Raw genomic sequence first — 57671 nt, forward strand, 5'->3', positions numbered from 1 at the left:
TGGCGGTATCCGGCTATCCGGTCTGGATGGCCTGGGGAGCCCCGATCCTTCTCGGCATGGCAGCGAACTTCGTCGTCGGCTGGCTTGTGGCCTATGCCCGCATTCCGTCCATCGTCGTCACGCTCGGCATGATGTCGATCCTGCGCGGCGGCCTGATTTCCGTCACCGGCGGCACCTGGATTTCGGGCCTTCCGAAGGCGTTCATGATCGCACAGTGGAAGCCGTTCGGCCTGCCCTTCCCGATCATTGCCATGGTGGTCCTGACGCTGATTGCCGCCTGGTGGATGCGCAACTTCCCCTTCGGCCGGTCGCTCTACGCCGTCGGCGGCAATCCGGAAGCGGCCAAGGCCACAGGCCTTTCCAGCGAGCGGCGCGTGCTGGCAGTCTTCGTCATTCACGGGGCCTTCGCCGGAATCGCCACCATCCTGTTTGCCACCCAGTTACAGGTCATCCAGTCCACCGTGCCGCCGAACCTGGAGCTCACCGTCATCACCGCGGCCGTCATCGGCGGCGTCTCGATCCTTGGCGGGTCCGGCACCGTCATCGGCTCGACGCTGGCTGCTATCCTGTTTGCCGCCATCGGATCGGCGCTGATCTTTGTGAATGTCTCGGCCTACTGGCTTCGTGCCGTGATCGGCGGGCTGATCCTCATCACCGTGCTTGCGGACATGATCCGCCGCCGTCCGAAGACGTAAGGAGGCTCCCATGTCCATGCGTATGCTGCTCCGGCACGAAACCATTCTCGCTCTCGTGGCCGTGGTGCTGCTTGTGGCGCTCGCCTTCCAGTCCAGCCAGTTCTTCACTGGCGCGAACCTGCTCAACCAGGGTCGACTGATGACGGAAGTGGGGCTCGTCGCCATCATCATGACCTTCGTCATCATCACCGGCGGCATTGATCTTTCCGTCGGTTCGATCCTCGGGTTCACCGCCATCCTGACCGGCGTGTTCTGGCAAAATCTCGGCCTGCCCCTTGCGGCCGCCGCCGGTCTTGCCATTGCCGTGGGCACATTCTGCGGCTTCGTCAACGGCTTCGTCATCACCCGCTTCGGGGTGCCGCCGCTGATTGCCACCCTGGCAACGCTGGCGCTTTATCGCGGGCTTGCCGAAGGCATCAGCCAGGCGCGCTCGGTGCGCGGCTACCCGGACTGGTTCTATGTGCTGGGCCAGGGCAATCTTTTCGGCGTGCCGACACAGCTCTGGATCCTGATCGTCTTTGCCATTCTTGCCAGCGTGCTTCTCGCCACAACACGCATTGGCCGCAGCATCTATGCGATCGGCGCCAATGAAGTCGCCGCCTTCTTCTCGGGCCTGCCCGTCAACCGCACCAAGATTGCCGTCTACACCGCATCCGGATTTGCGGCGGCGCTTGCCGGGGTGATCTTCGTCTCCCGCGTATCCACAACCCGTTCCGACATGGGCACCGGTCTGGAACTCGACGCCATCACCGCCGTCGTGCTGGGCGGAACCTCGATCTATGGCGGTCGGGGGAGTGTCATCGGCACGCTGATCGGCCTCGTCGTCATCCAGAGTCTGAAGAACGGGCTGTCGCTGGCGGGCATCAAGGCGGAAGGCACCGCCGTGCTGATCGGCCTCATGCTGATCGGCGCCATTCTCATGACCACGGCGCTCAACAGGCGCCGGGCCTGACATCAATCACGTATCTCGCAATAATGGAGGAGGAACCCATGCGCAGATCAATGATGACCACCCTGCTCACTCTCGCACTGTCGGCGGGCACATCACACGCCGCCCCGGTCTGGACCGGGGCGGACGACCAGCCCACCAGTCCGCTGGCCTGCGATGGCGCACCGGCGGCAGCGACGCCCGTTGCCTATAATGGCGGCACGCCGACCAAGGCCCCGGACCGCAAGGGCAAGACGATCAAGGTGGTAGACGTGCCGAAACTCGTCGGCATCGGCTACTTCAACTCGACATCACAGGGCGTGAAGGACGCCGCCAAGGAACTGGGCACTGTCGATGCCAAGACAGACGGTTCCACCAAGGCCAATATTGATGACCAGATCACCCTGATCGACAACTACATCACCTCGGGCGTCGACGGCATCCTGTTTTCCGCCAACGACCCGGTGGCCATCGCGCCCGTGCTGAAGAAGGCGCTCGCCGCAGGCATCAATGTGGTCGGCTATGATGCCGACGCGCAGCCCGATGCACGGCAGTGGTTCGTCAATCCGGCAACGCCGAACGGCGTCGCCAAGTCTCTCATTGATACGCTGGCCAAGGAAATCGGTCAGGAGGGATCCTTCGCCATCGTCACCTCCACCTTCACCACGCCCAACCAGGCGCGCTGGATTGCCGAGATGTCCGCCTATCAGGCCAAATGCTATCCGAAAATGAAATGGCTGGAGACGGTTGAAGCGCAGGAGGACAATATCCTCTCGTTCAATCAGGCCAATACGCTGCTCAACAAGTACGGCTCCGATCTGAAGGGCATCATCGGCATGACCAGCGTTGCCACGCCCGCCGCTGCCGACGCCGTCACGCAGGCTGGCCAGTGCGGCAAGGTTTCGGTCGTCGGTCTTGCGACGCCGAATCCGATGAAGCCCTATATCAAGGCCGGCTGCGTGAAATCCGCCGTGCTGTGGAGCACGGTCGATCTCGGCTATGCCGCGATGCAGGCGCTGCGCGCCTCCGCCGACGGTACGCTGAAGCCGGGCGACAAGACCTTCAAGGCCGGTCGTCTCGGTGAACTGCAGATCATCAATGGCAGCCAGATCCTGCTCGGCAGCCCGGCCGTCTTCACCAAGGACAATGTCGACAAGTTCGACTTCTGATCCTTTCGCATCCCCTTCCGGGTCCCATGGATCCGGAAGGGGTGCCTGGCGCTCAGGCCATCGTCTCGATCACCGCGGCTTCTGGCCGCCTTCCTGTGGTTTGCATGCCACGTCAGCGCCCCGTCGCACGCCTTAGCATGACAACAATAGCCGCAAGAGAAGTAGAGCCGCCGCAATCGGCATCCGGAAGACGGCAACCATAATCCCCCGCCGGCTTCGGATTTATCGGGCAAGCCCTCGCCAGAAGGAACGCCATCGATCGACCGTCTGCGAGGGACGGGCAGCCATTGCATAAACACTTCACCCTTGATGCGAGGACCAGCTATAATCGTCGTAGTGAGATGAAGAGGATTCATAAATGGCCCGCGAAAACGTCAACGATCTGCTGGCCTTCATCGCGGTGGCGCGCGAACGCAGCTTTACCAAGGCGGCGGCCAAGATGGGTGTTTCACAATCAGCCCTCAGTCATACGCTTCGCCAGTTGGAAGCGCGGCTTGGCGTCCGGTTGCTGACGCGCACCACCCGCGCCGTATCCGCAACCGAGGCAGGACAGCGCCTGCTCGACGGCATCAGCACCCATTTCGATGAGATCGAAGCGGAACTCGATGCGCTGAGCGCCTGGCGGGAACGGCCCGCCGGCAGCATCCGCATCACGGCCTCCGACCACGCGATTACCTGGATCCTGTGGCCCAAGCTTCGAACCTTCCTCAAGGATTACCCGGACATCAAGGTCGAACTGATCCGCGATAACGGCCTGACGGATATCGTCACCGAACGCTTCGATGCCGGCGTTCGCATGGGCGAGCAACTGGCAAAGGACATGATCTCGGCCCGGATCAGCCCCGATTTCCCGTTTGCGGTGGTGGGTGCCCCTTCCTATTTTGCGCAGAACCCGCCTCCGCTCCACCCGCAAGATCTGGTGCGCCATACCTGCATCAACGAGCGGCTGCCGACGTTCGGCGGCTTCTGGATCTGGGAGTTCGAGAAGGACGGTCAGGAAACACGCATACGGGTGGAGGGGCAGCTTGCCTCCAACACCTGCTACCAATCCATCCTGGCGGCTGCGGAAGGCTTCGGACTTGCCTTCGTCCCCGAGGATGTGGCCGAGCCTTATTTGGCGGATGGTCGCCTGCTCCGCGTCTTGGAAGACTGGACGCCGCCCTGGGACGGCTATCACCTCTATTATCCGAGCCGCCGCCAGTCATCGCCCGCCTTCACGGCCTTGGTCAATGCGCTGCGCCACCGCGACTGAGCACGCCGCGGCGGCTGAAGACCGCGCGGCTTCACGCCTCGTATTCGGCGTCCGTCACCTTTTCCAGCCAGTCTACGACCTTCCCATCCAGCGATTCCTGAATGGCGATATGGGTCATGGCGGTCGCAGGACCGGCGCCATGCCAATGCTTTTCACCCGGATCGAACCAGACGACATCGCCCGGTCGGATTTCTTCCACCGGGCCGCCTTCGCGCTGGACGCGACCGAAGCCTGCGGTGACGATCAGCACCTGCCCGAGCGGATGGGTATGCCAGGCGGTCCGGGCCCCGGGCTCGAACGTCACCGCATTACCGGCCGCTCTGGCCGGGGGCGTCACCGGAAACAGCGGATCGATTCGCACCGTACCGGTGAACCAATCGGCGGGCCCCCTGCCGGAAGGCTGGCTGCCTGCGCGTCGAATCTGCATGGTCATTCTCCTTCATTGCAGTCTCAGAAAGGTTCCGGCAGCGCGCCGTCCGTTCTTCGCCAGCCTTGTCCCACATCCTCGCGCGGCACCTCCAGATCGAAGACGCGGCCCGGATTGATAGATGCGGTTCAGGATACGATCCATCAAGGATGGCAGATAGGCTACCGGGCCGGGCCGCATTTTGCGCCTGCATCCTCGGCGCCTGCGTGCCGACGCATCCCGGCACGCAATCAGACCAACCCGCATGTCATTTCAAGCGGACCAACCAACGCATCGAGGCAATCTTGCCCTGTCCGACGACGATTACAAATGGGATTGTCTCATCCGCCTCAGCCGCTTCGACGGCGGCATCGAGCGTATCTGAGGAAAGCCGGAAACGGCTGCAGGACGACTGCATTTTCCGGCGGCTCCGGCCAATCCCCCCCCCCGGCTCTAACCTGGCGGAGGCTGGGCGCCTTTCGGTCGCGCCGCCACCAGACCAGCGACAAGACTATGATCGATGACCAGTGTGTTGGCGATGCCGGCCTTCAGCAGTGCCAGCAGCGGCTTCGTCTTGGCCATGCCGGCGGCCACGACGACATTGTCTGCCCTGCGCAGATCCTCGAATTCGATGCCGGTATGGCGATCATTCAGGCCGGTCTCGGCGCGTGAACCATCCGCCTTCAGAAAATGTCCAGCCACTTCGCAGACCGCGCCGGCCTCACGCGCATCGTCCAGGTCGGCCGCGGACATGCCCGAAGCCAGAAAGAAGCTGCCGGTTTCCTCACAGGCGCCGCAGGAAATCACGTTGAAGTCCGTCGCGGCCATCTCCGAGAGGATGGGGCGGATTGAGGGGTCTGCCTTCAGCGCGGCACAGGTTTCCGCAAGCCCGAGAACGAAGGGTACAGGCAGCGTTCGGGCGCTACCGCCCACGATCTGCGCCATCTCCAGGCTCAGCGAATAGGCGCTTGTTCCATCATCATTGTGCGAGGCGCCCATCAGCGCCACGATGCGGGAATCAGGCTTCGAGAGCATGCGCATGGCCTCGATCGTACGCCGAACCGTCGTCCCACCACCGACACCCACCGAGACGTTGCGCGTGTTGAGGATGCGCCGGCTGACATAATTGGCGGCTGCGATGCCGACCGCATCCTTGCGCTGCGGATCGAGCAGCGGATCGTCCGGATTGGCGGCATCGGCGGGCGGCGTGAGAATGCAGCGGGCAAGGCCGTAACTGGCGGCAATCCAGTCGGCCAAGGCAAGCGTCTCGGCCATCTGGTGCTCGAGGCTGATCTTGACGAGACCGCTCTCGCGCGCGCCAGACAGCATGCGGACCACCTTCGTCCGCGACACCTCGAGGCGACGGGCCACCTCCTCCTGGCCGAGGCCGTGCACGTAGTAGAGCCAGGCCGCCATCACCTGCAGGTCATGATCGTCAGAGCGTATGCGCGACATCGCTTTCGTTCCTCATCGATTCACCGGGTTGCAGTATGCCGCAACTTTGCGGAGACACCAGTGTTTTGCACATTTGCGCGCAAACCGCACACTTGACACGACCGATCGACGCGAACAATATGATCGCCGACGAACAAAAGTGCATTCAGGGGAGTGAATGCATGGTTTGCCGTTCATTCACGTAAGGGAGGATAACGTGGACGCACTTTTAAGCGGCCTGAAGGCCGTCATCGACGATCTGGGAGCCACCGTGCTCCTGCCCATCATGATTTTCATCATCGGCGTGGTTCTGGGTGCAAAGCCCGGCAAGGCGTTTCGCGCCGGTGTCACCATCGGCGTTGCCTTCATCGGCATCAATCTGGTCATCGGGCTGATGTGGACGAACCTCAGCGACGTGGCGCAGGCGATTGCAACCAATACCGGCGTCAAGCGCGATGTCGTGGATGTCGGCTGGCCGTCGTCGGCGGCCATCGCCTTCGGCTCGCAGGTCGGCCTCTGGGTCATCCCGATCGGCATTGCCGTCAATGTCGTCCTGCTTCTGGCAGGCTGGACGCGCACGCTGAACGTCGATGTCTGGAATTTCTGGCACTTCGCCTTCGTCGGCTCGCTCGTCACCGCCGCAACCGGTTCCCTGCCCTACGGGCTGGCCGCCGCCGCCCTCATGGCCGCACTCTCGCTGTTCTTTGCCGACTGGAGCGCAAAGCCGGTGCAGGCCTTCTACGGGCTGCCGGGCGTTTCGGTACCGCATCTGCTGTCGGCACAGATCCTGCCCATCGCGATCCTGACCAATTGGTTGATCGAGCGCATTCCTGGCCTTCGCGACATCGATCTGTCCACAGATCACATCCAGAAGCGGCTGGGTGTTGCCGGGGAACCGGTCATTCTGGGCCTCATCATCGGCCTTGTTCTCGGTCTCGTCGGCTTCTGGAACCCGGCAGACATTCCCGGCATGACGGCCAAGGTGCTGAAGGCGGGCATCAATCTGGCAGCGGTGATGCTGCTTCTGCCCCGCATGGTCAAAATCCTGATGGAAGGCCTGATCCCCGTCTCCGAGGCAGCGCGCGAGTTCGTGCAGAAGCGGGCCGGCGACCGGCAGATCAATATCGGGCTTGATTCGGCAATCCTGATCGGCCATCCGGCGGCCATCTCGTCAGCCCTGCTGCTCGTTCCGATCGCGATCATTCTCTCGATCATCCTGCCCGGCAACCGCGTCATCCTGTTTGCCGATCTGGCGGTCATTCCGTTCGTGGTGGCCCTGGCTGCGCCCATCGTGCGGGGCAATGTGCTGCGCATGGTGATCATCGGCACGATCACGCTGACCATCGGCTTCTACATCGCCGGTGCGCTCGCGCCGCTCTTCACCTCGGCCGCCGGCAGTGCCGGTTTCAAGATGCCGGCCAATGCCAGCCAGATCACTGCCATCGGCGATGGCTTCGTCTGGATCGGCTTCGTCGTGGTGAAGCTGTTCAGCGGCCTCGGCTGGCTGGGCGCCCTCATCGTCGCCGCACTGATCGCAATCTGCATGTGGCTGCTGAAGGTACGCGCCGCAGCGATGGAGGCGCTCGCCTCGGCCAGCCCGGAGAAAGCCACTCAATCCAACGGCCGCAGGGTATCGGCATGACAGACAGCATGAACACGACGAGTTTCCTCTCCAGGGAGGACATCTTTACCGGGCTCACGGCCCGCAATGCAAACGAGGTGATCGGCCAGCTGGCCGATCATCTTCTCAGCCGCGGCAAGGTGCGCTCGAGCTATCGCGGCGCAGTCGAGGAACGCGAACGGACCATGCCGACGGGCCTGCCGCTGGAAGACGGGCTGGCCGTCGCCGTGCCCCATACCGATCCGGAGCATGTGATCGCCTCCGGGGCTGCCGTGGCCACGCTGAAAGAGCCCGTGACCTTCCGCAGCATGGACGATCCGGATAAGAAACTGCCGGTTCGCCTTGTCTTCATGCTCGCGCTTCACAGCAAGGAAGAACAGCTCGAAATGCTGTCTGCCATCGGCGGGCTCATTCAGGACAATAAAACGCTTCAATCTCTGTGCGAAGCGCAAGACAGTGGTCAGATCTACGCTGACATCGATCGATATCTCAAACTGGGAGGTTGAGACCAAAATGACCAAGAAGACAGTCCTCGTCGCCTGCGGCACCGCCGTTGCCACATCCACCGTCGTTGCAACCGCCATCGTCGAGGCCATGGGGGATCGCGGCATCGACGTCGAGACCCGCCAGTGCAAGGCGACCGAGGTGCCGAGCATGCTCGATGGCGTGGACCTCATCGTCTCGACAACGCCGCTGCCGCCGAATCTTCCGAAGCCGGCCATCGTCACGCTCGCTTTCCTGACCGGCATCGGTCGCGATGCCGAAATCAACAGGATCGCCGAGATCCTGCGTGCCTGAGACAGAGGTGTATCGATGGAAATCCAGCGCGCCGTCCGCGTTGCGGTTCCGGGCGGCATCCATGCCAGACCCGCGGCCGAGATCGTCAGGCTTTCAAAGGGATATAACAGCGAGCTTTTTCTGGAACACCAGGGCAAGTCGGCCACGACGCGCTCTTCGTTCAAGCTCATCCTGCTCAGCCTCAAGGAAGGAGCGGACGTGACCATCCGCGCGATCGGCGAGGATGCCGATCGCGCCGTGGAAGACATTGCCGGCTATCTGGAGGCGCGGCAGGGCGACCATGCGCAAGGCGCGGCGGCATCCCCCGAGGCTAAACCCGACCCCACAGGGTCTGGCGATGGCACGGCCCCGGCCGGGGCGCTCAGTGGCAATGCACTGAAGGGCGTCGCCGGCGGCTCAGGCGCGGCCATCGGCCCCGCCTTTGCCTTCCGCCAGCCGGTTCTGGAACCGTTTGCCGCTCTCGCTGCAGACGTGGATGCGGACATCCGCGCGGCACGGGAGGCCATGCAGCATGTGGGTCTTGCGCTGCGCCGCCAGGCCGCCGCGGCCAGCCGCGGCACCGCGGACGTTCTGAACGCCATTGCCGAACTGTCGGACGATGCCGAATGGAGCGCCCGCGTCGAGGCATTGATCCGGGGCGGGCGAAGCGCCGGCGCTGCGGTTCTTGCCGTCGGAGCGGAGCTTGCGGACGAACTCTCCGCGCTCGAAGACAGTTATGCCCGCGCCCGTTCGGAAGACATTGCCAGCCTCACGCGGCTGACGGCCCTGCACCTGCAGGGCAAGCATGCCTTGAGCCTTGCCGACGTGCCCGCAGGCAGCGTGCTGGTCGCCGATGAAATCAGCGCCGCAGAAGCGGGCGGTGCTGATCTGTCGCGGCTTTCCGGCATCGTGACCCGCCAGGGCTCTGCCTCCAGCCATGCCGCCATCCTCGCGAGGGCCGCGGGCGTTCCTGCCGTCTTCGGCGTGCAGGATCCGGACAGACGCCTGGATCGCGCCCGCGAGATCGCGCTCGATGGCGATGGTGGACTAGTCTTTCCCGATCCGGATGCACGCGCACGCGACGATATTGTTCGCAGATGCGAAATGGCGAAGGCCGAAGCGCAGGCTCTGCAGACATGGATTGATGTGGCGCCAACGACGACCGATGGCGTTGCCATCACCATTGCCGCCAATCTCGGTTCGGTGGACGAAATTACCCAGGCGCAGGCGGCGGGAGCCATGGGCGTCGGCCTGTTCCGCACCGAGTTCCTGTTCATGAACAGGAATGATCTGCCAACGGAAGACGAACAACTGGACGTCTACAAAAGCCTTCTGCTCGCCTTTCCCGACCATCCTGTCATCATCCGCACGCTGGATATCGGCGCCGACAAGCCGGTGCGCAGCCTTGCCCTGTCCCGCGAGGACAATCCCTTCCTCGGGGTGCGCGGCATTCGCCTGTGTCTTGCGCGCCCGGACCTCTTCAAGCCGCAACTGCGCGCCCTGCTGAGAGCTGCCCCCTTCGGCAGGCTGCATGTGATGCTGCCGATGGTGGCGGATATCGGCGAGATCGACGCAACCCGGGCTCTGATCGACCAGTGCCGCAGCGAGCTGATCCAGGAAGGCAAGACGGCGGCGGAGTTCGTGCTCGGGATCATGGTGGAGACGCCGGCCGCAGTCTTTGCGGCGGAAACGCTTGCCCGCAAGGTGCGGTTCTTCTCGATCGGAACGAATGACCTGACGCAGTATGTCATGGCGGCAGACCGGCTGAACCCCGGCGTTGCCGAGCTGTGCCGCGTCGATCAGCCGGCCGTCCTGTCCGCCATCCGCATGGTGTGCACGGCAGCGGAGAAGGCCGGGATCTGGGTCGGGGTCTGCGGGGAAGCCGCAGGCGATGCGGCGGTTGCCCAACACTTCATCGCCGCCGGCGTGACCGAACTCAGCATGGCGCCGGCTTCGATCCTCAAGATGAAAAGCGCCGTCTCCGGCTATATCAGGGGATGAACGATACAGGTGACAAGCCAGCCAGCCGTCGCATCCGCGCGGCTGGCTGGCTTTTCTTTCGCATCCATGCCGTTACTGCCCAAACGCTGCTGATGGAAGGGTACCTCAGGCGATCAGCGATCGTGCGGTCTGTTCGTCGGTGATGAAGGTGGTCGGGCAGACGATACGGATGGCGCCGCGCAGCGCAAGAATCTTTTCCTTGCCACCCGAGATGAGGACCCGTTCCGGGGTCCGCCGCAGACGGGAAAGATTTGCCGAGACGACGCGCGAATTCACATCGTGATCAACGATTTCGCCCTTTTCGTTGATGAAATTGTAGAGCACGTCCCCGACAGCACCGGCCTCCATCAGGGAGCGCCGGTCGGATTCGGAAATATAGCCCGCCCGATAGCTTGTCGTCAGCGTCGAGATGCCACCAACCGACAACAGGGCGACATCCAGCTTGTCCGCCATCTCGAAAATCGCAGCGAGGCCGCAGCGTTCGAGAAGGGCATGCTTCGTCTCGGGACTGTCCACCACCGCCGGCGCCGGAATCAGAAAGCCTTCGCCCTGGAACAACTCGGCGAACTGCCAGGCGAATTCGGCAGGGTTGAAGCGGCGGGCGGCGGCAATCCCGCCCAGCAGAGAGACGACGCGGAAATCATCGAGCGCGCTGCCAAGGATGAAGGGCAGCGTGTTGTAAAGTGTCTGGCCCCAGCCGACGCCGACGGACATGCCCGATTTCATCAGGCTGGAAATGAAGCCGCCGGCGGCAGCGGCAATCACCTTGACCGGATCGGCCTGCGGATCGTCAAAGGGCGCCACGATCACGCGGTTGATCTCAAAGGCGCATTCGAGCTTGCGCTCGAGTTCCGTCAGTTCGGCCAGCGGCGAAGAGATGGTGACACGCACCTCATTTCGCCGCCGCGCCTCGGCGAGTGCCCGCACCACCATGATGCGGTTGATGCCGAGAATGGCGGCAACCTCGTTCTGGGTCTTGCCCTCCACATGGTAGAGCCAGACGGCCTTGGCCCGCAGGCGGTCGGCTTCGCTTTGCACCCCAGCCGGCCTCGTCGCCTCCTGCATCCGCAACACTCCTGGTGATCTGTCTCAACCCGGAGCTTCGACAGCTGCAAATTGTCTTTCGACGATCCTTGCCACGCGTTCCGGGCATTCGAAGTGAGGGATATGCCCGATGCCGTGCAGGAAATGAAGCGCAAAATCAGCCTCGATGCTCAAGGCATGACGGAAAGGCGTCACCTGGTCGCGACGACCCCAGACGATGCTGGCCGGCATGGAAAGCCGTGCAAAGGCAGGCCTGAGATCAAACGCCTGCACGCCATCCGGGAAAAGCACCTCGGCCATCTCCATCTGGCAGCTTCGCAGGCCCGGATCGGCACGGCCCCGCATGGCGGCCTTTGCATAGTCATCGCCGATCAGCTCGGCATTGCCGGCAAGCTGGCGCAGCCAGGGAGAAAGGCTTTCGACGCGGGTGGCGCGCGCAATTCCCGCGAGCATTTCCCCGTTGATATCGGGTCCGAGCCCGGCAGGTGCCATGGCAGTGAGGCTCAGGACACGCGATGAACGGATGTCGGCAATCGCCGCAGCAACGGCGCCGCCAAGCGAGTGCCCCACAAGATGCACCCCGTCGAGACCGCGCGTTGCCTCATCAAAGGCCTCAAGCACCATGCGCGCCAGATGCGCGAAGTCCCGGATCTTCCGCTTGGGCGACCGGCCATGTCCGGGAAGATCGATGCGGATCAGGGCCCGGCCGGGCAGAAGCGCCTTTTCCAGTGGCAGCCAGCCGGTGCTGTCGGCCGCAAAACCATGGATCAGGACCAGCGGCGCATCGCGGCCCGGGCGTCGGGTCACCGCCAGCGGACCGCTATCCGCCACCCAGCCGGAAACCGGCCGCGGTGGGGCCACGTCGCGCTCGCGAACCAGAAGATCGTCCACATCCTGCTTCTGGATACGGCCGCGCGGACCGCTGCCGGCCACATCCGAAAGATCAAGGCCAGCCGTCCGCGCCGCGTGGCGGGCAGCAGGCGTTGCCCGCAGGAGAGACCCTCCGGGCATGGGGCTGGCGTGACCCGCCATGCCTTGCGGAGGCACAGCATAGGGGGCCTGTTCGGTTCCTCCGAGTGCCGGGGCATCGGGAACGGCAGCCTCTGCCGGCACGTCGCCCGGTGCAGGAACAGGCGGGAGCGTATCGACGGTCTCACCTTCCGCATAAAGCCAGGCAATGACGGAGCCGACCGGCACCTTCGTGCCTGGCTCAGCCAGCACATGCTGAAGGCGTCCGGTCGCCGGGGCCTCGACTTCCATCGCGGCCTTGTCGGTCTCGATGTCGAAAAGGGCTGCTCCCTTCTGGACCATATCGCCCGGCTTCACATGCCAGGTGGCCAGCGTGCCATGGGTCATGTCCATGTCGACCTTGGGCAGGATCACTTCCACCGGCATGTCAGACCTCCCGGCACGCCAGGCGCCGCGCGGCAGCAAGGATCGTATCGACCTGCGGCACCGCAGCCCGCTCCAGATCGGGATTGTAGGGAATGGGTGCCTCGGCGCCGCCGAGACGCAGGATCGGGGCATCCAGGAAATCGAAGGCATCGCTTTCGGCTACCATGGCGCTGATTTCCGCACCGATGCCGTAGCTTTTCACGCCTTCATAGACGATCAGCAGACGCCCGGTCTTGCGCACGGAGGCGATGATCGTCTCGTGATCGATCGGACGGATCGAGCGCAGGTCGATCACCTCGGCGCTCACGCCCTCGCCTGCCAACTGCTCGGCGGCTTCGAGAGCACGATGCACCATGATCGAGGCGGCCACAATCGTCAGGTCGCTGCCGGCACGGCGAACGGCCGCCTTTCCGATCGGGGTGGTGTAGTATCCCGCAGGCACCTCGCCCTTCATCTTGTAGAGAAGCTTGTGCTCGAACACGAGCACGGGATCGGGATCGGCAAGCGCTGCCAGCAGCATGCCCTTGGCATCCTCGGGCGTCGAAGGCTGGATGACCTTCAGGCCCGGCACGTGGCCGAACCAGGCTTCGAGGCTCTGGCTGTGCTGGGCAGCAGCGCCCGTCCCGGAGCCGGCCGGCATGCGGAACACCACCGGCACCGACGCCTCGCCGCCCAGCATGTAGCGCAGCTTGGCTGCCTGGTTGACGATCTGCTCCATCGCCAGCGTCGCGAAATCGGAAAACTGGAACTCGAAGATGGGCTTCAATCCCGTCAGCGCCGCACCGACAGCAACACCTGCGCCGCCGAGTTCGGAGATCGGCGTATCCATCACCCGGTCCGGGCCGAAGCGATCGACCAGATCCAGTGTCACCTGGAAGGCGCCGCCATAGACGCCGATATCCTCACCCATCAGGATGACGGTGGGGTCCGCTTCCATGGCAAGCGCCATGGCCTCGCGGATCGCTTCGGAATAGGACAAGGTCCGGGTGGAGGTTTCCTGTGCCGTCACGTCCATGTCAGGCCTCTGCATATACATAGCGGGTCACTTCGCCGATTGCCGGGGCAGCACTGCCCCTTGCAAATTCAATGCCCTGCTCGACGTCGCTGACGGCGGCCTCGGCAATGGCAATCGCTTCGGCCTCATCAAGCACGCCGTGGGCGATCAGTTCCGCCTGGAAACGGGCGATCGGGTCGCGCGCCATCCAGGCCTCGATCTCTTCCTTGGTGCGATAACGGTTGCGATCCGATTTCGAATGGCCGCGCCAGCGATAGGTGAGGTTCTCGACAAGGCTTGGGCCTTCGCCGGCCCGCGCGCGGGCGATGGCATGATGCACGGCCTCCGCCACGGCGGAAAAATCATTGCCGTCCACTGTGACGCCCGGCATTGAATAGGCGGCGGCGCGCTCGGAAATGCGGCGCACCGCTGTTGATCTCTCGACGGAGGTCGACATGCCATATTTGTTGTTTTCGCAAATGAAAACGACCGGCAGCGTCCAGATCGCCGCCATGTTGAGGGCCTCATGGAAGGCGCCTTCATTATTGGCGCCATCTCCGAAGAAGCACAGCGTCACATCCTTGCGGCCCAGCCGCTTGGCGGAAAGAGCCGCCCCCACGGCGATGGGGAGCCCGCCGCCGACGATGCCGTTCGCTCCGAGATTGCCGGTTTGAACATCGGCAATGTGCATGGAGCCGCCGCGGCCGTGGCAATAGCCGGTTTCCTTGCCGAAGAACTCCGCGAACATGCGTGCCACATCCGCACCCTTGGCGATGCAGTGGCCGTGACCGCGATGGTTGGAGGTGATCTTGTCGGCATCGGTCAGTTCGATGCAGCTTGCAACGGCGCTCGCCTCCTGCCCGATCGAAAGATGCATCGTGCCGTGGATGAGGCCGCGCATGTAGCTTTGCTCGGCCCCTTCCTCGAAACGCCGGATGAGATACATGCGCTTCAGCGCCTGCTTCAGCTGCACCGGTGAATAGGTGCGAATGGCGAAGGGGCGATTGTCTGTGGTGCTCATTGCAGGCTCTCCAGCATCGCATCCTGCCGTGCGCGCAGGATCGCAATCGGACTGTCGGCGGGAACGGCCGTATTGAGAGAGGTCAGCAGTTCGCCCTTGCGCACCGGCGCCGTCGTGCGCGCACCGGCCAGCAGACCGCAGGGCACGGCATTGGCCAGGCGGGCATCTGTCGCGGTCATGATCCAGGCGCGGTAGCAATACTCGCCGATCTGGTCGAGCGTTTCACCCGGCAGGAGATCGCGCTTTGCGACCGCGCAGACTTCCGCGACCGGGCGCGAGAGCGGCACCATATCAGCCTTGCCGTAGAGCACGGCACGCGCGCAGGTGAGCGGCACTTCGAGCGATGTGAGATGATAGGGCCGGAAGAAGGTGAAGTAGGGGCCTTGCCCCATCTTGAGGTCTTCCATGCGCTCGCGAATACGGGGATGTTCCATTTCCGCAACGACGAAAACACCGGGCGCGACACCCTTGCCGATCGAGAAATCGACGCAGCCTTCGCTGGAGGAGAGGACACCGCCGGCCGACTGCGGCACCAGAACCTTGTTCAGTTCTTCACGCGAGCATGCGGGACCATGCATGCCGGGCTTGTCCGGCAGAAGACCGGTGGCATTGGCAATCGCCGCCATTTCCACCATCGTCTTCGATCCGTCGACGAACTCCACCAGCATGCGCGGGTTCATGTTGCGACGGCGCGCCTCGTCGGCATAGAGGTCTGGCGTGGCATCAACGTTCAGTGGATTGTTCTTGCCCTTGCCGGCAGAAATGATGCGGTGGCCCATGGCACTGACGAATTCGATCAGCTCCATGCAGCTCGACGGCTCGTCGCCTGCGCCGAGCGAATAGACGACACCGAGCTTTTCGGCTTCCGCGCGCAGATAGGCGCCGATCGTCACGTCGGCCTCGACATTCATCATCACCAGATGCTTGCCCGCCTGCATGGCGGCAAGACCCACCTTGGCGCCGACGGCGGGGATGCCGGTGGCATCGACAACCACATCGATCAAGCCGGCATTCAGCAGCACATTCACGTCTTCGGTCACCGCGACCAGCCCCGCCTCCATGGCGGCATTGGCAGCGTCAACGCTCGTGACCTTCCGCGAACGATCATCCGTTCCATAGGCGATCTGGACCGACCGTTCCGCAGCACCCGGGCGCACCTCGCTGATCGCGCCGACCGCAATGCCCTGCATATGCGCGACGCGGCTGACAATATCCGTTCCCATTTCCCCGGCCCCGACAAGGCCGATCCGGACGGGTTTTCCAGTATGGGCCCGCGCCGACAGGTCGCGGGCAAGCCCGGTTAGGGCAACATTCGTTGGCATGGCATATCCTCCTCGGTGCGCCATTGATTGCGTACATTTGTTATTTATGTCAACACAAAGTTCTCAATCTTTGATGCTGCAGCGCAGCACTTTTTCTCGATTGACACGCAAACATAATGAACACATGTTCTGAAAGTGAAATTTATGTTCATATCAATCGCTGACCAGAGGAGTGGCGCAGCGATGTTCCTGCACAGGAAATCACACCGGGAGGACGACATGGGTAAGGAATTCGCAGCGGTCTCGCGCCGCGGCTTTTTGCGTGCAACGGCGGCGGCAGGCGTCACCGCCGGCTTTGGGGGGCTCGCCATGCCAGCGCTGGCAAAGACAGCGCTGCCGGACGTCAAGTCCATTCTGGACGGCATCTCCGTCGAAGGCTATGTGCGGGCCGATTACCGCAAGCTCTACAACATGACCAATGATCCGCTGTGGGATCCGGCCAAGGACTGGATCCGCGCCGTGGACTGGGAGAAGGTTCGGTCCGAACAGGCGGGCAAGACGGTCCGCTTTGCCATCGGCGCGGCCGACCAGGAATCCGCGGCCGAAGGGCTGAAGCCGTTCGAGCAGCTCTCCGGCATCAAGGTGGAACTCGTTCCGATCCCGGATGACAGCTTCTACGACAAGGCGGTGGCCGAATTCATTTCCGGCAATGCCTCCTTCGATGCGCTGCAGTTCTTCTCGCCCTGGCTTGGCGATTTCGCCGGCCCGGGCTTCCTGGCGGAACTCGATGACTACGCCGCCAAGTGGAAGCTGCCGCTGGATGATTTCTACGACACCTATCGCCTGAACTACGGTTATTTCGGCGGCAAGCTGGTCGGCATCCCCTTCGACTGTGACGTGCAGATGGTGCATCTGCGCAAATCATCGATGGAGAAGATCCTGGGCGGCAAGATCGACCTCGCCAACTCCGTGCCGACCTACGACGAACTGATCCGCATCACGGGCGAAGCCAACAAGCTCGGCGGCGGCGTTTCGGGCGTCGGCCTCATGCTGGCACGTGGTTTCTGGGCCACCTATACCTGGGAGCATATCGCCGCGCAGGCGGGCCTGAAACTGTTCGATGAGCAGTGGAACCCCACGCTGAACAGCGATGCAGGCATGAAGGCCATGGACATCATCATGGCGCTCCAGAAGAATGCCATCGAAGGCGTGGCCGGTGCCGGCTGGGGCGAAAACCGCGCCGCCTGGCTCGGCGGACAGGTGGCCGCCAACATCAGCTGGCAGGACAGCGGCACGCAGGCCATGCGTCCGGATCAGTCCAAGATCGTCGATGACTTCGTCACCATCTACGAGCCGCGCATCAAGGGCGGCGTGTTTGCTCCGCCGAACATTGCCGGTTCCACCTCCTGCGTGGCGGCGACCTCGCAGAATCCGGAGGGCGCCTTCCTGATGCTGGCCTTCCTGACGACGGCCTCGATCATGGCCATGAACGAAGCCAATGCCAACGGCGTCGCCCCGGGCTACCGCTCCGTTCTCGCCAATCCGCGCCTGCGCGCCGTCAGCCAGCCGGCCAAGGTGTGGGCCGACAGCCTCGAACACGCCTGGTGCGCACCGCGCCTGCCCGGCATGTTCGAGATGGAGCAGGCACTCGGCAACGAGATCAACCGTGCCGCCACGGGTCAGATCTCCGCCAAGCAGGCGCTGGAAAACGGCGAGGCTGCCTGGAAGCGCATCATGGAGAAGAACGGCTTCAAGGGCGGCAAGGGACCGGTCGCCTATGCGGATGTCGCTCCGGGCATGTATGTGGGCGCCGGCAAGGCTCTGCCGTTCTAAGCCGATGGCAAGCTCCGCACACAGCATCAAGGCGGTGGCACCAGCCACCGCCCGTCCATCCACCGGGACGCTGCGCCGCCGCTCGCCGCGGATGCGCAGCGCCTTCCCCTACCTCCTGGTCGCGCCAGCCGTTCTCTACCTGCTGGCCATCACCCTCTATCCCGGTATCTTTGCAATCTACCAGAGCCTGTTCGTGGTCCGCTTCGTGAAATGGACCTGGGCCGGCCTCGACAATTACGAGCGCATCCTGCAGGACGCCGAGTTCTGGGCGGCGCTGTGGAATACGATCATTGTCGGCGGCCTGTCGCTCGGCCTGCAGACGGTGATTGCGCTGGCGCTCGCCTATTTTGCCTATCGCGATCCCCTCATCCGTGGCTGGCGGATCATCTATCTGATGCCGATGCTGTTCATGCCCTCGGCGGTTGCCTTCATGTGGAAGCTTGCCTTCAACGACGGGCGCGTGATCTCCGACCTCCTGATGACGATCGGGCTCACCCACGGCAATGTCGACTGGCTGGCCTCGGTCTGGCTGGCGCGGCTGACGCTGATCGTCGCCGATGTCTGGCAGTGGACGCCGTTCCTGTTCATCATCTTCGTCGCGGCCCTGCAGGGCCAGGACCAGGAAATCGAAGAGGCTGCGCGGCTGGATGGTGCCTCCTGGCCGGCAATCTTCTGGAACATCTCGCTGCCGATGATGCGGCCGGTCATCGTGGTGGCCGTCACGCTGCGCGGCATCGATATCACCACCATGTTCACCAATGTCTACATCATGACGCAGGGCTCGCCCGGCGGCGCGACGGAGACCATGAGCTTCTTCATCTATCGCCAGGGCTTCCGCATGTTCAATTTCGGCTATGCCTCCGCCGCCTCCGTGCTGATGCTGGCGATGACGATCCTGATTGCCCAGACACTCGTGAAGCGGGCCTTCCGCTCGGGGAGGAGCTGAGATGGCCTCCGTTCGTCGTGACCGAAGCGAACGCCTGTGGCTTCGCTATCTGATCCTCGGCTCCTGGGCGATCGTGTGTCTGGCGCCCATGCTGTGGTTTCTCACCATCGGCTTTCGTCCGCGCACGGAAATCATCGTGCCGCACCCGATCTACTGGCCAAGCTGGAGTCTGGACGCCTGGCGTCTGCTGGTGAGCGACTGGCCGATTGCCAGCTACCTGCGCAATTCCGTCGTGGCCGTCGCCGGCTCGGTCGTCATCGATCTCGTGCTCGCGATCCCCGCCGCCTATGCGCTGTCGCGCTACGAGTTCAGGGGCCGCGAGGATATCGGGTTCTACATCCTCTCGACCCGCATGATGGCACCCGCCATCGTCGCCGTGCCGATCTTCTTCCTGTTCAAGAACATTGGTCTTCTCGACACGGTCTGGGCGCTGATGCTGGTCTATGCCGCCATCAATCTCAGCCTGGTGACCTGGATCATCCGCAGTTACATGCTGGATATTCCGAAGGAGCTGGAAGACGCAGCCCGCACCGACGGCGCCGGCGACCTGACGATCCTTCGGGAAATCATCATCCCCGCCTGCCTTCCCGGCATCATCACCGCAGCCGTCATCGCGGCCATCTTCGCGATCAACGAGTTCCTGTTCACGCTGCTGATCGCCTCCACCTCGAAGGCCTACACCATGTCCGTTGCGCTGGCGAACTTCACCGGCGGTTCGGACGGCATCATCTACAACGCAATTGCGCTCGTCTCCTTCCTCGCCTTCGTGCCGATCCTGATCGTCGTGATCCTGATCCAGAAGCACCTGTCGCGCGGGTTGACGATGGGTGCGGTGAAAGGTTGAACCATGGCTTCCATTCAGCTCAACAATATCGTCAAGCGCTTCGGCTCCTTTGTCGGCGTGGAGAACATGTCGCTCGACATCGCCGACGAGGAGTTCCTCGTGCTGCTCGGCCCCTCCGGCTGCGGCAAGACCACGACGATGCGCATGATCGCCGGTCTGGAACATCCGACCGGTGGCCAGATCGTCATCGGTGGCGAAGTGGTCAATGAGATCGACGCCCGCGACCGTGACGTGGCCATGGTCTTCCAAGGCTACGCGCTCTATCCGAACATGTCGATCTACGACAACATCCGCTTCCCCTTGCGCATGCGCAAGGTGCCGGCGGACCAGCACGACCGGCTGATCCGCCGGGCGGCCGAGATGGTGGAGCTTGGCGCCTTTCTGGATCGCAAACCAGGCGCGCTTTCGGGCGGCCAGCGGCAGCGTGCAGCGCTGGCGCGCGCGGTGGTGCGCGAGCCGCAGGTCTTCCTGATGGACGAGCCACTGTCCAACCTCGATGCGAAGCTGCGCGCCAGCATGCGGGTGCAGATCAAGCACATGCAGCGGCAGCTGAAGGTCACCACCGTCTACGTCACCCACGATCAGATCGAGGCCATGACGCTGGCGGACCGGATCGTCATCATGAACCGCGGCATCATCCAGCAGGTCGGCACACCGGACGAGATCTATTCCGATCCGGCCAATACCTTCGTCGCCGGCTTCATCGGATCACCTCCCATGAACCTGCTGGCGGGCGAGGCGCGCGACGGCATCTTCCGGAGCGAAGGCATCGAGGTTCCCTGCCCCCGCACCGTCACCGGCAGCGTCACGCTCGGCATCCGGCCAGAGGACTGCACGGTCGGCGGCGGACATCTGCAAGGCATGGTCTATGGCGTCGAGCCGACCGGAGACATCACCTATCTGACCGTCCAGACCGGCAAGCGCGCCGTGGAGATCAAGGCGGCCCGCGATTTCCGAGCGCCGATCGACACGCCCATTTCGATTGGCTTCGATCTGTCGCGTCTCTATTTCTTCTCCGAGAACGGCGAGCGCATCCGGAGGCCTGCATGACCACCCGCTTCGATTATTCCTGCATGGGCTTTTACACCTTCGATGCGCTCTGCCGGCCCGTCACACAGATCGCACCGGGCGGCGGCACCTATTTCGTCGAGGATTTCACGATGGCGGTCTCGGGTGCCGCCGGCTCCGCCTCGATCGTCGCGGCCAAGCACGGGCTGCGCGTTCAGGCGGCCGGTGGCGTCGGGGAAGACGACATGGGCGACTGGGTGCTGATGAAGCTGAAATCCTTCGGCATCGATACCGGGCTGATGGCGCGCTGCCCCACGTTTTCCACGTCTTCCTCCATCGTCACCACACGACCGGACGGAGCACGCCCAGCGCTCCACAAGCGCGGCGCGACTGACGGCTTCTTCATCGATGACGATCAGCTCGAACGCCTGCTCGATACCCGCATCCTGCATGTCGGTGGCGTCGGCCTGATGAACCGGATGGACGATACGGGCCGCACGCGCGAGGTGATGGCGGAGGCAAAGCGGCGGGGCGTCATCACCACGCTCGACGTCTTTGCCTCGACGGCCGACGATTTGCCCAAGGTCGCACAGCTGCTGCCCTATACAGATTACTTCCTGCCCTCGGAGGAGGAAGCTCAGGCTCTTTCGGGCCTCAGCGACAACCGGGATCTCGCCCGGTTCCTGCTGGATCAGGGGGCAGGCTGCATCATCCTGACGCTCGGGGCAAACGGCGCCTATTACTGCAGCCGCGACGGACAGGAATTTCATACGCCGGCCTTCCAGGTGGATGTAAAATGCACCTGTGGCTGTGGCGACTGCTTCAATGGCGGCTTTGCGACCGGATTGATCAAGGGCCTGCCGGCGGAACAGTGCGTGGAACTGGCGCAGGCCTCGTCGGCACAGAACGCCACCGGGCTCGGCAGTCAGGCAGGGGTCAGGGATTACGCACACACCCTGGAGTTCATCCGTTCGACACGACGGCATCAGGGTCTGGAGGCTTTCGTGCCGGCTCTCACCACGGTATAAGAAGCCTCTCGGGAAGGGAGTGAATGCTGTGAATCTGATGCCCATCCGTCCGGATCCGACCACGCTGCGGGAGGTGCTGCGCGGCGTGCGCCACGTGTTGCGCAGCGGCCGCAAGTCCCTGCAGGATGTGGGCGCGATGGAAAACCTGCCGGAACCGGCGGCACGGCTTGCCAGAACGCTGATCGGCGATGTCGATGATCTCGCCCGCGGGCTGGACGGCATGGCCTCCAGAATTGCCGGCAAGGTGATTCCGTCCAACGGTTCGCCCGTCACGCCCTTTGCCGAATTCAACGCCCATCCGCAGGGCGATGCGCCTTTTGCCGTCGTGGCCTATGAGGCCCTGAAGAAGGCCGTGCGCCATCTTCACGCCCGCAATGCCTTCATCAGCGAGGCCGCCGCACGCGCGGCCTTCCAGCGCATGCGCCAGTCGGCAGCGCCGGGACAGACGGCGGAGGCCTCCGCAGCCGTTCTGCTTCTGGCCATGCTCGATCTGCGCGTGGTGCGCGCCGAGACGCTGACCGCAGAAACCCGTCTCAAGGCAGCGGACGTGGATGTTCTCGCGAGTTTTTCGGTGCTTCTGTGGCTGCTGGCAGATCGCTCGGACGCAGATCACGACATGGCGCTGCTCTCGGCCTGCGAACTTTCCCAGGCACTGGCCGATGGCATTCTTCAGGCCTCCGCAAGTCGCGACGTCGATGCACTGCGCCGGCTGTTCGAACGGTATGCCGTCAATGTCTGACCTGCCCCTTCTCCGGGTCGCGCTGCCGCCGACCAACCAGCCGCTACGCCTGGCCGTGCGCCGTTTCCGCTGGTTCAAGCTTGCCTTCCACGCCCATACGGAGGCAGCCGGCCGGCATCTCGGCTGCATCTTCGCGGTGGACGACGAAACGCTGGCGGATGTCTTTGTCCGCTGGCTGGAGGCGATCGACCGGCAGAACCCGCGCGACAAGGCGAGGCGCCGTGCCTTCTTCGAATTTGCCGCCTGCCTGATGCTGCGCGAACTGATTTCCGATCTGCCGGTTGCCAGAACCTCGGAGCCGAGCCGTAAAACGGGATCAGCCGGCGCCTTCTGGCCCGAAGGCTATGCCTGCACGATGTTCTGCCTGTCGATCCATGCTGCCGCCATGAAGCAGGAATTCAACCTCGACGTCGATATCAGCCCGAGCGTGGACGATCTTCGAAGCTGGTGGTCTTTCAAGGAAAATTCGGCGGAGAACCGCAGCTTCCCGGCCGGCTTCCTGCAAAAGCTTCTCGGCCACGAACCGAACTGGTCGATGCCCGACGTTTTTCGTGCGCAATTGTAGCCCTGCCGGTCCTCCGGGCGGAAATTGCGTCCGCCGCCAAGGCGGCACCGTTCCCATTTTCCCGAACGAAATTCCATCACGCGGACGGATATGATGCCTGCATCGGAAAGATGAAGCGCGGCAGTTACCGCGCCACCTGCTCCATGGCCGTTCTGACGGAGGCAGCATCACCGAGACCGGCCACCACGCCGTGCATGTCGTCGCCGTCGATCCCGGCCCAGCGCAGGCAGTCGGTGAACTTGGCCCGCTTTTCCTCATCCGTCAGCGGGCAGGCGATCGATCCCTTCGCGTGAAGCCTCTCGGCGTGCAGGATACGGGCGTCCTGCAGCGTGATGGAAACCTTGTGTGGCAGACGCTCGACACCGCGCTCTTCCTCGGCACTGTAGGAGTCCATGGCAATCTTTGCCATATGCGTGCGCACTGCAGATTTCGACACCGCTTCCGGTGTGAAGTCGGACAATGACAATCGGCCCTGCAAGAGGGCAACCGCGAGGCAGTACTGCATCGAAAAGCGCGCCTGCATCTCGTCGGCCGGGTCAGGATAGGCGAGATTATCGCGGGCGGACCGGCCCACTTTCGTCTCGATGCGGATGACCTCGTCAAGCGAGAAGCCGTGCTCTTTCTGCAGGTCGAGGGCGGCATCGATCGCGCGATGCGTGGAGGCGCAGCAGGGATGCAGCTTGGCCACCAGCCCCCGGGTTTCGATGACATGCGCTCCATCCAGGGGCAGACCCGCCCAGCCGGCCGCCTGATCGCCACCGAACAGGTCGAGAAAGCCCTGGGGGCGCTCCAGAATATCCAGCCGGCCGGTCAGCCCGGCGCGGCTGAGCATTGCCGCCTCGATCGCGTTGCGGGCGGCCATGCCGGCATGAAAGGGTTTTGCGGCCGTTCCGAACTGCCCTTTGGGGCCGGCGGCCATGCTGGCTGCCAGACTCATGGCCTGCGCGACGCGATCCGCACCGAGCCCCATCAGGCAGGCAACCCCGGCCGCAGCCCCGATGCAGCCCACCGTCGAGGTGCCGTGCCAGCCCCTGTTGTAGTGGGAGGGATTGACCCCGAAGCCAACCGAGGCCTGCGCCTCGAGGCCGGCAAGATAGGCCGCAACGACCTGATAACCTGAGATCGACGCATCGGCCGTCGCGACCGCCAGCAGCGCCGGCACGAGCACGGCGGAGGCATGGGCGCGGGCCGGATGGAAGTTGTCATCGAAATCGAGGCAATGCGCCGCCGTGGCATTGACCAGCGCGGCAAGCGGGGGCGATGCGCGGCCGCCGGTCGCGAGCGGCGATGCTCCCTCTGCGCCGATGTCTCCGGCAAAGGCGCTTGCCACCGCCTGCGGCGCGGCGTCCACGGCGCCGGCCAGCATGCAGCCCACCGTATCCGTGATCGCATCGCGTGCCCGCGCCAGCGCGACGGGGGAAAACGTGTTGCGCAACACCACCTGCGCTGCGATCAAATCGAGAACCGTTGCCATTCCATCCAACCCCTGCAAGTCTTTGTTCCGGGCCGCATTGATGGGGAGCGATGCCCGACAGCGCAATCTTATGCAGATTGCGGGTGGTGCTATTCAGTTTGAGGAAGCAGGCATGCGGCAGCACAACGACATCACGATCAGCGTCAAGCACATCCAGACCTATGATGCGATTGCCGCAACCGGCTCCACCATTGCGGCGGCGGCAGACCTCGGCATTTCGCAATCCAATGCCAGCCGTCTTCTGCACCAGCTGGAAGTCTATCTCGGCGTGCGCCTCTTCGAGCGCGATAAGAACCGGCTGTCGATGACCCGCGAGGGCCTGCAGCTCGGCCCGGAAATCCGCGCGATCTCGGACCGGCTGACGGCGCTGAAGGTGACGGCCCGCGAACTGGAACAGGGGCGTTCGCTGGAAATTCCGCTCCGGCTCGCCTTTCCCGCCAGCCTTTCGGTGACGCTGGTGCCGCGCCTGATCAAGCGGTTCCTCACGGACAACGGCCCGGTGCGAATCGAGATCGCCTCCGGCAACTATCTGGCGATCGAGCGTATGGTGGCGGATGGCCAGGCGGATCTGGGCTTCACCCGGCTGCCCTCCCCCACCGCCGGCCTGCACGAGGAGCACGTCATGCCGTCGCGCAACATCTGCGTGATGCACCGGGACCATCCGCTTGCCGGACAGCAGGCCCTGACGGTGCCGGAACTGAAATCGCATGATCTCATCCTGCTGAACCGCGAGCGGCCCGTGCGCCACGAACTGGAAGCGCTGTTCTACCGGCAGGGGCTGCGCCAGCGGCCGGCCATCGAGGCCCATTCGGTCGGCTGCGCCTGCGCGCTTGCGGCGGAGGGACTGGGCATCGCCATCGTCAGCGCGCTGCTGGCGCGGGAATATGCCACGCTGCCGCTTGCCTTCGTGCCGCTGGAGCCGGCGCTTGGCGTCGACTATGCCATCGTCAGCTCGGACCGGCAGCCGCTGCCGAAATCGGCGGCCCCCCTGTTGCAGTATCTGCGCGAATGGGCATGAGAGGCAGAGGCCGCTTGACGGCATGGCATGAAGGTCCGCGCGCTCCATGATCAATTTCCGACAGCTCGAAGTGCTGAAAACCCTGCTGGCCACCGGCTCGACGATTGCCACCGCCAGGAGCATGGGGCTGAGCCAGTCCGGCGTCAGCCGTCTTCTGCAGCAGCTGGAAACGGATCTGTCGCTCCGGCTGTTCGAACGCGACAAGGGCCGGCTGATCCCGACGCCGGAAGCGCATATTCTGGCCCGCGATGCCGAGACCATTCTTCTCGGGCTGAACCGGTTTTCCGGATTGGCGGAGGATCTGCGCAGCGGCGCCAAGGGGCCGGAAGTCGTGCGCCTTGGCCTGCCGAGCAGCATGTGGGAAAATTTCGCGCCCGCCATGCTGGTCGATTATGCCCGCGACTATCCCACGGTTCGCATCGAAACCTTCTTCGAGACGACCTCGAACATTGCCCGGCTGGTGGAACAGAAGGTCATCGATTTCGGCTTCCTCCGCCATGAGGATCAGGTTCCGCCCGGCATCGACATGGAGATCGTGGCAACGGGCACCGGCGTCTGCGTGATACCGGAGGATCATCCGCTCGCCGCCCTCCGGGAGATCACGCCAAAGGATCTGCGCGGCGTGCCGCTGATCCTGATCGGACGCCAGAGGCCGACCCGCATGCTGCTCGATCAGACCTTCCAGCGCGCCGGCGTGAAGCAGAACGTCAAGATCGAGACGCATACCAACAGTTCGGCCTGCGCCTATGTGGCGCACGGGCTTGGGGTGGCGATCCTCAGCAGTTTCTTCGCCAACCTCTATCGCCATCTTCCCATCGTGCAACGGCCCTTCGTGCCGGTGACGACCCAGGATTTCGCACTGGCGACGCCTTCCGGCACCTCCTCCTCTCTGGCTGCCAAGGCGCTGATGGAAGCGCTGAAGCGTCAGATCGCCATTTCGCAGCAACAGACTTCCGCGACCTGAAGCACCGCCCGCGCGGATTGCCGCAAGGGGCGGTCAGACTGCCCGGAATCCGCATCAACATATGACAAAAGCGCATAATATTGCGCCATTTTTCGTAAACCTTCATAGTCTCGGCATAAACAGCCGGTGACTTTGTCAGATCCGGCCCCGCCAATCGCGTTCAGGGGAACCGATGATACGTTTCATACTTCACCGCCTGCTGATGGCGGTCCCTACGCTTGTGATCGTCGCCGTCACGGTCTTTGCGCTGATCCGCTTTATTCCGGGCGATCCGGCCGCCCTGATGCTGGGCGACATGGCAACACCGGACCAGATCGCCGCGATGCGCAGCGATCTCGGGCTCGACAAGTCCATGCCGCAGCAGTTCCTCGTCTGGAGCGGCAATGTGCTGAGCGGCGATTTCGGCCATTCGATCGTCAGCAAGGAAGCGGTCCTGCCGCTCGTCCTGTCACGTTTCATGGTGTCTGCCGAAATCGTGGTGGTCGCCGTCATCCTGGCAAGCCTGGTCGCGGTTCCCGCCGGCGTGATTGCCGCATGGCGGCAGAACAGCCTCACCGACCTTGCCCTTGTCGGCACGGCAACGGTGCTGTTGTCCATCCCCACCTTCTGGCTCGGCCTGCTGCTGCTCTTGTTCTTCGGCCTGAAACTGGGCTGGCTGCCGGTGCTCGGCTATGTCTCGATCGGCGACAACATCGTGGGCGGACTGCTCTATCTGGTTCTGCCGATCATGACGCTGGTCATCCACGAATCCGGCGTGCTGATCCGCATGGCGCGCGCCTCCACGCTGGAGGTGCTGCGCCTGGACTACATTACCCATGCCCGCGCCAAGGGCCTCTCGGAACAGGCGGTGCTGTGGAAGCATGCCTTCAAGAATGCCTTCGGCCCGACCTGGACGATGATCGGCCTGATCCTCGGCAACCTGCTCGGCGGCATCGCCGTCATCGAGACGGTCTTCACGATACCCGGCCTTGGCCGGCTGATGGTCGACAGCATCTTCCAGCGGGACTACCCGGTCATCCAGGGCTGCCTGCTGCTGGTCGCCCTGTCCTACGTGGTCGTCAACCTGATCGTCGACCTGCTTTATCCCCTCTTCGATCCGCGTGTGGTGGCCGAATGAAGTTCTTGTCTCTCAACGGCCTGATCGGCGGCATCCTGATTGCCGCTCTCCTGATCGTCGCAACCACCAGCCTGTTCTGGACACCCTTCGATCCGATGAAGCTCAGCTTCACCGCGCGTCTGGCAGCCCCCGGCGCCCAGCATCTTCTCGGCACCGACGAGTTCGGGCGTGATGTCCTGAGCCGCCTGATGATCGGCGCCCAGGCCAGTGTCTGGATCGGCGGATTGACGGTCGGCCTCGCGGTCATCGCCGGCACCCTGATCGGCCTGATCAGCGGCTATGCCCGTGGCGTCATCGATGGCGTCATCATGGCCATCAACAATGCGCTTCTCGCCTTTCCCGGCATCCTGCTGGCGCTTGGTCTGCTCGCCGTGTTCGGCGCCAACCAGTACGGCATCATCTTCGCGCTCGGCATTGCCTACACGCCCTCCATGGCGCGTGTGGTGCGTGGCGCCGTGCTGTCGCTGCGCGAGCGGGAGTTCATCGAAGCCTCACGGGTGATGGGCAACGGCGAGATCTACACCATGCTGCGGCATATCCTGCCCAACTGCCTGGCACCGATCACCGTCCTCGCCACCTCCATGTTCGGCTGGGCCATCCTGTCGGAAAGCGCACTCAGCTTCCTCGGCCTCGGCGTGCCCCCGCCGGCACCGACCTGGGGCAACATGCTGGCGGCCGGCCGGCCCTTCCTCGAACAGGCGGTCTGGCTCGGGCTGTTTCCCGGCCTCTGCATCGCGCTCACCCTGCTCGGCATCAATCTGCTCGGCGATGCGCTGCGCGACAGGCTAGACCCCCGCATGAGAGGTTTGAAATGACACAGGAAAAGCTTCTCAGCGTCAAAAATCTCTCGCTCGAGATCGCCCGCCGCAGCGCCACCGTCGTCAACGATGTCAGCTTCGACGTGGCGCCCGGCGAGATCTTCGGCATCGTCGGCGAAAGCGGCTCGGGCAAATCGCTGGCGACACGGGCACTCGTCTCGCTGCTACCGCCGGTGATCCGCAAGACAGCCGGGGAGATCATCTTCAAGGGCCGTGACGTGACCGCCATGAGCGACAAGGATCTGCGCAGCATGCGCGGCGCCGAAATCGGTCTCGTCTTCCAGGAACCAATGACCTCGCTCAATCCGTCCATGACCATCGGGCGGCAGCTGGAGGAAGGTCTTGCCCTGCATAGCCGGGCGACGCCTAACGAGCGACGCACCAAGATCCTCGCCATGCTGCACCGCGTCGGCATCCGCGATCCGGAAGGGGCGCTGACCGCCTATCCGCACGAGTTTTCCGGCGGCATGCGCCAGCGCATCATGCTCGCTTCCGTCATGCTCCTGAAGCCGGCCCTGCTGATCGCCGACGAACCGACCACGGCGCTCGATGCCGTCGTGCAGCGCGACGTCATGGAACTGATGGTGGAACTGACGCAGGCGGAAGGAACCGCGGTGGTTCTGATCAGCCATGACCTGCCGATGGTGGCCCGCTACACAAGCCGCATCGTCGTCATGGAAAAGGGCCGGATCGTCGAGGCCGGCAACACCGAGGACATCCTCGAACGGCCGCAGCACCCCTATACCCGCAGGCTGCTCTCCTCTCTGCCGATCCGCGGTGCGGCGCGAACGATCGAGACCGCCTCGGCGCCGGTTGTCTCGGCGCGCAACATCGTGGTGGACTATCCCGGCCGCAAGTCGCTTCTCAAGAAGGGGGCGCCCAAGCGGGCCCTGCATGGGGTCTCCATCGACATTCATGCCGGCGAAGTGGTGGCGCTGGTCGGCGGCTCGGGCTCCGGCAAGACCACGCTCGGACGCACCATCGCCGGCCTCGTGCGGGAAAGCGGCGGCGAGATCCTGTTCGAAGGGCGGCGGCGGGATGCCGACTGGCAGGACTACCGCCGCAATTGCCAGATGGTGTTTCAGGATCCCTATTCGTCGCTCGACCCGCGCATGACGATCCTTTCGCTGGTGGAGGAGGCCCTGCGTCTGGTGCCCGGCATCGACAGGGCCGCCAAGAGGAAGCGGGCCTATGAGACGCTGGAGGAGGTCGGGCTCGGCGCCGACTATGCGCTGCGCTATCCGCATGAACTGTCCGGTGGCCAGCGGCAGCGCGTGGCGATTGCCCGCGCGATCGCCCGTCGGCCCCGCTTCCTCATCGCCGACGAGCCGGTCTCGGCGCTGGACGTCACCGTTCGCGCCCAGGTGCTGACGCTCTTTTCCGACCTGCAGAAGCGCTACGGCTTTTCCTGCCTGTTCATCAGTCATGATCTCGGCGTGGTCGAACAGGTGGCGGACCGTGTGGTGGTGATGCAGGACGGGCGCATCATCGAGGAAGGCGACCGCGACACGATCTTCGACACGCCGAAGCAGGCTTACACCCGCCGCCTGCTCTCGGCCATTCCCGCACTCGATCTCAACGAGACCGGCGGCGTCCGCCTGAAGTGGCGCCTGGAGACCTGACCATGACCGATACCACAACCATCGAGAACACCGCCGTGGCCGAACGGCTGAATGCGGTCTGCGACGCGCAACCCTTCGTCACGCGCTTTGCCATCCGCAATCTTGTCACCGGCGAAACCTTCGAGCGTGGCGCGGATGAGGAAACCCCGTCCGCCAGCACCCGCAAGACATCGATCATGATGGCGGCGCTGAAAGCCGTCCGCGAGGGCAGGCTCGATCTCGATGAGCGCATTACCTATGAGGCGCGCTTCGCCGAAGAGGTGGCAAGCGGCATGTTCCGCTACCTGACGCCCGGCATCGTGATTTCGCTGCGCGATGCCATCACCGGCATGATGGTGCTCTCCGACAATGTCTGCACCAAGATGGTTTTCGAACGCCTGACGCTGGAGGAAGTGAACGCCTACTGCCAGGCGATCGGAATGAGGGGCACGCATCACCGTTTTCTCATCCCGCCGCTCGCCCTGTCGCCCGATCACGCCTTGAAATCGGTAACCACCACCACCGCGCGCGACCAGATGCTGCTGCTTGAGTGGATCCTCGACGCGCAGACCTCGGCTGCCGCAGCCGAACGGCTCGGCGTGACGCCAGAGCTTGCGGCCTATGCCCTGCAGACGCTCAAAAACCAGATCCTGCGCTATGCCATTCCGTCCCGCCTCCCCTTCGGCACCGTGGTCGCGCACAAGGGCGGCACCGGCAAGCGCGGACGCATGAATGCCGGCATCGTCTACCGCGACGGAAAGCCCTTCTACATCATCGCCGCCTTCACCGACGCGGTGCCCCAGGAAATGGCGGATGGAACACCGGGCTACACGCTGTCGCTCGAAACCATCGGCCGCCTGTCCCGCATCTGCTGGGATGGCTTTCACGCCTGACATTTCCGGAACAACGAACAACAGAGAGGGTAGAACACATGAAAAGCTTACTTCTGGCCGGCACCATCCTGATGGCGCTGACCTCGGCCTCCGTCGCCCGCGACATTGTCATTGCCCAGAGTTCGGATCTGCGCAGCAACAATCCCGGCGTCAACCGTGACGGCAATACCGACGGCGTGATCCTTCACATCGTCGAGGGGCTGGTGGGCTATGCCAACAATGGCGAAGTGAAGCCGCTGCTGGCGCAAAGCATTGCCATGTCCGCCGATGGCCTGACCTACACCTTCAAGCTGCGCCCGGACGTGAAATTCCACAATGGCAAGGCCCTCACCGCCGACGAGGTTGTCTGGAACTGGAACCGCTACATGGATCCGGCCACCAAATGGACCTGCATCAAGGACTTCGATGGCAGCGGCACGGTGAAGGTGACCGGTATCCAGGCAACCGATGCCGCGACGGTGGTGATGACGCTGGAAAAGCCTTCTGCCGTCTTCCTCGGCCTGATGGCCCGCCCGGAATGCGGCTATACCGGCATCATTGCGCGGGAATCGCTGGCGGCTGACGGTTCGTTCGACAAGCCGATCGGCACCGGTCCCTTCCAGTGGGACGCATGGAAGAAGGGGGAATACATCCACCTCAGCAAGTTTGCCGGTTATGTCTCGCCGGCCAATGACGGCAAGCCGGATGGCATGGTGGGCTCCAAGCGGCCGCTGGTGGATGGCATCAAGTTCATGGTCATTCCGGATGCCTCCACGGTGAAGGCCGGCCTGCAATCGGGCGTGCTCGACACGGCGGAAATTTCCCCCGATCTCATCCCGGAATTCGAAAAGAGCGAAAAGACCAAGGTCATCATCTCCCAGAACAACGGCAAGAACCTGTTCTACATCCAGACCCGCGATCCGGTGCTCGGCAAGCCGGGCGTTCGCCGCGCCATGGCCATGGCGCTCGATCTCGACGAGCTGGTGGCCGCCGCATCGAACGGAACCGGCAAGCCGAACGGCTCGATGGTCTCGTCGGACTCGGTTTATTTCAGCGACATCCAGAAGAAGCGCCTGCCGCATGATCTGGCCGCCGCGAAGAAGGAACTGGCGGCCTCCGGCTACAAGGGCGAACCGATCAGCATCATCGCCAACAAGCGCGGCAATGTCCCGAGCTTCCCCGCTGCCGTCATCGCCCAGGCGATGCTGCAGCAGATTGGCCTCAACGTGCAGATCGAGGTGCTGGACTATGCCACGCAGGTGGACCGCCGCCGCTCCGGCAACTACCAGATCATCTCGCAATCGGTGGCCCCGCGTCTCGATCCCGCGCTGATGTACAGCTTCTACACCGGCGACAAGGACAAGAACGCCTCCCTGATGTGGGACAATCCGAAGGCGATCGCGCTGATGAAGGCCGCCTACACGGAAATCGACGGCAAGAAGCGGCAGGCGATCTTCGACGAGTTCCATGAACTCATGCTGCAGGATATGCCGGGCATCTTCCTCTACGACATGGTCGATGTCTGGGGTGCGGCGAAATCGCTGAAGGGACAGCCCGTCTGGCAGTCCAATGCGCGGCTCTGGGAAGTCTCCTTCGACAAGTAAGCCTCTCGAAAAATGCGGGTGCCGCAACCGTCAGGCGGCACTCATCCGCCTGTCCGGATGGGCCAACAGCCTGCTTTCCCCGCTCCCCGCCATCCCGTCTCCCCAAGGATGCATCATGCCCGACATGCCCGCCCTCCACGCGCTGACCCAATCCATCGACAGCCTTGCACCCGACATCGTGACGCTCAGCGACCGGATCTGGGATTTTGCCGAACTGAAGTTCCAGGAATTCCGCTCCGTCGACCTGTTGATCGGGGCGCTCAGACAGAACGGCTTTTCGGTGCGCCAGGACATTGCCGGCATGAAGACCGCCTTCATCGGCGAATTCGGCGAGGGCAAGCCGGTCATCGCCTTTCTCGGTGAATATGATGCACTGGCGGGCATGAGCCAGGAGCCGGATGTAGACTATCCGGCGGAGCAGACACCCGGCGCCAGCGGCCATGGCTGCGGCCACAATCTTCTCGGCTGCGGATCGCTTCTCGCCGCCATCGCGCTGGCGCGGCATCTCGCCGAACACAAGCTGCCGGGAACCGTGCGCTACTACGGCTGCCCCGGCGAGGAAGGGGGCTCGGGCAAGACCTTCATGGTGCGCGCGGGCGCATTTGCCGATGTCGATGCCGCGCTCACCTGGCATCCGGCACCCTTCAACGGGGTGCGCTCGACCAACAATCTCGCCGTTCTCGAATATTACTACCGGTTCAAGGGCATGGCCGCCCATGCCGCCAATGCAGCCCATCTCGGTCGTTCTGCGCTTGATGCCGTCGAACTGATGAATGTCGGCGTCAACTTCCTGCGCGAGCACATGCCGCAGGATTGCCGGGTGCACTATGCCATCACCGATGCCGGCGGACGGGCGGCCAATGTCGTGCAGGCCAGGGCCGAGGTCCTCTATCTGGTGCGTGCTCCCGAAATGTCGCAGGCGCTGGCGCTTGCCGAGCGGGTCAACCAGGTGGCGCAGGGTGCCGCCATGATGACCGGAACAGAAGTCGAGATCGTGTTTGACACGGCCGCCACCAACCTGCTGCCGAATCTGGCGCTGGAAGCGGCGATCCACGCCAATCTGGTATCGCTTGGTCCCGTTCCCTTCGATGAGGCCGATCTCGATTTTGCCCGCAGGATCCAGGCAACCTTCACGCGTGAAGCCATCAGAAGCAGTCTCCGGCTCTACCAGATCGACCGCGACGTCTTCTCCAACGAGAAGATCGACGGATCAACTCCGCTGCATCTCGGCCTGCGCGACTTCGAGGGTCGCTCGCATTTCCGCGCCGGCTCCACCGATGTCGGCGACGTCAGCCGGGTGACACCGACCGCACAGTGCTGGGCTCCGACCTGGGCCATCGGCACCAATCCGCATACCTGGCAGGTCGTGGCGCAGGGACGCAGCCCCAGCGCCCACAAGGCCATGATCCACGCCGCCAAGGCACTGGCGACCACCGGCCTCGATCTGCTGACCTCGCCGGCTCTGCTGGCAAAGGTCCAGGCGGAATGGTCCGAAAAGATCAGCCAGGAACCCTATGTCTGCCCGATCCCGGACCATATCCAGCCGGATGTCGCCTGAAAAACAAGCCCGGACGTCGCGGGCGTCCGGGCCTTGCATCGCAGCACACGGCCCTTCGGGCACCGGCCTCAGACCGTTGCCGCCGTCCGCTCGTGCAGGGCCAGAAGGTCACCATAGCAGGAGGTGTTGCTGGCGAGCACCGGCTTGCCGGTAAACAATTCCTCGCCCTCGGCCGGATAGGGCATGAACGCGCCACCGGCTTCCTTCACCAGGCAGAAACCCGCCATGCAATCCCAGGCGCGCATGTGCGGTTCGTAGTAGCCGACGAGACGCCCGGCCGCGACATAGGCAAGCATCAGTGCACCGGAACCGTTGCGGATGAAGCTGCCGCCCTGTTCCATCAGATCCGCCACGATGCGGCCCACCCGCTCGGCCGTGACATAGTTGTTGCAGCCGATCCCCGTCAGCGCATTCTGGAGATTGCGCGCGGGATCGAGCCGCAGCACCTGACCATTGAGCGTCGTCCCCTTACCTTCGGCCGCAGCATAGAGTTCGTCCATGCAGGGCACCTGGATCACGCCGATGACCGGCAGGCCATCACGGAGAACCGCGATGGAGACACACCAGCTCGGCATGCCGTTGACGAAGGGAGCCGTTCCATCGATGGGATCCACCACCCAGGTGTAACCGGACCGGCCTTCCCTGAAACCGTGTTCCTCGCCCAGGAACCCGTCATCCGGAAAGGCGGCAGCCACACGCTCACGCAGAAGCGTTTCGACATTGCGGTCGGCAATCGACACCACATCCTGCGGGTCGCGCTTCGTTTCGATCACCAGGCTGTCGCGCCGGTTGAAGTAATCGAGCGCCATGGCCCCGGCCTCGACCGCCAACGCCCTTGCCCGTTCGAAGCGTTGTTCGAGGCCGTCATTCTGTCCTGTCATGTCCCTTTTCCTGTCCTTCACTGCTGGAAATGTCATGCAGCAATCAATGCGATGCCGCGTTTCTTGAGGTCGAGCGTCACATCCGTGGCAGCGGGCAGCCCTTCCGTCATGTCGTGATCGACGATGAAAAGCGTTCCGACAGCCGTTTCCACCTCATATTCGACATGCCCGCCGAGATAGGCCGAATGGAGAATGCGACCGGGAATGCCCGGCCCGCCAGACGCGCCGATGCGGATCGCTCCCGGCCGGACGGCGAGCTTGGCGCTGCCGGGACGCGCATGACGGCTTGCTACCCGATGATCGATACCGGCGACCCGCACCAGCGCCTCCTCTCCCTCCTGACCGACGACTTCGCACGCGATGACATTCGCCTCTCCCATGAAGTCGGCAATGAAGGCGGATGCGGGAAATTCGTACAGGTCGCGTGGCGCGCCGGCCTGGGCAATCGCACCGTCCTTCATCACGATGATCCGGTCGGAAACGGCCAGCGCCTCATCCTGGTCATGCGTTACATAGACGGCCGTGAAGCCCAGCCTCTGCTGGAGATCGCGGATTTCGGTACGCACGCGCCGACGCAGGCGCGCATCGAGATTGGACAGCGGTTCATCGAGCAGCAGAACCTGCGGCTCCAGAACCAGCGCCCGGGCAACCGCCACGCGCTGCTGCTGGCCACCGGACAGTTCGGCCGGAAGGCGATGTCCCATGCCGGCGAGGCCGACAAGTTTAAGCCCCTCCTCCGCCTTCTCGCGCGCCTCGGCCTTGCGAAGGCCGGAGGACTGCAGCCCGTAAGCCACGTTGTCCAGCGCGCTCATGTGCGGAAACAGCGCGTAGGACTGGAAGACCATCGAGACATCACGCTCATTGGCGGGCAGCATGGTGACGTCCTTGCCGCCGATCAGAATCCGGCCGGAGGTCGGATGTTCCAGGCCGGCCAGCATGCGCAGCGTGGTCGTCTTGCCGCAGCCGGAAGGGCCAAGCAGCGTGACCAGCGTGCCGGGCTCGATGGTGAGCGAGAGATCGGGGATGGCGGTGAAGGCACCGAAGGTCTTGCTGACATTTTCAAAGACGACGGAACCCGGCTTGACGTTGATCATGCGGTTTTCTCCTGAGCAAGGGGAATGGAAGGCGTGTCCTTCAGGCCCGCCACGCGGTTCTCGCGGCGCAGGCGACGCTCGCCGACGAGAAGCTGGAAGCCGCCGATCACGGCCATCATGACGACGATGAGCATGGAGGAATAGGCGATCGCCACACCGTATTCCCCGTTCTCCACGAGGCCGACGATGTAGGACGTTGCCATGTTGTACTGGGCGCTGACGAGGAAGATGACGGCGCTGATGGAGGTGATCGCCCGCACGAAGGAATAGACGAGCGCGGCGCGGATGGCCGGGCGCAGCAGCGGCAGGACGATCAGGCGAATGGTCCGGAAGCTGTTGGCCCTCAGCGTCAGCGACGCCTCATCGAGGCTCTTGTCAAGCTGGCTCATGGCTGCAATGCCGCCTCGCACACCGACCGGCATGTTGCGGAAGACGAAGCAGGCAATGAGAATGAGCGCCGAGCCCGTCATTTCCAGCGGCGGCAGGTTGAACGCCATGATGTAGCTGACGCCGATGACCGTGCCGGGAATGGCGAAGCTCATCATCAGGGCAAATTCGAACAGGTTGCGCCCCGCAAACTTCTGCCGGACGATGATGTAGGCGGTCAGCAGGCCGACGGCGGCCGTCAGCGGCGCGGAGATCAGTGCGATCTCCATGGTCGTCCAGAAGGAATTCCAGGCCACGCCGGTCCAGGCGATCGAGCCATTGTGCATCCCGACAGAGAAGGCGCGGACGTAATGCTCAACGGTCAGGCTATTGTCGAGACCCCAGGTCTTCACGAAGCCGCCGACGAGGATCATGCCGTAGATGACGACCGTGAATGCCATCCACGGGATCACGATGGCATGCACCGCGACAGAAAGCGAACGCGGCAGGGCTATGTGGGCGCCGCTATCCCCCTTGCCCGTCACCGTGGCAAAATTCTTGCCCGACAGCCAGAAGCGCTGCGCGAGAAAGGCCGTCAGGGTGAAGCAGAGCAGCACGATGGCCAGAACCGCCGCCCGCGACGGATCGTTCTGCGAGCCGACCACGGAGAAGAAGATTTCGGTCGACAGAACGCCATGGCTGCCCCCCAGCACCAGAGGATTGCCGAAGTCCGCCATGCTTTCGATGAAACCGATGAGGAAGGCATTGGCAAGGCCGGGCGTCATCAGCGGCAGGGACACCCGCCAGAAGGTGCGCCAGCGGTCAGCGCGAAGCGTCTGCGACGCCTCCTCCATCGAGGGACTGACCCCTTCCACGACACCGATCAGCACGAGAAAGGAGATCGGTGTGAAGGACAGCACCTGCGCAATCCAGATGCCGGTCATGCCGTAGAGCCAGCGGCCCGGTTCGACGCCGAACAGGTTGGAAATCACTTCGGTGACGACACCCGCCCGCCCGAACAGAAGTGTCAGTGCAAGCCCGATGACGAAGGGCGGCGTGATGATGGGCAGCACCGTCAGAAGGCGAAGCCCCTTCTTGAAGGGAAAACGGGTGCGCGTGGCGACGAGCGCGAAAGCAAGACCAAGCAGCGTCGAGCCGCTCGCCGTCATGAGGGCGAGGAAAAAGGTTCGCCAGGCGACACCGCATCGGCCGGCGCCGATCACGCAGTCGAGGCTCCAGATCGAGGGATCGCGCAGATTGCGCAAAAGGCCTGTGGGATTGAAGGAGCCATCAATATCCTGCACCGCCGCGACCATCATGCTGCCGATCGGATAGAAGACGAAAACGCCGACAAGGAAGATCAGCAGCGAGATGCACGAGACGATGAAGGCGTCGCCCTTCATGAAGCCGCGCTCGGCAAGACCGAAGGCAAGTATCAGCACAAAGACGGTGGCAAGCGTGACCGCTCCTGCCCCCATCGAGGGCTGACCGTCCGAAAGTTGTCCGAACAGCCGTTCCGTGATGCCCCACGTCCAGCCGGTAAAGCCGATGGCAAGACCCTGCAGCGTGAGGTAACCGAGACCGAGGGAGCCTGCGACAACAAGAATTGTGCCCCGCTGCCTCGGCCGATCGACCAGACGGGCGGCAAGGCCGACGAGGAAAAAGACGAGGGCTCCCAGAAGCCAGGGGTGGCCATGGAACATGATCTGCAGAACGGCCGGTGCCGCCTGCGACGAAAAGGGAAAGCCGGAAAGCCAGCCAAGGCCGAAGAAGCCGCTGTCGATGCGGTACCAGGGCAGCAGGATCAGGGCCGCAGCGCCCAGCGCCAGGACAATGTCCAGCCTGCGATTGCCATGTCTCATGGTCAACCTCACGTTCGAAATCAGGAAAAAGCGGGCCGGACACGGTCGCCAGGGTGGTCCGGCCCGATGCGCATCAGTTGGCCTTGGCGCCGATTTCCTTGTCCCAGCGCTCCAAAAGCGCCTTGCGCTTGTCCGGATCGCCATAGGTCTTGAAATCATAGTTGATCAGCTTGATATCCTCGAAGCGCGGCGCTTCCTTCGGGATTTCCGCCTTCTTGTTGGACGGCAGCTGGAAGGACTTGGCCTCCTTCATGCGCGACTGCACATCCGCCTGCAGGGCCCAGTCGTACCAGATCTTCGCATTCTCGAGATTGCGGGCGCCCTTGACGATGGACATGGAACCGATCTCGTAGCCGGTGCCTTCGCACGGCGCGATCGACTTGACCGGGAAGCCTTCGGCCGTCTGGGCCACGGCATCATGCATGAAGACGATGCCGAGGGCCGTTTCCCCGCGGGCAGCCGCCTTGACCGGCGCCGAGCCGGATTTGGTATACTGGGAGACGTTGACGTTCAGCTGCTTCAGATAATCGAAGGCCTTGTCTTCGCCCATGATCTGGATGAGCGAGGCAAGCGCGGTATAGGCCGTACCGGAAGAATTGGGGTTGGCGATCTGGATTTCGCCCTTGAGTTCCGGTGCCAGCAGATCGGCCCAGCACTTCGGTTCCTTGTAGCCCTTCTTCTTGAAAATCTCGGTATTGTAGCCCCAGCCGAGCGCGCCGGCATAGACGCCAACCGTCTTGTAACCGGCACTTTCGGCCTGGCTCTTGGCCCAGTCCTGCAGCTCGTCCAGCATCTTCGACTTGTATTCGAGGGTCAGATTTTCGCTGGCGGCCTGAAGATGCGGATCGCCCGTTCCCGCCCACCACACATCCGTCTTCGGATTGCGGGCCTCGGCACGGATCTTGGCATAGGCCTCGCCGGACGACATCCGCACCATGTTGACCTTGATGTCGTGCGTCTTTTCGAAGTCGCCCTTCATCTGTTCGCAGATGACCACATCCGCCGCGCAGATCAGGTTGAGTTCGCCGGCCGCATGTGCCGGCAGGGCAGAAAGCGCCGTTCCGGCGAACAGCAGGGTGGAAAGCAGTGTCAGTCGCATGATTTTCCTCCGTTTGAATGCGTCTGAAGACAGATGAAAGGCAAACTCCTCGCTCTGCGGGACCGGCCTGCCGGCCGCCGCCTTGCTGCAAGGAGAGGGGATGATGGGAGCGCTACTGGCTGGGCGGGTGCACGTCCGCGTCGAAGCGCGCAAGAAGGCGACTTCGCTCGGCAGGCGACCCGAAGGTCGCAAAATCGTAATCGACCATCTTGATGAGAGAAAGGTCCGGTGCGCCGGCAGGCAGGCTCGCCCTGGCATTGGACGGAACCTGGTTCTGTCCTGCCTGGAAGCCCGTCGCCTGACCTTCAGGGCTGAGTGCGAAGTCGACGAAACGCTGCGCCTCCTGCAGCCGCGACGTGCCGCGAATGATGCTGACGGCGCCGATCTCGTAACCGGTTCCCTCGCAGGGCGCGACGATCACCAGCGGCGCGCCGGCCTGTTTCTGGGTCACGGCGTCATGCATGAAGGAAATGCCGATCAGCGCATCCCCCCGTGCCGCAGCCTTCACCGGAGCAGCGCCCGCCTTGGTATATTCCGCGACGTTGCGGTCAAGTGCCTTCATGTAGGCAAAGGCCTCATCCTCGCCGAACAGCTGGACCAGCGTTGCGAGCATGGTAAAGGCCGTTCCGGAAGAGGTCGGATTACCGGCAAGGATCCGGCCGCGATAGGATGGGCTGGTGAGATCCTTCCAGCAGTTCGGAGCCGATACATTCTGCTTGCCGAGAAGCTCCGAATTGTAGGCGAAGCCCAGCGCTCCCGCATAGATGCCGGCAGCCCTGCCGCCTGAGAGCGCAAAGAAGTTCTGCGCCCAGGGCAACAGGTCGGTTTCACGCGTCGAGGTGTAGGCCTGAAGAAGATCTTCCGATGCTGCCTGAAGATGGGTATCGCCGGTGCCGCCCCACCAGACATCCACCGCAGGGGCATCCTTTTCGGCGCGGATCTGGTCGAGGATCTCGCCCGTGCTCTTGCGCACCATGTTGATGCGGGTGGCGGTGCGCGCTTCATAAGCCTGCTGCATCGTCATGCACCAGGCCTCATCCACGCCACACAGAATGTTCAGCCTGTCGCCGGCAAAGCAGGATGCTGCACCAAGCAGCCAAACGGCAATCCCTGCGCACAAAGCGGCGCCAGCCCTCACGTCAACCTCCACCTGGAACCTCCCCGTTCCATTCCTGAGCGCAAGGATGTCAGATCACGCGGTTTGCGCAACCGCCGGAATGGTTACCGATCTTTCAACGGTAAGCGAATGCAAACGAATAATGTTACGAATATTACGATCGTGACAGTTGGCTTCATCATCCAGGTTTTGAAGTTTGTACTCCGCTTGCCTATGATCACCCCCGGGAGGACTGCAACGTGTTGAATCAGAAGGTCAGGATCCTGATCGTCGAGGACGATCCGGACATGGCGGAGTTGATCTCCGATCTCGTGGAGGCGGAAGGCTGGATGCCGTCCTGCGCATCCTCTGCCGAGGAGGCCGAGCAGATGCTGGCGCGGGAACGGGTGCATCTCATTCTCGTCGATCACAATCTGCCCGGCATTTCCGGGCGCACCTTTGCCCAGCGCCTGCGCGCAGGCAGCCACGCGTCCATCGGCATTGTCATGGTCACCGCGGCAGGGAGTGCAACGGAGAGGGTTCTGGGACTGGAAACGGCAGCGGATGATTACGTCGTCAAGCCGTTCGAGCCCATTGAACTGACCGCGCGCATCAAGGCCGTGCTGCGCCGGACAATCCCCTCCTTCCGGGTGGAGAAGGAGAGCGACCGGGAGCATGAGGCAAATGCGCTGCGTCTCGGCGATTGGGCGGTGGATCTGGCAGCGCGGCGCGCGATCTGCCTTGCCGACCGCAGCCGGACGCTGACCTCTGCGGAATTTGCGCTTCTCGAAATCCTTGCGGAAACGCCCAACCGCCCCGTCAGCCGCGCGCACATCCTCGACCGGCTCGGCGCCGAAACGGACAGGTTCATCGATCGCAACGTCGATGTGCTGGTGCTGCGGCTGCGCCGCAAGATCGAGCGCAATCCCGACCTGCCGCAGCACATTCAGACACGGCGCGGCAAGGGCTATGTCCTGCATACCGACGATGCCGAGATGCAGCCGTGATCAGCCGGCATTTCCTGTCATCGATCGCGTTCCGCCTGCCCTTTGCCCTTGCCTTCATCTGTACCTGCGTCGTCATCCTTTCGGCGGTGGCGATCTACGGGCTGCAGAAAGCCCGGGTGGAAATGGCAACCTACAGCGTGGAAGCGCTTTCCAGTCTGGCCCGGGCCTCGCTTGTGTCGCGGCAGGTCTCCGACCTCGTCTCCAGCGCGCCCTTTCTGATGAACGCCACCTCCCCCTATCGCGTCTCCAGCGAAAGCCGATCGGTGGTGGCCCAGGTGGACAGCCTGCTCGTCTCCATGATGCCGGTCGGCGGGGAAGCGCCGGCCGGCGGCATCGCGACGGACGAGATCGTCAACCTGCTCAGTGCAATCCGCAGGCAGACACTGACGCTGGCAGCCCATGCCGACGCCGCACAGAGCCACAAGGCCGCCGCAGCAGCGGCACTCGGCGAGATCGCGACGGGCAGCCGCGTCGCCGATGCACGGCTGCGCGAGCGCCTGAATGTCATCGTGCAATCGGTCTCCAATGCGGCAAGCCTGTTCCAGCTGGGGGAACTGCAGCGACGCTACGTGGCCGAAACGGCAGCTTTTGGCCAATCCGACAGGACAGGTCCCACGCTGTCGCAGGCCGAGCTTCATCCCTACGAGCGGGTTTTCCAGGCACAGACGCAGTATCTCCTGGAGATGTTTACCATCCGCAGCGCCGTCGCACAGCTGCATTCGGTATCCCGGGATCTGTCCCACGCAACCGAAACCCAGAGCGAGGCGGCAGCCCTGCGCCTGAACGACCGCCTTTCCTCTGCCTCCGATGCGCTCAGCCGTCTTCTGGCCATGGTGGCGCTTGCCTCGCTTCTGGTGCTCGTTCTCTCGATCATTTCGATCCGCTCGGTGATGCGCGTCTCCCGCGGCATCACCGCCTTGTCGAACGGCATGAATGCGCTGACGAGAGGCGAGCAGAATGCCGGCCTGCCGGTCTATGCCGGAACCGAAACGGAACTCGTTCACCTGTCCGACGCGTTTCGCGCCTTCAAGGAAAGCGTCGATCGCGTGTCGCGGCTCCGGCGGACAGCCGAGGCGGCGGCGCGCACCATCCGGTCAACCTTCAGGACCATGAACGAGGGCATAGCCCTGTTCGACGCCAGAGGCAGACCGATCACCATGAACCGGCGCATGATCGAGCTGATGGGGCGCACCGGCTCGTCGCGCAAGCTGCCGCTGCGCCGCTTCGTGGAAACAGCACCCGCGATCGAGCCTCATCTGCTGCCATCCGGCGATGATGCGGGAACGCTGACGGAGCGGGTGAGCATCCGCCACCGTACCCGGGATCAGGAGATCATCGAGGTCTCCGTGTCACGCCAGCCGGATGGCGGCATCGTGCTTCTGGCACGGGATGTGACAGCGCTTGACCGTCAGGAGGCTGAAGCCGCCAAGGCACAGCGTCTGGATGGCATCATGCGGATGACCCATCAACTAAGCCACGAGGTCGGCAACATGATCGGCATCATCACCGGCAGTCTCGGCCTTCTCGAGCGCGAGGGCGGCTTTACCGAACGTCAGAGACGCCACATCACCCGCATCCGCAAGGCAGCAGACAGGGGCAGCGCGCTCGCCGGCAGCATGCTGTCGATCGGCAGCCAACAGGCGATCCACGCTACCTTGATAGACGTTGGCAGCGTGCTGCGCGGCATGGTGGATATCCTGGAAATTGCCGTGGGGGCAAAGAGCACGATCCGGCTTGATCTCTCCGGCACGCTGCCACCCGTCGCCCTTGACCCCTCGCTCTTCGAACAGTCCATCCTCAACCTTTGCCTCAACGCCGCAGCGGCCATGCCGGATGGCGGCTGCATCACCCTGTCGGCCAGCCAGCAGGACCATGTGCTGATCGTTGCCGTCAGCGATACCGGCACGGGCATGAGCCAGGAGATCGCCGACAAGGCTTTCGAACCCTACTTTACCACCCGCGGCAACGAGGGCGGCGCTGGACTCGGCCTCGCCATGGTCTACGGATTCGTGCGCCAGAGCGGCGGGGACGTGGACCTCAGCTCGCAACCAGACAAGGGCACGACAGTCAGATTGAAGTTTCCACTGGGGTCATAGAGGTGCCGTTCGTTTGGATGGCTATCGCGTGTCGAGGCGGTCTGCCCGCTCAAGTTCAGACCCAACAGTGGCGATCTCTGCCATCCGGCGCTGGCCAACCTGATCCAAGCCAACGCGCGGATCGCCGCCGTCACCGTGGTCAGACACGAAACGAAAACCTTTTCGGAAGAATACCGCCCAGTCGCCCCCGCAAGACCATGTGACATGGCGATGCCCCCAGAACACCTCCAAAACATCCATTTTTGGTACGACCAATTTTGAAATATAAAACGGAACAATCACAAAATGCTGAAAAAACTACAGTGCAGTTGTGCAGAACTTTAAAATTTGGTACGACCAAAACAGAGGACCACCATGCCAACGCTCGCAGAACAGCTCGAAGCCTTCATTGTGCGCAGCCATCTCGCCCCCGGAGCCCGACTGCCGCCGGAGCGGACACTTGCCGCGGATCTGGGTGTGTCCCGCTCGCGTCTGCGTGAGACAATCCAGCAGCTCGTCAGCCGCGGTCTGATCGTCAGCCGCCGCGGTGGTGGCAATTTCATCGCGGAACCGGCGGCCGATCTGGCTCTCGACCAGGCACTGAAACCGCTGCAGCCTCTGGCCGAAAGCGAGGCCGGCTACTGGCGCGACATTCAGGAAATCCGCCAGTCGCTGGAAACCAATGCCGCCTATTACGCGGCGCTGCGTGCCGGCCAGCAGGACAAGGAGAGGCTGACGGCCGCCCTCGATGCCGTCTGCGCGGCTTCAGACGACGCGGCCGTGCAATCCCGGGCAGACGCCGCCTTTCATCTGGCCATCGCCGAGGCCTCCCACAATCTGGTTCTCAGACAGGTGATGTCCGGCCTGTTCAACCTGCTGAAGGTCAGCATCGCCGAGAGCCTGACGAAACTGCATCAGCTGCCGGATACGGTGGAAGCGCTGAACGCGCAGCACCGGTCCATCGTCGAGGCCATTCTTGCCGGACGGGCGGAGGAGGCGCGCCATGCAGCAGCGCTGCATCTCTCCTTCGTCGAGGACAGGCTGCGCCACATCGAAGAAGAAGCGGCCCGCCTGCGACGGGCCACGGCCTTGCGCCACACGATCCCCCAGGAGGACACGTCGCCATGATCATCTCGTCGTCGACCGATTACCGGGAAGCCGCCCGCCGTCGATTGCCGCCATTCCTGTTCCACTATATTGACGGCGGCGCCTATGCCGAGCACACGATGCGCCGCAACTCGGAAGACCTCTCCGATCTGGCGCTGCGCCAGCGGGTTCTGAAAAGTGTTGGCGAGGTGGACATTTCGACCACCTTCTTTGATGAAGCGGTCTCCATGCCGGTCGCACTGGCGCCGGTGGGGTTGACCGGCATGTATGCGCGTCGCGGCGAGGTCCAGGCAGCACGCGCGGCGGCCAAGAAGGGCATTCCGCTCACTCTCTCCACCGTATCCGTCTGCCCCATTGAAGAAGTGCAGCAGAGCGTTGCCCGGCCGATCTGGTTCCAGCTCTACGTCCTGCGCGACCGCGGCTTCATGAAGAACGTGCTGGAGCGCGCCTGGGCAGCAGGAATCCGCAAGCTGGTCTTCACCGTCGACATGCCGGTGCCAGGTGCCCGCTACCGCGATGCCCATTCCGGCATGTCAGGGCCCAATGCGCCGCTGCGGCGCATCCTGCAGGCGGTAACCCATCCCGCCTGGGCGGTGGATGTCGGCCTGCTCGGCAAGCCGCACGATCTCGGCAATGTGTCTGCCTATCGCAAGCAGAAGACCAATCTCTCGGACTATGTCGGCTGGCTCGGCCAGAATTTCGACCCTTCCATCGGCTGGAAGGATCTGGAATGGATCCGTGACTTCTGGAAGGGGCCGATGATCATCAAGGGCATTCTCGATCCCGAGGATGCGCGGGATGCGGTCCGCTTCGGCGCCAATGGCATCGTCGTCTCCAACCACGGCGGACGCCAGCTGGACGGCGTGCTCTCCTCGGCGAGAGCATTGCCGGCGATTGCCGAGGTCGTGAAGGGCGACATGACGATTTTCGCCGATTCCGGCATCCGCTCCGGTCTCGATGTCGTTCGCATGCTGGCGCAGGGTGCCGATGGCGTGCTGATAGGCCGCGCCTTCGTCTATGCGCTTGCGGCAGCCGGCGGCGCCGGCGTGGAAAACCTGCTGGATCTGTTTGCCAAGGAAATGCGGGTGGCGATGACGCTGACCGGCGCCCGCAGCATATCGGAAATCTCCGCAGACAGCCTGGTGCGCGCCGCCTGAGGCGGCGCTGCACGCTCTCGATCGTCTCATGACCCGCGCGGGTGGCACGGCCGCCCGCGCTTTGCGTTGCGGCTTGTCAGGAGCCCTTTGAAAAACATGACACATCGTTCCCCGCACGTCGGGATCGATCGGGACACGCAGGGATCAGGCCACGATACGGCAGTGATGACATCACCGTTCACGCAAGCCGTCGTGGAGATGTTCCATCAGGGGGGCGAGAAGGAAATCCATGAGGCGCCGCTTGCCGGTGAGGATTTCGGCCTTGACGGACATGCCGGGCTGTATCGATGCGGTGTGATCGCCATCGGTCAGGGAGGCGCCGGGGTCAAGCGCGACACGGACCGAGTAGCGCAGGCGCTCGCCCGCCTCTACGGCATCCGCGCTGTCCGCGCCGCGCTCGGCTCCTTGCGGGGTTGCGCCGGGCAAGGGGCTGCCCACTTCGGCATCGCGGTCGATGGAGACAACGGTGCCTTTCAGCAGGCCGAAACGGGTGAAGGGATAGGCATCCACCTTGATCTCGACCTTCTGTCCCGGTGAAACGAAACCCACATCGCGGTTGCTGACCTGAGCCTCGATTTCAACGGGGGCATCGATCGGGGCAATCGACAGCAGCTGCGCCGCCGGGGTGAGAACGCCCCCGACCGCAAAGACATGCATCTGCTGCACCTGCCCGTCGATGGGGGCGCGCAACGTGAGCAGCGCGATCCGGCGCTCGGCCTTGGCCAGCGCCTCATCAGCGGCAACGGCACGCTGCCGGGCGCTGGCGAGATCGGCGCTCGCCGTATTGGCAATTTCGGCCCCGGCGGCGATCAACTGCTGGCGCAAGCCCGTGATGGCGGCATCCACCGACACGAGCCTGGCTTCGTCGGCCTGTCGTTCGCCCCGGGCCTCGACCACCGCCTGCAGGCTTGACAGCGCCTGATACTGCGGCAGGAAGCCGCCTTGCGCCGTCTTTGACACGATTTCGTTGCGCTTCTCGATCAGCGGCAGGGTCGCATCCAGCTTCAGGATCGTCTGGCGAAGCGACTCGCGCTCGGCGAGCTTCTCGGCAATCGCCTGCTCGATGCCGGCGATCCTTGCATTGCGAGCCACCACCTGCGTCCGCAGCTGTTCCTCGGCGCGTCTGACCTCATCGATCGGCGCATCCGGAACCGATTGGAAGGAAGCCGTCTCCTTCCCTGCCAGAAAGGCATCAAGCCGCACGATGTCCAGCCTTGCCTGCGCCCCGTCGCGCCTTGCCCTGTCGAGTTCGGCCACTGCGGTCGTCTTGTCGAGTTCGATGAGCGGCGCACCGGCGCGGACCACATCGCCAGGCTTGACGCGAATGGCGGCAACCGTCGACGTCTCGAAGGCCTGCACGACCTGTGTGCGCACGGGTGTCACAAACTTTCCGGGCGCGACCGCAACGATATCGACGCGACCGAAATAGGCCCAGGCAATGGCACAGAGTGTGGCCACTCCAATCGCGACGATGAGAAGGCGCCCCAGTGGATTGGGCGGCGTTTCCATCACCTCCAGGGCTGCCGGAAGGAAGCTTCGCTCGGGTGCATGAGAAAAAAGTGCCATGATCGATACTCCCGATTATCGAAGGCCGGCCTGAAGGCGGAACAGGCTCGAATAGCGCCCGTCTCCGGCCACCAGCGTCTCATGGGTTCCGTCCTCGACGACACAGCCCTCCTCAATGGTGAGGATACGGTCGGCACGGCGAACGGTGGAGAGACGGTGGGCGATGATGAGGACCGTGCGTCCCTTGCAGATCGCGCTCATATTGGCCTGGATGGCGGCCTCGGATTCCGAATCCAGCGCCGAGGTCGCCTCGTCGAAAATGAGGATGCGCGGGTTTCCGGCGAGCGCCCGCGCAATGGCAATGCGCTGGCGCTGCCCGCCGGACATCGAGACGCCACGCTCGCCGACCTTGGTGTCATAGCCAAGCGGCATCTGGGCGATGAAGTCGTGCGCGCCGGCCATGCGGGCAGCCTCCATCACGCGCTCCAGCGACATCGTCGGATCTGCCAGCGCGATGTTCTCGCGGATCGTGCGATTGAAGAGGATATTGTCCTGCAGCACCACCCCGATCTGACGGCGCAGCACGGCCGGATCCAGCAGGCTGATGTCGATGTCATCGATCAGGATGCGGCCGCTCTCCGGCTGATAGAGACGCTGGACCAGCTTTGCGAGCGTGCTCTTGCCCGATCCGGAGGGGCCGACGATCCCGACGACCTGACCGGCCCGGACCCTGAGATCGAGCCCGCGGACCACGGCGCGCCCTCCCGGCGCATAGCGGAACGTCACGTCCTCGAAGCGGATATCGCCGTCAATCCTCTGAATGGAGACGGCGGTTGCGCCCTGCGGTTCCACCGGCGTATTGAGGATGTCACCAAGGCGATCGACGGACAGGCGAACCTGATGGAAATCCTGCCAGACCTGAACAAGCCGCAGGATCGGACCGCTGACCTGTCCGGCCAGCATGTTGAACGCCACAAGTTCGCCGACGGTCATCCTGTTTGCGATGACCAGGCCGGCCCCTATGTACAGAATGAGCGCCGTCAGCCCCTTGTTGAGCAGGTTGGCAACCTGTGATGCGCCGTTGCCCAGCTGTGCCGCCGAGAAGCTGGCGGAGACATAGGAAGACAGCTGCTCTTCCCACCGGTTCTGGATCTGCGGTTCCACCGCCATGGCCTTGATGGTCTCGATGCCGGTGATGCTTTCGACGAGGAAAGCCTGGTTTTCCGCGCCGCGCCTGAACTTCTCGTCCAGCCGCTTGCGGAAAGCCGGCGTGGCCGACAGGGAGAGAAGCGCATAGAGCGGCAGGCTTGCGGTGACGATCCAGGCAAGCGTCGATGAATAGAGGAACATCACTCCGATGAAGATCGTCCCGAACAGCAGATCCAGCACGAGCGTCATCGACGTCGACGTCATGAACTGGCGGATCGTTTCGAGCTCACGCACCCGGGCAACACTGTCGCCGACACGACGCGCCTCGAAATAGGAAAGCGGCAGTCGAACCAGATGCTTGAAGAGACGCGAGCCCAGCTCGACATCCATCCTGTTGCTGGTATGGGCAAAGAGCCAGGTCCGCAATCCGGACAGCACCGCATCGAAGAGGGCAATCAGTGCCAGGCCACAGACCATCACGGTCAGGGTTTCATATCCACGGTGGACAAGGACCTTGTCGATGACCGTCTGGAAGATCAGGGGCGTTGCGAGCGCGAACAGCTGCAGCACGAAGGAGGCAAAGAAGACCTCTCCGAGAATGAACCGGTACTTCGCAGCCGCCGACAGGAACCAGCCGAGGTTGAACTGCCGCGCCAGATCGGACACGGGCGCACGCTTGGCCAGCAGGACGAACTGACCGGACGTACGTTCCATCAGCTCGGCAACGGGGACCAGCCGCGGGGCGGCAGAATCGATGAACTGCACGAGAACCTGTCCGTCGACATATTTGCCGGCTACGGCAAAGCTGCCGTCGCTCAGGCAAAGGATGGCAGGAAAAGGCACCCGTTCCAGGCGTCTTGCGGTCATGACGACGCGCCTGGCCTTGACGGGAAACCCCTTCGCGCTGCGCAGGACGTCCGTGACATCGAAGGGGCCGGCCTTGCCGGCGTCCCGCCACAGCCGCAATGGGTCCGTGACAATGCCGTTCAGGTGAAGAACAAGCGCCAAAGCCCATGCACCGCTATCGGGCAGTTCAGTCGTCATCGTCAGTATAAGCCCCGTTGTGCCGGGGAGCTTAGGACGGCGCCTTTGCGAAGCCGTTAAACAACGGAAATTTCGGATAATTCAGTTAAAGCTTTATGGATGTGGAGTGCTGATGCCGACTGCCGCGCGAGGAAGGGCCGCACTGACGCCCCGAGGCACCTGGCAGGCACCCGCCCGCTTGCGCAACACACAGACCAGCTACAATTTTTGGGGTAGTCGCTAGAATTTTAGCCTTCTCTGTAAAAGCGCATCAAGAGCTGCATGTCACGGTCTCGCCCAACGAGCAACTCCGACGAGGAAAGAGGGTGGCATGCTTGAACTGATGGACGACATGGCATTGGCATTGTCGGCAGCTCGCAAGAAGGCCGGCGGCACGACCGCCTGGGCTGACGATCCGGGCTCCTCGCTTCCGTTCGGATCCGAGCATCTCTTTGCCGCGCAGGCCAACGCCTTTGCGGCTGCGATCGTATCGGTCCAGCCGTCGACATCTGCAATTACGCCGCGGCAGACTGGCACAAGCAGCGCGTCCACGGCATTGTCGTCCGCAACCGGATCGCGGGGCTCCTCGCCTGAGGGTTACGCTCATCCGGTCTCGGCGCTTGTCTCTTCCATTCCGACACTGGCGACCGTGGCGGTTGCCACCAGGACGCCTGTTGCCGTTGTCGCAGCGACAACCCCGAGCAAGCCATCGACGACCGCCAGCTTCCTCCCGACATGGGTGTCGAAGGTGACAACCTCCTCGATTGCCAGAGACCTGACCGCCGCCTTCTCGACGGGGACCGTGAGCGGAACCGGGCTGGCAACCATGCTGACCAATCTGGCGTCTACGCTGACGACCACGAAATCCAACCTGACGTCGCAGCAGTTCGCCGATCTCAAGACCATCGCAACCAATCTCTCCGCAACCGCCACGACGTCCTCCTACCTCAGCTATGTGTTCGGCGCTCTGGTCAACGGCCACAGCGCGAACGCCACCTGGACGGGTGGTGCGGCATCATCGGTAAAGCTTGGAAATCTCGCCATCGGCTCAACAGCGACGCAGATATCGAGACTGACCGGCAAATGGCTGCTGGGCACGGACACACCGAGTTCATCCGTCAAGGTCTCAAACACGACGATGACGATCAGCTACTCGATCGTCTCGAAGCCGCTGTTTGCTGATTCTGGCCCCGCCATGACGGACATCAACCAGGGCGCGTTGGGCGACTGCTACTTTCTGTCCAGCTGCGCTTCCATCGCCAACCAGAATGCAGCCCTCTTGAAGTCGATGTTCACCGACAACGGAAACGGCACCTACGGCGTTCGCTTCTATTCCAACGGCAAGCCGCAATATGTCACGGTGAACACGCAGCTGGCCAATGGCGGCTACAAGTTCGACTATTCCAGCTCCAGCCTGTGGGGCCAGCTGGCGGAAAAGGCCTGGGCACAGTTCCAGACCGGCGGCGTATCGACCGGCAACACCTCGGTGAACTACGGAAATTCCTATTCCACCATAGGCAATGGCGGCTATGTGGCCAATGCACTTGCCGCCCTCACCGGTGCCAGCACCATTACCGAATATTACGGCAACGGCTCGAGCTGGGCGGCCTACACCCGCAATGCATCACTGGCCTATACGGGGGTCAAGACCGGGCTTTCGACCGCAAGCATCCAGACCTCTCTGATCGCCGCGCTCAATGCCGGTTATGATGTCGTGCTGTCGTCCTACACGAACGCCAAGGATGCCCAGAACAAGACCACGCTGGTCGCCAGCCATGCCATGACCATCTATGGCTTCAACAGCGCGACCAACATGTTCAAGATCTACAATCCCTGGGGCACAGGCGGAGCCTCGCAGTCCTGGCGGACGACCTTCGAGGTCAGCCTTTCGACACTGCTGGCCGCAAAGGATGTAATCACCGTGGACAATGTCAGCGCGGCAACCTCGTCCGTTGCATCGGCTGCGACGAAGCTCACGAGCTCGATTGCCGGTCTTACCTCGTCGGATTCGGCGACATCGGTTCTCGCAAGCCTGTCCTCCACAAGCCCGAGGATCGAACTCGCGACGGCTGCATGAAGTCCAGGCCGGCCCAGGCGAAAGCGATGGTGAGAGATGTCGAACGGCTCTTTTGTCGTCGGCATCCCGCCTCAGGCAACCGTTCCAGCGGATGGGCCTGTTCGTGATGGCCTGCACCAACCAGCATTCCCGGGCGCGACGCACGGATACGCGCGCGGGCTCTACCGGATCGCTGGGGTTGTGTTGCCTTCAACGAGACTGAGCGGTGCACGCCAGAACGAAGGTGACGCTTTCCGGCCAACAAGATCCAGGAGCGCCCTTGCCGCGATTTCTCCGATGGCCGTGCGTGGAACATCGACCGTGGTCAGCCTTGTGCGCACGGTGTTGGCTATCGAGGTGCCGTTGAATCCGATCACCGACACGCCTTCGGGAACCTGAATGCCAACCTCATGCAGATAGGATAGTCCGCCCAGCGCCATTGCATCATTGAGGAAATGGATCGCCTGGATATCGGGGTGCTCGGCCAGCAGCTGTTCGGCCAGAACGCGCCCGCTGACAGCCTGCCGCGGCATGCCTTCCGAGTTCCGGGTGACCAGCGTTATGCCCTCCTCCGCAAGGCGGGCGCGCAAGGCCAGATAGCGGCGCTTTGCACAAAGGTCTTTTTCCAGTTCCGTGCCGATATAGGCGATGCGGGAAACGCCTTGCGCGAGGAAACGTTCAGCCACCATCCGTCCAGCCTCCTCATGCGAGGGGCCGGCGGCAAAATCGAGATCGTTCTCCTCGCAGTCCCAGAGCTGGATGGCGGGACAGGCACGCTTTCGCAGCAGCTCATCGCCCTCGGGATTTCGCACCATTCCTCCGTTCAGCAGCAATCCCGCCGGCTGGAACGAGAGCATGGTGCGCATCAGCTCCATTTCAGTCTCGGGTTCGAAGTGGGATTCACCGATGAAAGTCTGTAATCCCTGCGTCTTCAGCACGCTGTTGACGCCGCTCAGCACCTCCGAAAACACCACATCCGCCATGGAGGGAATGATGACGGCAACCAGCCTGCTCCTGCGGGAACTCAGCGACTGAGCCAGGCTGTTGGGTACGTAGCCAAGCTCGCGCGCCGCGTTCAGCACCTTGTCGCGTGTCGTGGCCGAGATGTTGCCGACGTTTCGCATTACCTTCGAAACCGTCATCTGGCTGACACCGGCGAGGCCGGCGACATCACGGATCGTGATGACGGTTTTCGACGGGGGCTCAGCCATTGCGCACATCCTCTTGAATCATTCTTGACGGCACGAATTGTTATCGATACCATTCAATTAGGTTAACGATAACCTATGCTGCGGGAGGCAGCAAGCTCGGGATGAAGACGCCTTGGGAGGGGCGGGAAGCATCGGTGCCACCATCGGCGCGCATTGTCCGATCCCCCCTGCCAGACACAGACCCGGAGCTTGTCCTGCGATGCAGGCCGGCGGGAACGCCGGAGCAAACGAAACGACAAAGTGGAGGAATGCGATGAGACTCGGAAAATGCATGCGGGCGGCGATCGCCGCGGTTGCCATGGGTGTTGCGGCGCTGGCAACGGCAGGACAGGCAGGGGCGGTAACGCTCAACGACATCATCTCGCGCGGCAAGGTTCGCATCGGTGTTCTGACCGGCGCGCCGCCGATGGGCATGGTCGATGAAAAGGGCAATCCCACAGGTTACGATGTCGATGTCGCAAACCTGCTCGGCAGCTATCTGTCGCTTCCCGTGGAACTGGTGCCGCTGACGCCGCCGGCCCGGATTCCTGCTCTGCAGACCGGCAAGGTCGATTTCCTGGTCGCGACCCTCGCCCCGACCGGCGAGCGCGCCAAGACCGTGATGTTCACCCAGCCCTACAGCGCCTTCAACATGGACATCATCTCGGGACCGGGCGCCACCTTCACCAAGCTCGCCGACCTGCAGGGCAAGCGTGTGGCCGTCAATCGCGGCTCCTCCCAGGAAACGGCTCTCCGCAAGGCGGCGGTGCCGGGCCTTCAGATCGTCGTTTTCGAGGACGATTCCACCAGTGCGCAGGCGGTGATCGCAGGCCAGGCCGATGCCGTCGCCCTGCCCTCCACGGTTGGCGAAGCCATCATCAAGCAGCGGCCGGACGCACAGCTGCATGTGGGCTTCACCTTCTTCCAGCAAGGCAATTCCATGGCCACCAAGCTCGATGACTTCGAACTGCGCCAGTGGCTCAACACTTCGATCTACCTGATGAAGATCTCCGGCGATCTCGACCGGATCGCCACCAAATGGACGGGCCGCCCGATGCCGGTTCTGCCGACATTCTGACAATGATGACCGCAGGCCGGCCGCGCGCACCGCGAGTGTTGCCGGCAGGCCTGCCCATCCGGCGGGGTCCGTGACATGTCCTACACGTTTCAATTCGGCGCGCTGCTGCCCTACAAGGCCGATATTCTGGCCGGCATCTGGCTGACGCTGAAGCTCTCCTTCATTTCCATCCTCCTCGGCGGACTGGCGGGCGCCGTGCTGGCATCGCTGCGCTCGACCTCGGGGCGCGTCGTGCGGCTCGTGATCGACGCCTATGTCGAGATCATCCGCAACACGCCCTTCCTCGTCCAATTGTTCATCGTCTACTTCGGCCTGCCCGGTCTCGGCTTTCGCGTCGGGGCTGATACGGCGGCACTCATCGGGATGACGATCAATCTGACCGCCTACTCCACCGAGATCATTCGCGCGGGCATCGAGGCCATTCACAAATCGCAGATCGAAGCCGGCGAAGCGCTGGGCTTTACCCGCTTCCAGATCCTGCGGCACGTGATCATCGTGCCGGCAGTCGGCAAGGTCTATCCGGCACTCTGCAGCCAGTTCGTGCTGATGATGCTCGCATCGAGCATCTGCTCGGCGATATCGACGCCGGAACTCGCAGCCGCCGCCGCCTTCGTGGAATCGCAGACCTACCGTTCCTTCGAGGTCTACATCCTCGTCACGCTCATCTACTTGACGCTGGCGCTCGTCCTGCGCGGCGCACTCGCGCTGCTGGGGCTCTGGCTGTTCGGACGCCGCGCCGTCCGTCGCCCGCTGGCTGCCATGCCGGAGGTTTCCGCATGACCCTTCGTACATTCGGCTTCAGTGAATTCGGATTTCTGCTGCAGGCCCTGCAATGGACCGTGCTTCTGACCGTGATTGCGCTCATCTTTGGTGGAGCACTGGGTTTTGTCGTCGCGCTGGCACGAACCTCCCGGTCGAATGTGCTTCGCCTGGCCGCAGCAACCTATATCCAGCTGATCCAGGGCATTCCGGTGCTGATGATCCTGTTTCTGTCCTATTATGGGCTTAGCCTTGCCGGCTTCGAGTTGCCGCCGCTTTTTGCCGCCGGCGCATCGATGGCGATCTACGCCTCCGGCTATCTCGCCGAGATCTGGCGCGGCTGCATCCAGGCCGTTCCGAAGCAGCAGTGGGAGGCGTCAGAATCCCTCGCCCTGTCACCGCTGCAGCAGTACCGGTATGTGATCCTGCCACAAGCGATCCGCATCTCGCTGCCGCCCACCGTCGGCTTTGCCGTGCAGGTGGTCAAGAACACCTCGGTCACCTCGATCATCGGATTTGTCGAACTGGCGCGGGCGGGCACGCTGATCAACAACGCCACGTTCCAGCCTTTCCGGGTCTTCGTGGCCGTCGCCATCCTTTATTTCGTGGTTTGCTACCCATTGTCCCAGCTGTCACGCGTGCTGGAGAAGAGGCTTCATGTCGGAAGTAGTCGTTGAAAATGTCCACAAGAGCTTCGGCGCGCTCGAAGTTCTCAAGGGTGTATCGCTCACGGTCGGGCGTGGAGAGGTCTTTGCCCTGATCGGTCGCTCCGGTTCCGGCAAAAGCACGCTGCTGCGCTGCATGAACGGACTGGAAAAGATCAATTCCGGCCGCATCGAGATCGCCGGCCATGTTCTGGGCGGCGATGCGAAGGCCCTGCGCAGCCTGCGCACCGATGTCGGCATCGTGTTCCAGAGCTACAATCTGTTTCCTCACCTGAGCGTCGGGGAGAACATCATGCTGGCGCCCCGCATCGTGAAGGGCGTGCCGCGGGCTGAAGCGCTGGGCATCGCCCGCGAAGTGCTGCAACTGGTCGGGCTTTCGGAGAAGATCGACGCCTATCCCGACCAATTGTCCGGCGGCCAGCAACAGCGTGTCGCCATTGCCCGCTCGCTGGCGATGCGTCCGAAGGTGATGCTGTTCGACGAGGTGACCTCAGCGCTTGATCCGGAACTGACCGAGGAGGTGCTGCTGGTGATGGAGCGGCTGGCGCGCGACGGCATGACCATGATCCTCGTCACCCACGAAATGGGCTTTGCCCGGCGGGTGGCGACACAGACCATCTTCATGCACAAGGGAACGATCTGGGAAGCCGGACCATCCGGCCCACTGTTTGCCGATCCCCGCACGCCCGAGCTTCGTCAGTTCGTCAAGGCGGACGTCAAGTAGCCTTCGCTCTCTGGCGCGGGTGTGATTGTTCACATCCGCCTGGCTTGGTTTCGTTTTGCGCAAGAACCTTGGCGCAAACAGTGCCGGAACAGTTCCATCCCTCAATCAAAAACATCATTTGAATAATCATGTTTTTGATTGATCTGTGTGTAGCAAACATCAAGGGAGCGCCGTGCACATCTGGAATTGGACGAGTGGCCTCTGGCCTTGCCCTCACGCCGTGCCTTGCGGGTCCAACGGCCGGACATGCGGAGGAGGACAAGGCCCGGACCTTTACAGATGAGCGCGGTGTCGCGATTCAGGTTCCCGCCCATCCGCAGCGCACTGCGTCGATCTCCTGCTTCGCGACCGATCTTTCGTTTGCGGTCGGCGTGAAGCCGGTTGCAACAACCTATATGGTGGCCAACTGCTATACGGATTGTCTGCCAGGTCAGGGCAGCGTGCCGCCCCGGCATCGCCGGAGAGGGCGATGCCGGATGAGGGGTCGAGCGACGGCATGCAGGACGGGGCAGACCCCGGTTGCCGGATCGGAGAGGCAAGAGGATGGAGGATGCATGCTGACATTGCGGCAGATCGAGGTCATCCGGGCGATCATGGTTACCGGCAGCATTGCCGGGGCGGCGCGGCTGCTCAATGTTTCGGCCCCGGGCATCAGCCGGCTGATGAAGTATTCGGAGGATTCGCTCGGCGTGCGGCTGTTCGATCGCCGGTCCGGTCGCTATGTGCCAACATCGGAAGCGCGCAACATTTTCGATCTCCTGGATACGGTGCATCGCAAGCTGGAAGACCTGCAGTCGGCGATTGCCGATCTCGGAACCGGGAAGAGCCAGGAACTGCGCATTGCCGCCGTGCCCAGCATTGCCAATGTCATGGTGCCGCGCGCGATTGCGCAGGTGCGCCGGCGCTATCCGGATGTCGCGCTCGACGTGAACATCCTCAAGATCGAGGAGGCCATCGATTATCTGCTGCTCGGTCGCGGCGAACTGGTGGCGATCTCGTCCCGCTTCGACCATCCGCTCATCGAGTTCGAGCCGCTGGCCAGCGGCACGCTCTTGTGCATCGTGCCGGAAGACAGCCCGCTCGCCGCCCGCGAGACGATTACGCCGCAGGAGATGGCGCATCACCCGCTGATCGGCATCAACCCCAGGGATCCCTATGGCGCGATCATGGCCGCCATGTTCACCACGGCGGGCATAGACTATCGCATGACGGTGAAGGCCCGTTTCGGCACAACCGTCTGCAGCCTCGTCGCCGCCGGTCTCGGCATTGCCATCATCGACGAGTTCACCGTCGCACATAACGTCGTCAGGGGATTGAAGACGCTGAGAATCGAGGCCGATTCCATCTTCAACACCTACATCGCCTATCGCCGCGACCTCCCGCTATCGGTCTATGCCGAGTTCTTTCGCGATTGCCTGCGACGCGAGATGGACAGCGTCAGCTCCCTGAAAAAGCCCGGCCGACGCCGGAGCGGAGACACGCGCAAACCGTAACATCATGTTATGGATCAGCGCAGATTTGGTATGCGATCTTTGCACCGAAAGACGCTAGCTTGACGAATATCCAGTTTCTTCCCGCCAAGCGCCCGATCACGATGCAACCGCAGACCGCCCCCGACCAGACATCGACTGGCATCACCGTGAACGGAGAGACGCGTCTCTTTCCGGTGTTGGGCGACCCCGTTGATCAGGTACGTTCGCCGGAGGTGGTGAGCCGCATTCTCGCCGAACGCGGATCGAACGCGATTGTGGTGCCCATGCATGTGAAACCCGCAGACCTTGCTTCGGTG

At 63.2% G+C, this 57671-nt stretch carries 50 protein-coding genes (2 of these 50 only partly in view); 34 read left to right on the forward strand and 16 right to left on the reverse strand.

The genetic code is table 11. The annotated features are described in order from the left end of the window. The 4 genes from F3H95_RS11850 to F3H95_RS11865 form a co-directional block, all read left to right on the forward strand. Nucleotides 1–695 carry the 3' portion of an ABC transporter permease gene (locus tag F3H95_RS11850; protein WP_149746119.1) on the forward strand. The gene continues 307 nt to the left of window position 1, outside the view, so the window shows 695 of its 1002 coding nt (coding positions 308–1002); its start codon lies beyond the left edge, outside the window; it ends in the stop codon at nt 693–695. Nucleotides 696–705: 10 nt separating this feature from the next. After that, the gene (locus F3H95_RS11855; RefSeq protein WP_149746120.1) at nt 706–1647 is read left to right on the forward strand and encodes an ABC transporter permease; all 942 of its coding nucleotides are present in this window, start codon (nt 706–708) and stop codon (nt 1645–1647) included. A gap of 38 nt (nt 1648–1685) precedes the next feature. Next, on the forward strand, nt 1686–2792 hold the full coding sequence (locus F3H95_RS11860) for a substrate-binding domain-containing protein (protein ID WP_149746121.1): 1107 nt from the start codon (nt 1686–1688) through the stop codon (nt 2790–2792). Nucleotides 2793–3150: 358 nt separating this feature from the next. Next, nucleotides 3151–4044, forward strand: coding sequence for a LysR family transcriptional regulator (locus F3H95_RS11865; RefSeq protein ID WP_149746122.1), 894 nt, complete (start codon nt 3151–3153; stop codon nt 4042–4044). A 31-nt stretch (nt 4045–4075) separates the two neighbouring features. Here the strand turns inward: F3H95_RS11865 and F3H95_RS11870 are convergent, their stop codons facing one another. Together F3H95_RS11870 and F3H95_RS11875 are read right to left on the reverse strand one after the other, a co-directional pair. Next, nucleotides 4076–4471 carry a cupin domain-containing protein gene (locus F3H95_RS11870; protein ID WP_149746123.1) on the reverse strand — a complete coding sequence of 132 codons (396 nt, stop codon included), beginning with the start codon at nt 4469–4471 and terminating at the stop codon, nt 4076–4078. A gap of 432 nt (nt 4472–4903) precedes the next feature. After that, complete coding sequence (locus F3H95_RS11875; RefSeq protein WP_149746124.1) at nt 4904–5905, reverse strand: sugar-binding domain-containing protein; 1002 nt, start codon at nt 5903–5905, stop codon at nt 4904–4906. Nucleotides 5906–6101: 196 nt separating this feature from the next. Here F3H95_RS11875 and F3H95_RS11880 point away from each other — a divergent pair, with 196 nt between their 5' ends. From F3H95_RS11880 to ptsP, 4 genes are read left to right on the forward strand one after another with little or no spacing between them, the layout of a single operon-like run. After that, the gene (locus F3H95_RS11880; RefSeq protein ID WP_142881181.1) at nt 6102–7526 is read left to right on the forward strand and encodes a PTS transporter subunit IIC; all 1425 of its coding nucleotides are present in this window, start codon (nt 6102–6104) and stop codon (nt 7524–7526) included. Further along, nucleotides 7523–8011 carry a PTS sugar transporter subunit IIA gene (locus F3H95_RS11885; RefSeq protein ID WP_244617992.1) on the forward strand — a complete coding sequence of 163 codons (489 nt, stop codon included), beginning with the start codon at nt 7523–7525 and terminating at the stop codon, nt 8009–8011. The genes F3H95_RS11880 and F3H95_RS11885 overlap by 4 nt, the downstream gene beginning before the upstream one ends. A 7-nt stretch (nt 8012–8018) precedes the next feature. Next, nucleotides 8019–8303, forward strand: coding sequence for a PTS sugar transporter subunit IIB (locus F3H95_RS11890; protein WP_149746125.1), 285 nt, complete (start codon nt 8019–8021; stop codon nt 8301–8303). Between the two features lie 15 nt (nt 8304–8318). Continuing rightward, a complete protein-coding gene (gene ptsP, locus F3H95_RS11895; RefSeq protein ID WP_149746126.1) occupies nt 8319–10283 on the forward strand; it encodes a phosphoenolpyruvate--protein phosphotransferase in 1965 nt (654 codons plus the stop codon). A 105-nt stretch (nt 10284–10388) separates the two neighbouring features. Here ptsP and F3H95_RS11900 read toward each other — a convergent pair whose 3' ends face one another. Genes F3H95_RS11900 through F3H95_RS11920 form a run of 5 tightly spaced genes read right to left on the reverse strand, consistent with a single transcriptional unit; the run spans nt 10389 to nt 16059 of the window. Beyond that, nucleotides 10389–11348 (reverse strand): sugar-binding transcriptional regulator, encoded by a 960-nt coding sequence (locus tag F3H95_RS11900; RefSeq protein ID WP_142881184.1) that lies wholly within the window; start codon nt 11346–11348, stop codon nt 10389–10391. A gap of 24 nt (nt 11349–11372) precedes the next feature. Further along, nucleotides 11373–12722, reverse strand: coding sequence for an acetoin dehydrogenase dihydrolipoyllysine-residue acetyltransferase subunit (locus F3H95_RS11905; protein WP_149746127.1), 1350 nt, complete (start codon nt 12720–12722; stop codon nt 11373–11375). Between the two features lies 1 nt (nt 12723). Beyond that, complete coding sequence (locus F3H95_RS11910; protein ID WP_149746128.1) at nt 12724–13737, reverse strand: alpha-ketoacid dehydrogenase subunit beta; 1014 nt, start codon at nt 13735–13737, stop codon at nt 12724–12726. A gap of 1 nt (nt 13738) precedes the next feature. Then, complete coding sequence (locus F3H95_RS11915) at nt 13739–14737, reverse strand: thiamine pyrophosphate-dependent dehydrogenase E1 component subunit alpha (RefSeq protein ID WP_149746129.1); 999 nt, start codon at nt 14735–14737, stop codon at nt 13739–13741. After that, on the reverse strand, nt 14734–16059 hold the full coding sequence (locus F3H95_RS11920) for an NAD(P)H-dependent oxidoreductase (protein ID WP_149746130.1): 1326 nt from the start codon (nt 16057–16059) through the stop codon (nt 14734–14736). Before F3H95_RS11920 ends, F3H95_RS11915 begins: the two co-directional genes overlap by 4 nt. 219 nt (nt 16060–16278) lie before the next feature. On the opposite strand from F3H95_RS11920, the gene F3H95_RS11925 reads away from it, so the two are divergent. From F3H95_RS11925 to F3H95_RS11955, 7 genes are read left to right on the forward strand one after another with little or no spacing between them, the layout of a single operon-like run. Beyond that, nucleotides 16279–17832 carry an extracellular solute-binding protein gene (locus tag F3H95_RS11925; RefSeq protein ID WP_142881189.1) on the forward strand — a complete coding sequence of 518 codons (1554 nt, stop codon included), beginning with the start codon at nt 16279–16281 and terminating at the stop codon, nt 17830–17832. 4 nt (nt 17833–17836) lie between these two features. Further along, nucleotides 17837–18778, forward strand: a complete 942-nt coding sequence (locus F3H95_RS11930; RefSeq protein WP_142881190.1) for a sugar ABC transporter permease — start codon at nt 17837–17839, stop codon at nt 18776–18778. A 1-nt stretch (nt 18779) separates the two neighbouring features. Then, the gene (locus F3H95_RS11935) at nt 18780–19622 is read left to right on the forward strand and encodes a carbohydrate ABC transporter permease (RefSeq protein ID WP_142881191.1); all 843 of its coding nucleotides are present in this window, start codon (nt 18780–18782) and stop codon (nt 19620–19622) included. 3 nt (nt 19623–19625) lie between these two features. Then, complete coding sequence (locus F3H95_RS11940; protein ID WP_142881192.1) at nt 19626–20672, forward strand: ABC transporter ATP-binding protein; 1047 nt, start codon at nt 19626–19628, stop codon at nt 20670–20672. Further along, nucleotides 20669–21658, forward strand: coding sequence for a sugar kinase (locus F3H95_RS11945; protein ID WP_142881193.1), 990 nt, complete (start codon nt 20669–20671; stop codon nt 21656–21658). Before F3H95_RS11940 ends, F3H95_RS11945 begins: the two co-directional genes overlap by 4 nt. Before the next feature lie 28 nt (nt 21659–21686). Then, on the forward strand, nt 21687–22397 hold the full coding sequence (locus F3H95_RS11950; RefSeq protein ID WP_149746131.1) for a hypothetical protein: 711 nt from the start codon (nt 21687–21689) through the stop codon (nt 22395–22397). Beyond that, nucleotides 22390–22962 (forward strand): hypothetical protein, encoded by a 573-nt coding sequence (locus tag F3H95_RS11955; RefSeq protein WP_149746132.1) that lies wholly within the window; start codon nt 22390–22392, stop codon nt 22960–22962. Before F3H95_RS11950 ends, F3H95_RS11955 begins: the two co-directional genes overlap by 8 nt. 124 nt (nt 22963–23086) lie before the next feature. Here the strand turns inward: F3H95_RS11955 and F3H95_RS11960 are convergent, their stop codons facing one another. Beyond that, nucleotides 23087–24436, reverse strand: a complete 1350-nt coding sequence (locus F3H95_RS11960) for an MmgE/PrpD family protein (protein ID WP_149746133.1) — start codon at nt 24434–24436, stop codon at nt 23087–23089. Nucleotides 24437–24476: 40 nt separating this feature from the next. Here F3H95_RS11960 and F3H95_RS11965 point away from each other — a divergent pair, with 40 nt between their 5' ends. From F3H95_RS11965 to F3H95_RS12000, 8 genes are all read left to right on the forward strand, one after another. Then, nucleotides 24477–25454: a LysR family transcriptional regulator gene (locus F3H95_RS11965; protein WP_149746134.1), complete on the forward strand. Its 978-nt coding sequence runs from the start codon at nt 24477–24479 to the stop codon at nt 25452–25454. A gap of 49 nt (nt 25455–25503) precedes the next feature. After that, nucleotides 25504–26418, forward strand: a complete 915-nt coding sequence (locus tag F3H95_RS11970) for a LysR family transcriptional regulator (RefSeq protein WP_149746231.1) — start codon at nt 25504–25506, stop codon at nt 26416–26418. Between the two features lie 172 nt (nt 26419–26590). Continuing rightward, complete coding sequence (locus F3H95_RS11975) at nt 26591–27535, forward strand: ABC transporter permease (RefSeq protein ID WP_149746135.1); 945 nt, start codon at nt 26591–26593, stop codon at nt 27533–27535. Continuing rightward, on the forward strand, nt 27532–28350 hold the full coding sequence (locus F3H95_RS11980) for an ABC transporter permease (RefSeq protein WP_149746136.1): 819 nt from the start codon (nt 27532–27534) through the stop codon (nt 28348–28350). Before F3H95_RS11975 ends, F3H95_RS11980 begins: the two co-directional genes overlap by 4 nt. Continuing rightward, complete coding sequence (locus F3H95_RS11985; protein WP_149746137.1) at nt 28347–29975, forward strand: ABC transporter ATP-binding protein; 1629 nt, start codon at nt 28347–28349, stop codon at nt 29973–29975. The genes F3H95_RS11980 and F3H95_RS11985 overlap by 4 nt, the downstream gene beginning before the upstream one ends. A 2-nt stretch (nt 29976–29977) precedes the next feature. Continuing rightward, entirely contained in the window at nt 29978–30847 is an 870-nt protein-coding gene (locus tag F3H95_RS11990) for a serine hydrolase (protein WP_149746138.1), read from the forward strand. Nucleotides 30848–30885: 38 nt separating this feature from the next. Beyond that, nucleotides 30886–32430 (forward strand): ABC transporter substrate-binding protein, encoded by a 1545-nt coding sequence (locus F3H95_RS11995; RefSeq protein ID WP_149746139.1) that lies wholly within the window; start codon nt 30886–30888, stop codon nt 32428–32430. A gap of 115 nt (nt 32431–32545) precedes the next feature. Then, entirely contained in the window at nt 32546–33988 is a 1443-nt protein-coding gene (locus F3H95_RS12000; RefSeq protein WP_244617993.1) for a M20 family metallopeptidase, read from the forward strand. Between the two features lie 68 nt (nt 33989–34056). On the opposite strand, the gene F3H95_RS12005 is transcribed toward F3H95_RS12000, so the two are convergent. The 5 genes from F3H95_RS12005 to F3H95_RS12025 all read right to left on the reverse strand — a co-directional run bounded on the left by F3H95_RS12005 (nt 34057) and on the right by F3H95_RS12025 (nt 40398). Then, nucleotides 34057–34869, reverse strand: coding sequence for an inositol monophosphatase family protein (locus F3H95_RS12005; RefSeq protein WP_142881204.1), 813 nt, complete (start codon nt 34867–34869; stop codon nt 34057–34059). A gap of 32 nt (nt 34870–34901) precedes the next feature. Next, nucleotides 34902–35963 carry an ABC transporter ATP-binding protein gene (locus F3H95_RS12010; RefSeq protein WP_149746141.1) on the reverse strand — a complete coding sequence of 354 codons (1062 nt, stop codon included), beginning with the start codon at nt 35961–35963 and terminating at the stop codon, nt 34902–34904. Beyond that, nucleotides 35960–38191, reverse strand: coding sequence for an iron ABC transporter permease (locus tag F3H95_RS12015; protein ID WP_149746142.1), 2232 nt, complete (start codon nt 38189–38191; stop codon nt 35960–35962). The genes F3H95_RS12010 and F3H95_RS12015 overlap by 4 nt, the downstream gene beginning before the upstream one ends. Nucleotides 38192–38264: 73 nt before the next feature. Further along, nucleotides 38265–39290 carry an ABC transporter substrate-binding protein gene (locus F3H95_RS12020; protein ID WP_142881207.1) on the reverse strand — a complete coding sequence of 342 codons (1026 nt, stop codon included), beginning with the start codon at nt 39288–39290 and terminating at the stop codon, nt 38265–38267. Nucleotides 39291–39402: 112 nt separating this feature from the next. Next, nucleotides 39403–40398: an ABC transporter substrate-binding protein gene (locus F3H95_RS12025; protein ID WP_185969739.1), complete on the reverse strand. Its 996-nt coding sequence runs from the start codon at nt 40396–40398 to the stop codon at nt 39403–39405. A gap of 248 nt (nt 40399–40646) precedes the next feature. Between F3H95_RS12025 and F3H95_RS12030 the strand changes: the two genes are divergently transcribed. The 4 genes from F3H95_RS12030 (at nt 40647) to lldD (ending at nt 45732) form a co-directional block, all read left to right on the forward strand. Then, complete coding sequence (locus tag F3H95_RS12030; RefSeq protein ID WP_142881209.1) at nt 40647–41393, forward strand: response regulator transcription factor; 747 nt, start codon at nt 40647–40649, stop codon at nt 41391–41393. Next, the gene (locus tag F3H95_RS12035; RefSeq protein ID WP_149746143.1) at nt 41390–43489 is read left to right on the forward strand and encodes an ATP-binding protein; all 2100 of its coding nucleotides are present in this window, start codon (nt 41390–41392) and stop codon (nt 43487–43489) included. Before F3H95_RS12030 ends, F3H95_RS12035 begins: the two co-directional genes overlap by 4 nt. A gap of 354 nt (nt 43490–43843) precedes the next feature. Then, a complete protein-coding gene (locus F3H95_RS12040) occupies nt 43844–44596 on the forward strand; it encodes an FCD domain-containing protein (protein ID WP_149746144.1) in 753 nt (250 codons plus the stop codon). After that, nucleotides 44593–45732, forward strand: a complete 1140-nt coding sequence (gene lldD, locus F3H95_RS12045) for an FMN-dependent L-lactate dehydrogenase LldD (protein ID WP_142881212.1) — start codon at nt 44593–44595, stop codon at nt 45730–45732. Before F3H95_RS12040 ends, lldD begins: the two co-directional genes overlap by 4 nt. A 171-nt stretch (nt 45733–45903) precedes the next feature. Here lldD and F3H95_RS12050 read toward each other — a convergent pair whose 3' ends face one another. Together F3H95_RS12050 and F3H95_RS12055 are read right to left on the reverse strand one after the other, a co-directional pair. Beyond that, complete coding sequence (locus tag F3H95_RS12050; protein ID WP_149746145.1) at nt 45904–47298, reverse strand: HlyD family type I secretion periplasmic adaptor subunit; 1395 nt, start codon at nt 47296–47298, stop codon at nt 45904–45906. A gap of 15 nt (nt 47299–47313) precedes the next feature. Beyond that, a complete protein-coding gene (locus F3H95_RS12055; protein ID WP_149746146.1) occupies nt 47314–49431 on the reverse strand; it encodes a type I secretion system permease/ATPase in 2118 nt (705 codons plus the stop codon). Between the two features lie 310 nt (nt 49432–49741). On the opposite strand from F3H95_RS12055, the gene F3H95_RS12060 reads away from it, so the two are divergent. Then, on the forward strand, nt 49742–51487 hold the full coding sequence (locus F3H95_RS12060; protein ID WP_149746147.1) for a C2 family cysteine protease: 1746 nt from the start codon (nt 49742–49744) through the stop codon (nt 51485–51487). A gap of 161 nt (nt 51488–51648) precedes the next feature. Here F3H95_RS12060 and F3H95_RS12065 read toward each other — a convergent pair whose 3' ends face one another. Continuing rightward, complete coding sequence (locus tag F3H95_RS12065; protein WP_149746148.1) at nt 51649–52677, reverse strand: LacI family DNA-binding transcriptional regulator; 1029 nt, start codon at nt 52675–52677, stop codon at nt 51649–51651. Nucleotides 52678–52975: 298 nt separating this feature from the next. Between F3H95_RS12065 and F3H95_RS12070 the strand changes: the two genes are divergently transcribed. From F3H95_RS12070 to F3H95_RS12095, 6 genes are all read left to right on the forward strand, one after another. Next, nucleotides 52976–53734, forward strand: a complete 759-nt coding sequence (locus tag F3H95_RS12070; protein WP_244618000.1) for a transporter substrate-binding domain-containing protein — start codon at nt 52976–52978, stop codon at nt 53732–53734. 75 nt (nt 53735–53809) lie between these two features. After that, entirely contained in the window at nt 53810–54514 is a 705-nt protein-coding gene (locus tag F3H95_RS12075; RefSeq protein ID WP_149746150.1) for an amino acid ABC transporter permease, read from the forward strand. After that, on the forward strand, nt 54511–55170 hold the full coding sequence (locus F3H95_RS12080; protein ID WP_149746151.1) for an amino acid ABC transporter permease: 660 nt from the start codon (nt 54511–54513) through the stop codon (nt 55168–55170). The genes F3H95_RS12075 and F3H95_RS12080 overlap by 4 nt, the downstream gene beginning before the upstream one ends. Then, complete coding sequence (locus F3H95_RS12085; protein WP_142881220.1) at nt 55151–55882, forward strand: amino acid ABC transporter ATP-binding protein; 732 nt, start codon at nt 55151–55153, stop codon at nt 55880–55882. The genes F3H95_RS12080 and F3H95_RS12085 overlap by 20 nt, the downstream gene beginning before the upstream one ends. 554 nt (nt 55883–56436) lie before the next feature. Beyond that, nucleotides 56437–57375, forward strand: coding sequence for a LysR family transcriptional regulator (locus F3H95_RS12090; RefSeq protein WP_149746152.1), 939 nt, complete (start codon nt 56437–56439; stop codon nt 57373–57375). Continuing rightward, nucleotides 57294–57671: the start of a shikimate dehydrogenase gene (locus F3H95_RS12095; RefSeq protein ID WP_244617994.1), read on the forward strand. The gene runs 666 nt beyond the window's last position; the window shows 378 of its 1044 coding nt (coding positions 1–378); it begins with the start codon at nt 57294–57296; the stop codon falls past the right edge of the window. Before F3H95_RS12090 ends, F3H95_RS12095 begins: the two co-directional genes overlap by 82 nt.

The sequence above is a fragment of the Rhizobium sp. RU35A genome (genome assembly GCF_900156005.1).
In the GTDB taxonomy this organism is placed as follows: Bacteria; Pseudomonadota; Alphaproteobacteria; order Rhizobiales; family Rhizobiaceae; genus Neorhizobium; species Neorhizobium straminoryzae.

What these genes read in the sequence shown, in the direction of transcription:
- F3H95_RS11965 (WP_149746134.1), top strand. Translation starts at nt 24,477, where the DNA reads ATGGGGAGCGATGCCCGACAGCGCAATCTTATGCAGATTGCGGGTGGT.
- F3H95_RS11910 (WP_149746128.1), bottom strand. Translation starts at nt 13,737, where the DNA reads ATGGACGTGACGGCACAGGAAACCTCCACCCGGACCTTGTCCTATTCC.
- F3H95_RS12070 (WP_244618000.1), top strand. Translation starts at nt 52,976, where the DNA reads ATGGGTGTTGCGGCGCTGGCAACGGCAGGACAGGCAGGGGCGGTAACG.
- F3H95_RS11945 (WP_142881193.1), top strand. Translation starts at nt 20,669, where the DNA reads ATGACCACCCGCTTCGATTATTCCTGCATGGGCTTTTACACCTTCGAT.
- F3H95_RS12020 (WP_142881207.1), bottom strand. Translation starts at nt 39,290, where the DNA reads ATGCGACTGACACTGCTTTCCACCCTGCTGTTCGCCGGAACGGCGCTT.
- F3H95_RS12060 (WP_149746147.1), top strand. Translation starts at nt 49,742, where the DNA reads ATGCTTGAACTGATGGACGACATGGCATTGGCATTGTCGGCAGCTCGC.
- F3H95_RS11870 (WP_149746123.1), bottom strand. Translation starts at nt 4,471, where the DNA reads ATGCAGATTCGACGCGCAGGCAGCCAGCCTTCCGGCAGGGGGCCCGCC.
- F3H95_RS11915 (WP_149746129.1), bottom strand. Translation starts at nt 14,737, where the DNA reads ATGAGCACCACAGACAATCGCCCCTTCGCCATTCGCACCTATTCACCG.
- F3H95_RS11875 (WP_149746124.1), bottom strand. Translation starts at nt 5,905, where the DNA reads ATGTCGCGCATACGCTCTGACGATCATGACCTGCAGGTGATGGCGGCC.
- F3H95_RS11890 (WP_149746125.1), top strand. Translation starts at nt 8,019, where the DNA reads ATGACCAAGAAGACAGTCCTCGTCGCCTGCGGCACCGCCGTTGCCACA.
- F3H95_RS11975 (WP_149746135.1), top strand. Translation starts at nt 26,591, where the DNA reads ATGATACGTTTCATACTTCACCGCCTGCTGATGGCGGTCCCTACGCTT.
- F3H95_RS12080 (WP_149746151.1), top strand. Translation starts at nt 54,511, where the DNA reads ATGACCCTTCGTACATTCGGCTTCAGTGAATTCGGATTTCTGCTGCAG.
- lldD (WP_142881212.1), top strand. Translation starts at nt 44,593, where the DNA reads ATGATCATCTCGTCGTCGACCGATTACCGGGAAGCCGCCCGCCGTCGA.
- ptsP (WP_149746126.1), top strand. Translation starts at nt 8,319, where the DNA reads ATGGAAATCCAGCGCGCCGTCCGCGTTGCGGTTCCGGGCGGCATCCAT.
- F3H95_RS11955 (WP_149746132.1), top strand. Translation starts at nt 22,390, where the DNA reads ATGTCTGACCTGCCCCTTCTCCGGGTCGCGCTGCCGCCGACCAACCAG.
- F3H95_RS11855 (WP_149746120.1), top strand. Translation starts at nt 706, where the DNA reads ATGTCCATGCGTATGCTGCTCCGGCACGAAACCATTCTCGCTCTCGTG.
- F3H95_RS11990 (WP_149746138.1), top strand. Translation starts at nt 29,978, where the DNA reads ATGACCGATACCACAACCATCGAGAACACCGCCGTGGCCGAACGGCTG.
- F3H95_RS11995 (WP_149746139.1), top strand. Translation starts at nt 30,886, where the DNA reads ATGAAAAGCTTACTTCTGGCCGGCACCATCCTGATGGCGCTGACCTCG.
- F3H95_RS11860 (WP_149746121.1), top strand. Translation starts at nt 1,686, where the DNA reads ATGCGCAGATCAATGATGACCACCCTGCTCACTCTCGCACTGTCGGCG.
- F3H95_RS11960 (WP_149746133.1), bottom strand. Translation starts at nt 24,436, where the DNA reads ATGGCAACGGTTCTCGATTTGATCGCAGCGCAGGTGGTGTTGCGCAAC.
- F3H95_RS12090 (WP_149746152.1), top strand. Translation starts at nt 56,437, where the DNA reads ATGCTGACATTGCGGCAGATCGAGGTCATCCGGGCGATCATGGTTACC.
- F3H95_RS11985 (WP_149746137.1), top strand. Translation starts at nt 28,347, where the DNA reads ATGACACAGGAAAAGCTTCTCAGCGTCAAAAATCTCTCGCTCGAGATC.
- F3H95_RS12075 (WP_149746150.1), top strand. Translation starts at nt 53,810, where the DNA reads ATGTCCTACACGTTTCAATTCGGCGCGCTGCTGCCCTACAAGGCCGAT.
- F3H95_RS12085 (WP_142881220.1), top strand. Translation starts at nt 55,151, where the DNA reads ATGTCGGAAGTAGTCGTTGAAAATGTCCACAAGAGCTTCGGCGCGCTC.
- F3H95_RS11905 (WP_149746127.1), bottom strand. Translation starts at nt 12,722, where the DNA reads ATGCCGGTGGAAGTGATCCTGCCCAAGGTCGACATGGACATGACCCAT.
- F3H95_RS12040 (WP_149746144.1), top strand. Translation starts at nt 43,844, where the DNA reads ATGCCAACGCTCGCAGAACAGCTCGAAGCCTTCATTGTGCGCAGCCAT.
- F3H95_RS11865 (WP_149746122.1), top strand. Translation starts at nt 3,151, where the DNA reads ATGGCCCGCGAAAACGTCAACGATCTGCTGGCCTTCATCGCGGTGGCG.
- F3H95_RS11925 (WP_142881189.1), top strand. Translation starts at nt 16,279, where the DNA reads ATGGGTAAGGAATTCGCAGCGGTCTCGCGCCGCGGCTTTTTGCGTGCA.
- F3H95_RS12065 (WP_149746148.1), bottom strand. Translation starts at nt 52,677, where the DNA reads ATGGCTGAGCCCCCGTCGAAAACCGTCATCACGATCCGTGATGTCGCC.
- F3H95_RS11980 (WP_149746136.1), top strand. Translation starts at nt 27,532, where the DNA reads ATGAAGTTCTTGTCTCTCAACGGCCTGATCGGCGGCATCCTGATTGCC.
- F3H95_RS11900 (WP_142881184.1), bottom strand. Translation starts at nt 11,348, where the DNA reads ATGCAGGAGGCGACGAGGCCGGCTGGGGTGCAAAGCGAAGCCGACCGC.
- F3H95_RS11920 (WP_149746130.1), bottom strand. Translation starts at nt 16,059, where the DNA reads ATGCCAACGAATGTTGCCCTAACCGGGCTTGCCCGCGACCTGTCGGCG.
- F3H95_RS12000 (WP_244617993.1), top strand. Translation starts at nt 32,546, where the DNA reads ATGCCCGACATGCCCGCCCTCCACGCGCTGACCCAATCCATCGACAGC.
- F3H95_RS11930 (WP_142881190.1), top strand. Translation starts at nt 17,837, where the DNA reads ATGGCAAGCTCCGCACACAGCATCAAGGCGGTGGCACCAGCCACCGCC.
- F3H95_RS12050 (WP_149746145.1), bottom strand. Translation starts at nt 47,298, where the DNA reads ATGGCACTTTTTTCTCATGCACCCGAGCGAAGCTTCCTTCCGGCAGCC.
- F3H95_RS12005 (WP_142881204.1), bottom strand. Translation starts at nt 34,869, where the DNA reads ATGACAGGACAGAATGACGGCCTCGAACAACGCTTCGAACGGGCAAGG.
- F3H95_RS12015 (WP_149746142.1), bottom strand. Translation starts at nt 38,191, where the DNA reads ATGAGACATGGCAATCGCAGGCTGGACATTGTCCTGGCGCTGGGCGCT.
- F3H95_RS11885 (WP_244617992.1), top strand. Translation starts at nt 7,523, where the DNA reads ATGACAGACAGCATGAACACGACGAGTTTCCTCTCCAGGGAGGACATC.
- F3H95_RS12055 (WP_149746146.1), bottom strand. Translation starts at nt 49,431, where the DNA reads ATGACGACTGAACTGCCCGATAGCGGTGCATGGGCTTTGGCGCTTGTT.
- F3H95_RS11940 (WP_142881192.1), top strand. Translation starts at nt 19,626, where the DNA reads ATGGCTTCCATTCAGCTCAACAATATCGTCAAGCGCTTCGGCTCCTTT.
- F3H95_RS11935 (WP_142881191.1), top strand. Translation starts at nt 18,780, where the DNA reads ATGGCCTCCGTTCGTCGTGACCGAAGCGAACGCCTGTGGCTTCGCTAT.
- F3H95_RS12010 (WP_149746141.1), bottom strand. Translation starts at nt 35,963, where the DNA reads ATGATCAACGTCAAGCCGGGTTCCGTCGTCTTTGAAAATGTCAGCAAG.